Origin of the sequence: Agromyces sp. CCNWLW213 (genome assembly GCF_037199545.1) — a bacterium.
GTDB lineage: Bacteria > Actinomycetota > Actinomycetes > Actinomycetales > Microbacteriaceae > Agromyces.
Genome location: NZ_JBBBDX010000002.1, coordinates 562,048 through 619,718, shown reverse-complemented (window position 1 = coordinate 619,718; position 57,671 = coordinate 562,048). Strand labels below are relative to the sequence as shown.

49 protein-coding genes and 1 pseudogene (1 of these 50 running past the window's edge) are annotated in these 57,671 nt (G+C 70.5%); 25 read left to right on the top strand and 25 right to left on the bottom strand.

All coding sequences use genetic code 11. The features are described 5' to 3' along the window. Nucleotides 1–2,004, top strand: the 3' portion of a protein-coding gene (locus WBQ80_RS07125; RefSeq protein ID WP_336570528.1) for a hypothetical protein. The gene continues 324 nt to the left of window position 1, outside the view; only the last 2,004 of its 2,328 coding nucleotides appear in the window; its start codon lies beyond the left edge, outside the window; the stop codon is at nt 2,002–2,004. A 59-nt stretch (nt 2,005–2,063) separates the two neighbouring features. Then, nucleotides 2,064–3,131, top strand: coding sequence for a winged helix DNA-binding domain-containing protein (locus WBQ80_RS07120; RefSeq protein ID WP_336570527.1), 1,068 nt, complete (start codon nt 2,064–2,066; stop codon nt 3,129–3,131). 18 nt (nt 3,132–3,149) lie between these two features. Here WBQ80_RS07120 and WBQ80_RS07115 read toward each other — a convergent pair whose 3' ends face one another. Genes WBQ80_RS07115 through WBQ80_RS07090 form a run of 6 tightly spaced genes read right to left on the bottom strand, consistent with a single transcriptional unit; the run spans nt 3,150 to nt 9,562 of the window. Continuing rightward, nucleotides 3,150–4,637, bottom strand: coding sequence for a sodium/solute symporter (locus WBQ80_RS07115; RefSeq protein ID WP_336570526.1), 1,488 nt, complete (start codon nt 4,635–4,637; stop codon nt 3,150–3,152). Next, nucleotides 4,634–5,023, bottom strand: a complete 390-nt coding sequence (locus tag WBQ80_RS07110) for a heavy metal transporter (protein ID WP_336570525.1) — start codon at nt 5,021–5,023, stop codon at nt 4,634–4,636. Before WBQ80_RS07110 ends, WBQ80_RS07115 begins: the two co-directional genes overlap by 4 nt. Continuing rightward, complete coding sequence (locus WBQ80_RS07105; protein WP_336570524.1) at nt 5,020–5,796, bottom strand: LytR/AlgR family response regulator transcription factor; 777 nt, start codon at nt 5,794–5,796, stop codon at nt 5,020–5,022. Before WBQ80_RS07105 ends, WBQ80_RS07110 begins: the two co-directional genes overlap by 4 nt. After that, on the bottom strand, nt 5,793–6,971 hold the full coding sequence (locus tag WBQ80_RS07100; RefSeq protein WP_336570523.1) for a sensor histidine kinase: 1,179 nt from the start codon (nt 6,969–6,971) through the stop codon (nt 5,793–5,795). Before WBQ80_RS07100 ends, WBQ80_RS07105 begins: the two co-directional genes overlap by 4 nt. Before the next feature lie 18 nt (nt 6,972–6,989). Next, nucleotides 6,990–7,256, bottom strand: coding sequence for a YbdD/YjiX family protein (locus WBQ80_RS07095; RefSeq protein WP_336570522.1), 267 nt, complete (start codon nt 7,254–7,256; stop codon nt 6,990–6,992). Then, entirely contained in the window at nt 7,256–9,562 is a 2,307-nt protein-coding gene (locus tag WBQ80_RS07090; protein ID WP_336570521.1) for a carbon starvation CstA family protein, read from the bottom strand. Before WBQ80_RS07090 ends, WBQ80_RS07095 begins: the two co-directional genes overlap by 1 nt. A 171-nt stretch (nt 9,563–9,733) precedes the next feature. Here WBQ80_RS07090 and WBQ80_RS07085 point away from each other — a divergent pair, with 171 nt between their 5' ends. After that, nucleotides 9,734–10,402: a putative glycolipid-binding domain-containing protein gene (locus WBQ80_RS07085; RefSeq protein ID WP_336570520.1), complete on the top strand. Its 669-nt coding sequence runs from the start codon at nt 9,734–9,736 to the stop codon at nt 10,400–10,402. Here the strand turns inward: WBQ80_RS07085 and WBQ80_RS07080 are convergent. Beyond that, complete coding sequence (locus WBQ80_RS07080; RefSeq protein WP_336570519.1) at nt 10,399–10,983, bottom strand: dihydrofolate reductase family protein; 585 nt, start codon at nt 10,981–10,983, stop codon at nt 10,399–10,401. The genes WBQ80_RS07085 and WBQ80_RS07080 overlap by 4 nt on opposite strands. 109 nt (nt 10,984–11,092) lie before the next feature. Between WBQ80_RS07080 and WBQ80_RS07075 the strand changes: the two genes are divergently transcribed. Then, nucleotides 11,093–11,668, top strand: coding sequence for a TetR/AcrR family transcriptional regulator (locus WBQ80_RS07075; protein ID WP_336570518.1), 576 nt, complete (start codon nt 11,093–11,095; stop codon nt 11,666–11,668). A 69-nt stretch (nt 11,669–11,737) separates the two neighbouring features. Continuing rightward, entirely contained in the window at nt 11,738–12,277 is a 540-nt protein-coding gene (locus tag WBQ80_RS07070; RefSeq protein ID WP_336570517.1) for a dihydrofolate reductase family protein, read from the top strand. 33 nt (nt 12,278–12,310) lie between these two features. On the opposite strand, the gene WBQ80_RS07065 is transcribed toward WBQ80_RS07070, so the two are convergent. Together WBQ80_RS07065 and WBQ80_RS07060 are read right to left on the bottom strand one after the other, a co-directional pair. After that, a complete protein-coding gene (locus tag WBQ80_RS07065) occupies nt 12,311–13,336 on the bottom strand; it encodes an NADPH:quinone reductase (protein ID WP_336570516.1) in 1,026 nt (341 codons plus the stop codon). Next, on the bottom strand, nt 13,333–15,357 hold the full coding sequence (locus tag WBQ80_RS07060; RefSeq protein ID WP_336570515.1) for an acyl-CoA dehydrogenase family protein: 2,025 nt from the start codon (nt 15,355–15,357) through the stop codon (nt 13,333–13,335). Before WBQ80_RS07060 ends, WBQ80_RS07065 begins: the two co-directional genes overlap by 4 nt. A 140-nt stretch (nt 15,358–15,497) precedes the next feature. On the opposite strand from WBQ80_RS07060, the gene WBQ80_RS07055 reads away from it, so the two are divergent. From WBQ80_RS07055 to WBQ80_RS07045, 3 genes are all read left to right on the top strand, one after another. Then, complete coding sequence (locus WBQ80_RS07055; protein WP_336570514.1) at nt 15,498–16,703, top strand: MFS transporter; 1,206 nt, start codon at nt 15,498–15,500, stop codon at nt 16,701–16,703. Between the two features lie 26 nt (nt 16,704–16,729). Further along, nucleotides 16,730–17,527, top strand: coding sequence for an SDR family NAD(P)-dependent oxidoreductase (locus tag WBQ80_RS07050; protein WP_336570513.1), 798 nt, complete (start codon nt 16,730–16,732; stop codon nt 17,525–17,527). A gap of 116 nt (nt 17,528–17,643) precedes the next feature. Then, a complete protein-coding gene (locus WBQ80_RS07045) occupies nt 17,644–18,012 on the top strand; it encodes a nuclear transport factor 2 family protein (protein WP_336570512.1) in 369 nt (122 codons plus the stop codon). A gap of 42 nt (nt 18,013–18,054) precedes the next feature. Here the strand turns inward: WBQ80_RS07045 and WBQ80_RS07040 are convergent, their stop codons facing one another. After that, nucleotides 18,055–18,507, bottom strand: a complete 453-nt coding sequence (locus tag WBQ80_RS07040) for an Lrp/AsnC family transcriptional regulator (RefSeq protein ID WP_336570511.1) — start codon at nt 18,505–18,507, stop codon at nt 18,055–18,057. A gap of 87 nt (nt 18,508–18,594) precedes the next feature. On the opposite strand from WBQ80_RS07040, the gene WBQ80_RS07035 reads away from it, so the two are divergent. Further along, nucleotides 18,595–19,302 (top strand): LysE family translocator, encoded by a 708-nt coding sequence (locus WBQ80_RS07035; protein WP_336570576.1) that lies wholly within the window; start codon nt 18,595–18,597, stop codon nt 19,300–19,302. A 139-nt stretch (nt 19,303–19,441) separates the two neighbouring features. Further along, nucleotides 19,442–20,185 carry an SGNH/GDSL hydrolase family protein gene (locus tag WBQ80_RS07030; protein ID WP_336570510.1) on the top strand — a complete coding sequence of 248 codons (744 nt, stop codon included), beginning with the start codon at nt 19,442–19,444 and terminating at the stop codon, nt 20,183–20,185. Between the two features lie 114 nt (nt 20,186–20,299). Here the strand turns inward: WBQ80_RS07030 and WBQ80_RS07025 are convergent, their stop codons facing one another. After that, complete coding sequence (locus tag WBQ80_RS07025) at nt 20,300–21,610, bottom strand: Nramp family divalent metal transporter (protein ID WP_336570509.1); 1,311 nt, start codon at nt 21,608–21,610, stop codon at nt 20,300–20,302. A 150-nt stretch (nt 21,611–21,760) separates the two neighbouring features. Further along, nucleotides 21,761–22,696: a dihydrodipicolinate synthase family protein gene (locus WBQ80_RS07020; protein WP_336570508.1), complete on the bottom strand. Its 936-nt coding sequence runs from the start codon at nt 22,694–22,696 to the stop codon at nt 21,761–21,763. A gap of 201 nt (nt 22,697–22,897) precedes the next feature. Between WBQ80_RS07020 and WBQ80_RS07015 the strand changes: the two genes are divergently transcribed. Continuing rightward, complete coding sequence (locus tag WBQ80_RS07015) at nt 22,898–23,911, top strand: LacI family DNA-binding transcriptional regulator (RefSeq protein ID WP_336570507.1); 1,014 nt, start codon at nt 22,898–22,900, stop codon at nt 23,909–23,911. Nucleotides 23,912–23,957: 46 nt separating this feature from the next. Here WBQ80_RS07015 and WBQ80_RS07010 read toward each other — a convergent pair whose 3' ends face one another. Genes WBQ80_RS07010 through WBQ80_RS07000 form a run of 3 tightly spaced genes read right to left on the bottom strand, consistent with a single transcriptional unit; the run spans nt 23,958 to nt 26,207 of the window. Beyond that, the gene (locus tag WBQ80_RS07010; protein ID WP_336570506.1) at nt 23,958–25,253 is read right to left on the bottom strand and encodes an RNA polymerase sigma factor; all 1,296 of its coding nucleotides are present in this window, start codon (nt 25,251–25,253) and stop codon (nt 23,958–23,960) included. Beyond that, nucleotides 25,235–25,615 carry a YciI family protein gene (locus tag WBQ80_RS07005; RefSeq protein WP_336570505.1) on the bottom strand — a complete coding sequence of 127 codons (381 nt, stop codon included), beginning with the start codon at nt 25,613–25,615 and terminating at the stop codon, nt 25,235–25,237. The genes WBQ80_RS07010 and WBQ80_RS07005 overlap by 19 nt, the downstream gene beginning before the upstream one ends. Nucleotides 25,616–25,628: 13 nt before the next feature. After that, a complete protein-coding gene (locus WBQ80_RS07000; protein WP_336570504.1) occupies nt 25,629–26,207 on the bottom strand; it encodes a dihydrofolate reductase family protein in 579 nt (192 codons plus the stop codon). A gap of 109 nt (nt 26,208–26,316) precedes the next feature. Between WBQ80_RS07000 and WBQ80_RS06995 the strand changes: the two are divergent. From WBQ80_RS06995 to WBQ80_RS06980, 4 genes and pseudogenes are all read left to right on the top strand, one after another. Beyond that, nucleotides 26,317–26,562, top strand: a pseudogene (locus WBQ80_RS06995) (ATP-binding protein); the annotation flags it as partial. 187 nt (nt 26,563–26,749) lie between these two features. Continuing rightward, complete coding sequence (locus tag WBQ80_RS06990) at nt 26,750–28,996, top strand: helix-turn-helix transcriptional regulator (protein WP_336570503.1); 2,247 nt, start codon at nt 26,750–26,752, stop codon at nt 28,994–28,996. 157 nt (nt 28,997–29,153) lie between these two features. Then, nucleotides 29,154–29,924 (top strand): alpha/beta fold hydrolase, encoded by a 771-nt coding sequence (locus tag WBQ80_RS06985; RefSeq protein ID WP_336570502.1) that lies wholly within the window; start codon nt 29,154–29,156, stop codon nt 29,922–29,924. 43 nt (nt 29,925–29,967) lie between these two features. Continuing rightward, on the top strand, nt 29,968–30,816 hold the full coding sequence (locus WBQ80_RS06980) for an alpha/beta hydrolase (protein ID WP_336570501.1): 849 nt from the start codon (nt 29,968–29,970) through the stop codon (nt 30,814–30,816). Between the two features lie 51 nt (nt 30,817–30,867). On the opposite strand, the gene WBQ80_RS06975 is transcribed toward WBQ80_RS06980, so the two are convergent. Further along, on the bottom strand, nt 30,868–31,482 hold the full coding sequence (locus WBQ80_RS06975; RefSeq protein WP_336570500.1) for a dienelactone hydrolase family protein: 615 nt from the start codon (nt 31,480–31,482) through the stop codon (nt 30,868–30,870). A 252-nt stretch (nt 31,483–31,734) separates the two neighbouring features. On the opposite strand from WBQ80_RS06975, the gene WBQ80_RS06970 reads away from it, so the two are divergent. The 3 genes from WBQ80_RS06970 to WBQ80_RS06960 all read left to right on the top strand — a co-directional run bounded on the left by WBQ80_RS06970 (nt 31,735) and on the right by WBQ80_RS06960 (nt 36,747). Then, nucleotides 31,735–34,914: an NPCBM/NEW2 domain-containing protein gene (locus WBQ80_RS06970; protein WP_336570499.1), complete on the top strand. Its 3,180-nt coding sequence runs from the start codon at nt 31,735–31,737 to the stop codon at nt 34,912–34,914. A 92-nt stretch (nt 34,915–35,006) separates the two neighbouring features. Beyond that, nucleotides 35,007–35,816 carry a DeoR/GlpR family DNA-binding transcription regulator gene (locus WBQ80_RS06965; RefSeq protein WP_336570498.1) on the top strand — a complete coding sequence of 270 codons (810 nt, stop codon included), beginning with the start codon at nt 35,007–35,009 and terminating at the stop codon, nt 35,814–35,816. A gap of 163 nt (nt 35,817–35,979) precedes the next feature. Further along, a complete protein-coding gene (locus WBQ80_RS06960) occupies nt 35,980–36,747 on the top strand; it encodes a hypothetical protein (protein WP_336570497.1) in 768 nt (255 codons plus the stop codon). Between the two features lie 190 nt (nt 36,748–36,937). Here the strand turns inward: WBQ80_RS06960 and WBQ80_RS06955 are convergent, their stop codons facing one another. Further along, on the bottom strand, nt 36,938–38,815 hold the full coding sequence (locus WBQ80_RS06955; RefSeq protein WP_336570496.1) for a hypothetical protein: 1,878 nt from the start codon (nt 38,813–38,815) through the stop codon (nt 36,938–36,940). 173 nt (nt 38,816–38,988) lie between these two features. Here WBQ80_RS06955 and WBQ80_RS06950 point away from each other — a divergent pair, with 173 nt between their 5' ends. Then, nucleotides 38,989–41,253, top strand: a complete 2,265-nt coding sequence (locus WBQ80_RS06950; protein WP_336570495.1) for a thrombospondin type 3 repeat-containing protein — start codon at nt 38,989–38,991, stop codon at nt 41,251–41,253. Between the two features lie 62 nt (nt 41,254–41,315). On the opposite strand, the gene WBQ80_RS06945 is transcribed toward WBQ80_RS06950, so the two are convergent. Together WBQ80_RS06945 and WBQ80_RS06940 are read right to left on the bottom strand one after the other, a co-directional pair. Beyond that, nucleotides 41,316–43,037: an ABC1 kinase family protein gene (locus tag WBQ80_RS06945; protein WP_336570494.1), complete on the bottom strand. Its 1,722-nt coding sequence runs from the start codon at nt 43,035–43,037 to the stop codon at nt 41,316–41,318. Nucleotides 43,038–43,074: 37 nt separating this feature from the next. Then, on the bottom strand, nt 43,075–43,665 hold the full coding sequence (locus tag WBQ80_RS06940; RefSeq protein ID WP_336570493.1) for a PadR family transcriptional regulator: 591 nt from the start codon (nt 43,663–43,665) through the stop codon (nt 43,075–43,077). 381 nt (nt 43,666–44,046) lie between these two features. Between WBQ80_RS06940 and WBQ80_RS06935 the strand changes: the two genes are divergently transcribed. After that, nucleotides 44,047–44,412 (top strand): hypothetical protein, encoded by a 366-nt coding sequence (locus WBQ80_RS06935; RefSeq protein WP_336570491.1) that lies wholly within the window; start codon nt 44,047–44,049, stop codon nt 44,410–44,412. A gap of 60 nt (nt 44,413–44,472) precedes the next feature. Here WBQ80_RS06935 and WBQ80_RS06930 read toward each other — a convergent pair whose 3' ends face one another. The 3 genes from WBQ80_RS06930 to WBQ80_RS06920 are packed head-to-tail and all read right to left on the bottom strand — an operon-like array spanning nt 44,473 to nt 46,237. Beyond that, complete coding sequence (locus WBQ80_RS06930; protein ID WP_336570490.1) at nt 44,473–45,183, bottom strand: hypothetical protein; 711 nt, start codon at nt 45,181–45,183, stop codon at nt 44,473–44,475. Next, the gene (locus WBQ80_RS06925) at nt 45,180–45,914 is read right to left on the bottom strand and encodes a hypothetical protein (RefSeq protein ID WP_336570489.1); all 735 of its coding nucleotides are present in this window, start codon (nt 45,912–45,914) and stop codon (nt 45,180–45,182) included. Before WBQ80_RS06925 ends, WBQ80_RS06930 begins: the two co-directional genes overlap by 4 nt. Then, nucleotides 45,911–46,237: a PadR family transcriptional regulator gene (locus WBQ80_RS06920; protein WP_336570488.1), complete on the bottom strand. Its 327-nt coding sequence runs from the start codon at nt 46,235–46,237 to the stop codon at nt 45,911–45,913. The genes WBQ80_RS06925 and WBQ80_RS06920 overlap by 4 nt, the downstream gene beginning before the upstream one ends. A 162-nt stretch (nt 46,238–46,399) precedes the next feature. Between WBQ80_RS06920 and WBQ80_RS06915 the strand changes: the two genes are divergently transcribed. The 4 genes from WBQ80_RS06915 to WBQ80_RS06900 all read left to right on the top strand — a co-directional run bounded on the left by WBQ80_RS06915 (nt 46,400) and on the right by WBQ80_RS06900 (nt 49,771). Beyond that, the gene (locus WBQ80_RS06915) at nt 46,400–46,978 is read left to right on the top strand and encodes a helix-turn-helix domain-containing protein (RefSeq protein WP_336570487.1); all 579 of its coding nucleotides are present in this window, start codon (nt 46,400–46,402) and stop codon (nt 46,976–46,978) included. Continuing rightward, entirely contained in the window at nt 46,975–47,553 is a 579-nt protein-coding gene (locus WBQ80_RS06910) for a hypothetical protein (RefSeq protein ID WP_336570486.1), read from the top strand. The genes WBQ80_RS06915 and WBQ80_RS06910 overlap by 4 nt, the downstream gene beginning before the upstream one ends. 136 nt (nt 47,554–47,689) lie before the next feature. Then, complete coding sequence (locus WBQ80_RS06905) at nt 47,690–49,282, top strand: ABC-F family ATP-binding cassette domain-containing protein (RefSeq protein ID WP_336570485.1); 1,593 nt, start codon at nt 47,690–47,692, stop codon at nt 49,280–49,282. A 333-nt stretch (nt 49,283–49,615) separates the two neighbouring features. Further along, nucleotides 49,616–49,771, top strand: a complete 156-nt coding sequence (locus WBQ80_RS06900; RefSeq protein WP_336570484.1) for a hypothetical protein — start codon at nt 49,616–49,618, stop codon at nt 49,769–49,771. 38 nt (nt 49,772–49,809) lie between these two features. On the opposite strand, the gene WBQ80_RS06895 is transcribed toward WBQ80_RS06900, so the two are convergent. Genes WBQ80_RS06895 through WBQ80_RS06885 form a run of 3 tightly spaced genes read right to left on the bottom strand, consistent with a single transcriptional unit; the run spans nt 49,810 to nt 52,820 of the window. Then, complete coding sequence (locus WBQ80_RS06895) at nt 49,810–50,814, bottom strand: hypothetical protein (protein WP_336570483.1); 1,005 nt, start codon at nt 50,812–50,814, stop codon at nt 49,810–49,812. Nucleotides 50,815–50,821: 7 nt separating this feature from the next. After that, nucleotides 50,822–52,003, bottom strand: a complete 1,182-nt coding sequence (locus tag WBQ80_RS06890) for an AAA family ATPase (protein ID WP_336570482.1) — start codon at nt 52,001–52,003, stop codon at nt 50,822–50,824. Beyond that, nucleotides 51,993–52,820 (bottom strand): DUF6414 family protein, encoded by an 828-nt coding sequence (locus WBQ80_RS06885; RefSeq protein WP_336570481.1) that lies wholly within the window; start codon nt 52,818–52,820, stop codon nt 51,993–51,995. The genes WBQ80_RS06890 and WBQ80_RS06885 overlap by 11 nt, the downstream gene beginning before the upstream one ends. 995 nt (nt 52,821–53,815) lie before the next feature. On the opposite strand from WBQ80_RS06885, the gene WBQ80_RS06880 reads away from it, so the two are divergent. Further along, a complete protein-coding gene (locus tag WBQ80_RS06880; RefSeq protein ID WP_336570480.1) occupies nt 53,816–57,517 on the top strand; it encodes a DUF4365 domain-containing protein in 3,702 nt (1,233 codons plus the stop codon). Nucleotides 57,518–57,671: the final 154 nt, after the last annotated feature.

The following is a 57,671-nucleotide window of genomic DNA, read 5'->3' as shown; positions in this document are numbered from 1 at the left end:
GTCGTGGTCACGCCCCTCGTGGTCGTCGTCGCGACCGCGTACGCGAGCGACGGGTTCGCGATGTGGCTCGCGGTCGTCCTGCCGCTCGCCCTCGCGACGATCGCGGTCCTCGGCCCCGGCCTCGCGACCCGCTCGCGGCTCGACGCGAAAGTGCTCGCGCCGGACGGGAGCGTCAACACCTCGTGGGCGATCGACGCGCTCCTGCAGGTTCGGAACGCCAACCTCGACGACCCGCGCGAGCGCGTCGAACGACCCAGCTCGCCCGACCTCGGCGAGTTCATCGCGATCGCCGACCGCAGCGGCAGCGGCGTCGCGTCGGCCATCGCCTGGCTCTTCCAGGTCCTGTTCAACTCGGCGCCGTGGCTGCTCCAGGTCACCATCCTCGACGCCCACTCGGGCATCGCGACCCTGCGGCGCAACGGCCACCCCATCGACGAGGTCGAGCTGCAGCTCGAGTGGGAGTCGTCCGAGCCCGACCAGCACCGGAAGCTGCTCGCGCTGGCCGCGGGCTTCACCGCGATGTCGATGGCCGCGCGCTATCCCGACGTGCGCGGGTTCTATCGGACGGCGAGCTGGAAGTCCGTCGGCTTCCTCGGCCTGGCCCGGATGACGCGCGGCGAGGAGCGGCGGCACTACCTCAACCGCGCCATGGAGGAGGATCCCACGAGCATCCTCGCCGAGTACGACCGGGTGTTCGACCGGTTCGAGCGGCTCGAGGACCGGGAGTCGCTCGAGGCGTTCCTCGACGAGGGGCTCGAGCCGATCGTCAACCACGCCGCCTGGCTCTGCGGCGAGCCGGAGATGTTCGCCGATCGGCGCCCGAAGGCGCGCCACGAGTACGTGCGGGTCGCGACCGAGCTCGGCCCGGCGCGAACGGACCCGTCGGACATGCACGCCATCACCCGCCCGATCCGGACGCGATGGGACGAGCGGCGTCGCATCCGGCCGCCCGCACCGGAGCCGCGCGCGATGCTGCTGCGCACGCTCATGCTCTACATGACCGCCGCCCGGAACTGGGCCGCGTACGTCGAGCTCGACGGCGCCGCGGCCGACGACCCCGCGGTCGCCCAACGGGTCGCGCGCGTCCGGCTCGCCGTCGACCGCTACATCGAGCTGCTCGAGCGCGAGAGCGCGGTGCCGCGGCGCGACCCGAACCGGGTGCTGTCGCGCATGCGCGCCCGTGCCGCGCTCTGCTACATGATCTTCAACCCGGATGTCGCGGGCGACTGGGGCCGGGGCGAGGCGACGGGCGAGGGGTCCGCGGCCCTCGCGTCGCGCCACGAGGCGGCCGCGCGACGGTGGCTCCGCGAGGCGGGCGCCTCGCTCGAGACCGAGATCCGCTATTCGTACGCGTGCTTCACCGCTCGGCGGGCGCGCGCGATCGAGGGGGAGGTGGAGCGCCGGCTGCTCGTCGAGGAGGCGATCCGCGGAGTGCAGTACGCGCGGGACGTGGACTTCTACCAGCGCGGCGCGGCGCACGATCCCGAGCTCATGCTGCTCGGGCACGAGCCGCAGATGCGCGAGCTCGTCCTCGCGCCGATCACCTCGGCATGGCAGATCGCGCAGTTCTCGGTGCTCCACGCGAAGCTCGAGCGGCGCGGCATCCTCGACCCGGCCCGGATCATGCTCGAGCCCGACCTGCCGGGACTCCGCGACGAGCTGGGGCTCGGCGCCGAGGACTTCGCGCAGCTCATCGACGCATCGACCATCCTGCGGGCGGCGCTCGCGACCCACGAGGGTGGGCTCACGACCGAGCAGCAGCTGCGCGCGGTCCGCTACCTCGTCGACGACGCCGGCTACAGCGTGCCCGCGCTCACGGGCACGTTCGCGGAGCAGTTCGACCGGCTCGCGCGCTCGGTGGCGACGGCCGTGCACTGGGTGCCCACCGCCGACGAGCTCGAGGATGTCGCGCGCTTCATGGTCGGCGTCACGGCCCGCCTCGACGCGGCGACGAACCATCCCGCACCGACGAGCCCGGAGCCGCCGGTCCGCCTCGTGGGCTGAGCCGTTGCCGCCCGGCCGGCGCGTGACCTCCCGGCCCGCACCTCGCTATCGTGGCGAGCGTGGTGACGACCGATCGCGACATCGCCCGCTGGCGGCTGCATTCGCAGCGCCTGGCCGACCCGGCGCCCGGGGCCCGGGACGTGGTCGCGTCCCTGCTGGCCGTGCAGGCCGAGAATCCCTCGCAGTCGGCGTGGGCGGTGGCCACGCGCACGGCGACTCCGCGCAGTGAGGACCTCGCCGGCGCACTCGCGAGCGGCCGCGTCATCCGGACGCACGTGCTGCGGCCGACCTGGCACTACGTCGACGCCGACGACGCGCGCTGGCTGCTCGAGCTCACGGCACCGAGGGTGCTGCCGACGATCGAGGTGCAGTTGCGCGCGCTCGCCGACGAGATGGGCCGGCTCACCGATGCGGTCGTCGGGATCCTCGCCGAGGCGCCCGACCGCACCCGGGCCGATCTCGCGGTCGAGCTCGGTGCGCGCGGCATCGAGCTCACCGGCATGCAGCTCATGCTCCTGCTCGCGCACCTCGAGGTGCACGCGCTCGTCTGCAGCGGCGCGCCGCGCGACGGCGAGCACACGTACGCCCTGTTCGACGAGCGCGTGCCCGCCGGCCGGGAGGTGGACCGCGACGAGGCCCTCGCCGAGCTCGCCCGGCGCTACTTCACCTCGCACGGCCCCGCGACCGAGCGCGACCTGGCGTACTGGGCCACGCTCACCGTGACCGACGTGCGCCGGGGGATCGCCGCCGCCGACGGGCTGGTCTCGTTCGAGCACGACGGCCGCACGTTCTGGCACGCGGGCGGGGACGCACCGGCTCTCGCCGCCCCCGCCGGCCACCTGCTGCAGGTGCTCGACGAGATGTACCGCGGGTACCAGGACTCCCGTTGGGTCATCGACGCCGAGGGGCTGGCCGAGCGGCGCCGCGAGGCGGCGATGGGCATGGGCCTCGTGGACGGCCAGCTGCTCGCCGCCATGCGCCGCACCGTCGGGGCCACGGCCGTGACCTTCGCGCTGCAGCCGGTGCGCGAGCTGCGGGCGGCCGAGCGCCGGGCGCTGGATGACGCGGCGCAGCGCTACGCGGCGTTCCTCGGCCTCGAGGCGCGCGTTCGGATCGTCGACGGCTGAACTGGGCGTGCCGCCGCGTCACTCCGCCGCGGGGGTCGCCGCACTCGGGCGGGACCGCTCCGGCGTGTGCAGCCGGGTCAGGATCCGCTCGGTGTTCGCGGGCCTGCGCCGGTCGAGCAGCGAGACCACGACGCACGTCAGCGTCGCGGCGGGGATCGTCCAGGCGCCGGGCTGCGCGAGCAGTGCCGCGACCGGTCCGGCGTCGGAGCCGATGGCCGCGGACACGGCGAAGGCCGCGGCGCAGAGCGTCGCGCCGACGAGCATGCCGGCGACGGCCCCGCGCGCGGTGAGGCGCCGCCACCAGATGCCGAGCACGATGACGGGCGACAGCGCCGACGCGGCGAACACGAAGACGTTGCCGACCGATGAGACCAGCGCCTGCGGCACCGTCGCGAGCGCGACGAGCAGCGGGATCGTGGCCGTGAAGACGGCGGCCCACCGGAACGAGCGGACCGTGCCGTGGAAGAGGTCCTGGCTCACCACGCTCGAGAGCGACACGACGAGTCCCGACGACGTGCCGAGGAACGCGGCGAGCGCGCCCGCGATGACGAGCGCGGTGAGGAGGTCGCCCACCACGCCCGGGAAGAGCCGCGACGGCAGCAGGAGCGCGACCGTGTCGGCCACTCCCGGCTGGGCCAGATCGGGCACGGTCGCGCGCGCGACGAGCCCGATGGTGCCCGAGACCATGTAGAAGACGCTGATGAGCGCGATGACGATGACCGTCGTCCAGCGCGCCGAGCTGCCCGTCGGGCTCGTGTAGAAGCGCACCAGCACGTGGGGCAGCCCGATCGTGCCGAGCAGCAGGGCGAGCAGCAGCGAGGCCGTCGCGTACGTGTCGAGCCCGCCGGGTCCGTACTCGACGGGGAACACCAGGTGCGGGTCGACCGACGGCTCGTGGGGGCCGAACGCGATCATCACGAACAGCACCGGGACCGCGAGGGCCGCGAGCTTCAGCCAGAACAGGAACGCCTGCACGAACGTGATCGAGCGCATGCCGCCCGCCGCGACCGACCCGGCGACGACCACGGCGACGGTGACGGCGCCGACCCACGGCGGGACGTCGGCGACGACGTTGAGCGCGAGTGCGGCGCCCTGGAACTGGGGCACGATGTAGAGCCATCCGATGACCACCACGAGCACGCTCGTGACCCGGCGGGCGACCACCGAGTCGAGGCGCGCCTGGATGAAGTCGGGGATCGTGTACGCGCCGCTCCGGCGCAGCGGGGCGGCGACGAAGACCAGCACGAGGAAGTACCCGGCGGCGTAGCCGATGGGGAACCAGAACGCCTCGGACCCCGACAGCAGCACCAGCCCCGACAGCCCCAGGAAGGTGCCCGCCGACAGGTACTCCCCGCTGATGGCGGACGCGTTCCAGATGGGGCGCACGGTGCGCGATGCGACGAAGAAGTCGCTCGTCGTCCGCGAGATCCGCAGGCCGTACGCGCTGATGACGGAGGTCGCGACGACGACGAACAGGATCGCGCCGGCGACCAGCAGCGGGCTCATTCCTGCTCCACGAGGGCGCGGAACCGCTGCTCGACGCGCATCGCGGCGACGACGAACGCGATCGCGAAGACCAGGATGACCGGGTAGTAGCCGTACGCCTGGATCAGCCAGGGCAGGGGCACGCCCCACAGCACGAGGTCGTGCAGGGCCGGGACGCGGCTGATGACCACGGTCATGCCGGCGATGACGGCGACGAAGGCGAGCACGAACGCGACCGCGAGCCGGCCCTGCGCGCGCATGAGCCCCCGCGTGAAGACGGACTCCGCCTCGCTCACGTGCGTCGACCCGGTCCGCGCGACGGGCTCGGTCCGGCCCTTGAGCGCCCGGTCGACGGAGGTCACGCGCTCGCGCGCGGGGCGGCCGCGACCCGCGTCGGAGCCGTTCACCGTCCCTCCTCGGGCAGCTGCAGGATCGCCTCGCGCACGACCTGGATGGAGCGGCGGCTGACGGGGATCTCCTCGCCGGCCACCGTCAGCGACGGATGCGCGCCGACGAGGCGCACGGTCGTGATCGCGTTCCGGTCGACGAGGTAGGAGCGGTGCACGCGGATGAAGCCCGCCGGCGCCCAGCGCTCCTCGAGGTCGGAGATGGTCTCGCGGATCAGGTGGCTGTCGGCGTCGGTCACGAGCCGCGAGTAGTCGCCCTGCGCCTGCACCCAGCGCACGTCGCTGCGCCGCACGACGCGCATGATGTTGCCGACCCGCACCGGGATCGTCTCGTCCGGGACCGCGTCGGCCTCCGGCACGGCATCGCGCCCCGCGAGGATGCGGTCCACCGCACGGCGCAGCCGCTCCCGCCGGATGGGCTTCAGGATGAAGTCGACCGCCTGGAAGTCGAACGCCTCGACCGCGCCGGCCTCGTCGGCCGTGACGAACACGATCGCGGGCGGCTCCCCGAACCGTCGCAGCGCCCGCGCGAGGTCGAACCCCGACAGCCCGGGCATGTGGATGTCGAGGAACGCGGCGTCGACGGGCCGCTCGGCGAGGAGGCGCACGGCCTCCGAGCCCGAGGCGGCACGACGGATGTCGCGGACGCGCTCGTCGCGGCGGAGCAGCACCTCGAGCTCGTCGAGGACGGGGCGCTCGTCGTCGGCGATGAGGACGTCGATCGTGCGGCCCGCGCCCGCGCGAGCGCCGGGCCCCGCGTCAGCGGCCGTCATCCGCTCACCGCCCGCTCGGTCTCGTTGAACGGCTGCGACTTCGGGATGCGCATGCGTACCATCGTGCCCGCTCCGGGGTTCGTCTCGATCACGAGCGCGTGGTCGTCGCCGTAGATGCCGCGCACGCGCGAGTCGACGTTCCGCAGGCCGATGTGGGCTGCGCGGTCGCCGGCCCGGCCGTCGGCGAGCAGCTCGCGCAGCGCTCCCGGCTCCATGCCGACCCCGTCGTCGTCGACCGTGATCTCGGTGTGCGTGCCGTCGTCGTGCGACGAGATGACGACCGTGCCGCCCTGCTCGCGCGGCTCGAGCCCGTGCCGGATCGCGTTCTCGACGAGCGGCTGCAGGCTGAGGAACGGGATGACGGTCGCGAGCGTCTCGGGCTCGATCCGCAGGCTCACGCTCAGGCGGTCCTCGAAGCGCGCGCGCTCGAGCTCGACGTACGAGTGCACGCTCTGCAGCTCGTCGGCGAGCGTCGTGAACTCGCCCTGGCGCCGGAACGTGTACCGGATGAAGTCGGCGAAGTCGAGGAGCAGGTCGCGGGCGCGCTCGGGGTCGGTGCTGATGTACGACGCGATCACGCTGAGCGCGTTGTACACGAAGTGCGGGCTGATCTGGGCGCGCAGCGCGCGGAGCTCGGCCTCGGCGAGGGCCGTCCGCGAGGTCTCGAGCTCGCCGAGCTCGATCTGCGCGCCGCACCACGTGGCCACCTCGGTCGCCGCGCGCACCAGCGGCGGACGCACCTTCGGCGCGAACGCGACGATGACGCCGACCACGCGGCCGTTCGCGACGATCGGCGCGCCCACGGCGTCGACGGTGCCGGACGACACCTGCCGACGCCCCGACTCGATGACGCTCGACGCGACCTGCCACGCGGTCGGCCCGAGATCGAGGCGGCCGTCGATCGAGACCACCCCGTTCCGGTCGGCGATGGCGATCGCCTCGCTGCCGAGCAGCGAGCGCAGCGAACGCGCCGCGCGGTGCACCTCGCCGGTCTCGAGCCCGCCGCGCAGGTGCACGGCGGCGCGCGACGCGAGCGAGAGGGTGCGGAACGCGGCGCGCTCGGCGTCGCTGCCGAGGTCGCGCGAGCCCCGCGCCATCCGCCATGCGAACTGCGCGAGCAGGGTGAGCGCGACGCCGGCGATCGCGGCGACGGGCAGCCACACGACGTCGATCATGTGCGCTCCCTCGTCACGTCAGCAGCAGCGGGCCCCGGGATTGCGGTCCTGCTCGTCCATCCTCTGTCGCCAGAACTCGCGTTCGGTGAGGGGCGGATGCTCCGGACCGTGCTGCGTGCGGTGGTGCTCGAGGTAGGCCTGGTAGGCATTGTCGCCCATCAGGTCGCGCAGGTACCACGCGACGCTGCGGCATCCGCGTCGCACGCCCTCGACCGCGGCGGACGCGGCGGCGCCCGCCCGGACCGTGGTGGTCCGGGCGGGGCGCCGCGCGGTGGCGTCGGCCATCAGTGGCGCACCGTCTCCGGGCGCCGGTCGGCCGGCAGGGCCGCCCAGTCGCGCTCGAGCGCCTTCTCGGCGGGCGTCGCGACGAGCCCGGCCGGGGCGAAGCGACGGGATGGCACGGGCGGATCCTCGTGGTTCTCGCCCCCGCCGTTGCGGATGGCCCGCGCGGTCGTGACGAGCGAGGTGACGAGCACCGTGATCGCGAGCGTCACGAACACGATCGACAGGGTGCCCTGCACGAAGGTGTTGCGCACGACCGCCTCCATCGCCTCGACCGTGCCGGCCGTGCCGAACGAGGTCTCGCCCGCGTCGAGCGCGTTGCGGAAGGCGATGTGGTTGGCCCAGTAGCCCACCTGCGGCACCGGCGAGAAGATCTTGAACATCGACGCCGTGATCGTCACGACCGCCGCGAAGCCGAGCGGCAGGCCCACGATCCAGAGCCACTTGAAGTAGCTCCGACCCCGCTTGGCGACGATCGCGAGCACGACCGCGAGCGCGATGACCGCGAGCAGCTGGTTCGCGATGCCGAACAGCGGGAAGAACGTGTTGATGCCGCCGAGCGGATCGGTGACGCCGAGGATCAGGATGTAGCCCCAGCCGGCGACCATGATCGCGGTCGTGATCCAGACGCCCGGACGCCACGCGGTGTCCTTGAACTTCGGGATGACGTTGCCGATCGAGTCCTGCAGCATGAAGCGCGCGACGCGCGTGCCGGCGTCGACCGCGGTGAGGATGAAAAGCGCCTCGAACATGATCGCGAAGTGGTACCAGAAGCCCGCCATCGCGGCGCCGCCGAAGGCCTGCTGCATGATGTTCGCGAGGCCGAGCGCCAGGGTCGGCGCCCCGCCCGTCCGGGAGACGATCGATTCCTCGCCCACGGCCTCCGCCGTCGACGACAGCATGTCGGGCGTCAGGTTCACGCCCGTGAGTCCGAGCGAGTTCACGAACGCGACCGCGCCCTCGATGGTGCCGCCCGTGGCGGCCGCCGACGAGTTCATGGCGAAGTAGATGCCGCGGTCGAGCGAGATCGCGGCGACGAGGGCCATGATCGCGACGAACGACTCCATGAGCATGCCGCCGTAGCCGATGAAGCGCGACTGGCGCTCCTTCTCGAGCAGCTTGGGCGTCGTGCCCGATGCGATGAGCGCGTGGAACCCGGAGAGCGCGCCGCACGCGATCGTGACGAACAGGAACGGGAAGAGCGAGCCCGAGAACACTGGGCCCAGCTCGCCGCCGGCGAACTCGCTGATCGCCGGCACCGTGATCTCGGGGCGGACGAGGACGATCGCGCCCGCGAGGACCACGATCACGCCGATCTTCATGAACGTCGACAGGTAGTCGCGCGGCGCGAGCAGCAGCCACACCGGCAGGACCGCGGCGATGAAGCCGTAGACGATGATGCCCCACGCGATCGTGGTGCGGTCGAGCGTGAACGTCTCCGCGCCCCACGGCGTCGAGGCCACCCATCCGCCCGCCACGATCGCGGCGATGAGCAGCACGAAGCCGATGAGCGACACCTCGGTGATGCGGCCCGGGCGCAGGTAGCGCAGGTACACGCCCATGAGCAGCGCGATCGGGATCGTCATCGAGACGCTGAACACGCCCCACGGGCTCTCGCCGAGGGCGTTGACGACCACGAGCGCCAGGATCGCGATGATGATCAGCATGATGAGCAGCGACGCGATGATCGCGGCCGTGCCGCCGATCCTCCCGAGCTCGTCGCGGGCCATCTGGCCGATGGTGCGGCCGCCGCGGCGCATCGAGAAGAACAGGACGAGGTAGTCCTGCACCGCGCCGGCGAGGATGACGCCGACGATGATCCAGATCGTGCCGGGCAGGTAGCCCATCTGCGCGGCGAGCACCGGGCCGACGAGCGGGCCGGCGCCGGCGATGGCGGCGAAGTGGTGGCCGAACAGCACCCGCCGGTCGGTGGCGTGGTAGTCCTTGCCGTCGGCGCGCACCTCGGCGGGCGTCGCGCGGCGATCGTCGGGACGGGCGATGTACCGCTCGATGACCTTCGAGTAGAAGCGGTAGCCGATGAGGTAGGTGCAGACCGCGGCGAAGACGAACCAGACGGCGTTCACCGTCTCGCCGCGGACGATGGCGAGCATCGTCCAGGCGACGCCGCCGAGCAGCGAGATCGCGCCCCAGAGCAGGATCTTGGGGAGGGTCCACTTGCGCTCGCGCTCGGACTCGGCCTCGGGGACGGCCGTGGGCGGGAGGTCGGGGTCGGTGCGGAACTCGGGATCGGGCGGGCGATCGCCGATCGGTTCGGCGCCGATGTCCGTACGCGGGGGCTGCGACGTCATTGTGCTCCTCCTGGGGGTCGCGTCGTTGCTGACGAGGAGTCACGGTAGGCGGCCGGGACGCGCGCCGGAGGGCCGCTGCGATCAACGGCGCGATGGTGCGACGGACGGGCGGTTTCTGCGACGAACGGCGGGGCGGAGCATCATGGAGGCGGGGACGGGAGGGGGAACGCGATGGACGAGCGCGTGGCATCCGACGCGCGGACCTGCCTCTGGGCGGACGACGGCGACGCCGACCGCGTCGAGTCGGCCTCGGTGCGCTTCGACGGGGCAGGCATGCGCGCGATCGGCGGGGCCCGGGCCGCGTCGTACGCGACGGCGTGGGAACTCGACGTCGACGACGGATGGCGCACCCTCGCGTTGCGCATCACGGCGCGCGGCCTCGGCTGGTCGCGCTCGCTCGACCTCGAGCGCTCGCCGCAGGGGGAGTGGCGGGCCGTCGCGACGCAGACCGGCGACGTCGACCTCCCGGCTCCGGGGCTCGCCGACCCGTCGAGCGTGGCCGGGGCGCTCGACTGCGACCTCGGACTGTGCCCGCTCACGAACACCATGCCCATCCGCCGGCTCGGGCTGCTCGACGCCGACGTGCCCGAGACGGCGCTCGTGATGGCGTGGGTCGACGTGCCCTCCCTGCGCGTCATCCGGAGCGAGCAGGGCTACGCGTCGGCCTCGGTCGGCGGGCGTCGGCGGGTGCGGTTCCGTAGCCTCGACGGCGACTTCGCCGCCGAGCTCGAGGTCGACGACGACGGCGTCGTCGTCGACTATCCGGGGATCGGGCGACGCGTCGGCCTCACCGCGGGTCGCCCGCGGCCGGAGCGCCCGCCCGCGGCATCCGGGACCTAGGCGCCCCGCTCGGCCCGCGAGTACCACTCGACGAGGTTGCCGCCCGCGAAGGACCGGACCTCATCGAGCGCGAACCGCGTCGGCGAGAAGTCGGGGCCGAATGCCGGCAGGCCGGCGCCCGCGACGACCGGGTACCGCTTGACCACGAGCTCGTCGATCTCGTCGAGCAGGCGGCCGGCCAGGCGCCCGCCGCCGGCGAGGTAGATGTCGAGCGGCGAGTCCTCGGCCTTGAGCGCGCGTACGGTCGCGAGCGGGTCGTCGGCGACGATCGCGACGGCGGGGTCGGGCGCCTCGAGGCTCCGGGAGACGACGTACTGACGCAGGTGCGGGTACGGCGAGGTGATCCCCATCTGCAGCGCGGGGTCGTAGGTACGCCGGCCCATGACGATCGTGTCGAACCTGGTGAGCGGCGCCTCGGCGATGCCGAACTGCTCGCGGACGTGCCCGGGGAGCGTGTCGCCGTAGTCCCCGGTCATCCAGCCGAGGTACTCGTCGGAGCTCGGGAAGAAGTCGACCTCGTCGTCAGGTCCGGCGATGACGCCGTCGATCGAGAGCGCGATGTAGTAGGTGAGCTTTCGCATGGGTCCTCGTGGATCTCGGTGAGCGGGCGCGGCGATCGCCCGCGGAAAGGGGTGCAACCACTATAACCATAGTTGTTAGGATGGCGACAGGATCGGGCGGAGGTGCAGCGTGGTCAGGAACGACGAGCGGCGGCGACGGCTGCTGGATGCCGCAGTCGAGGTCATCGCCGGTCAGGGCAGCCGCGGGCTGACGTTCGGCGCGGTGGATCGCGCCGCCGCCGTGCCGGCGGGCACCGCCTCCAACTACTTCGCCACTCGCGACCAGCTCGTCGACGAGCTGGCGGCGCACGTGTTCGAACGCCTCGAGCCCGACCCGGCCGAGACGGCGAAGCGGATGTCGGCCGAGCACACGCGCGAGACCGAGCGCGACCTCATGCGGTGGCTGGTCGAGCGCGCGATGGCCGACCGGCCGGCGCACCTGGCGCTCTTCGAGCTGCGCCTCGAGGCCACGCGCAACCCGCGTCTCGCGCCCGCGGTCACGCGCCACTTCGCGGGCAACCTGCGGGTCGCGACCTCCGACCACGTCGACGGCGGCTTCCCGGGCGACCGGTCGACCGTGCTCGTGCTCTACCTCGCGATGACCGGGCTCCTGCTCGAGCACCTGACCCTGCCCGATCTGCTCGGGCCTGTGGACGTCGAAGCGGTCGTCGATCGGATCGTCACGACGGTGGTGCCGCCGGGGTGACGAACCACGCGCAGGACCCCGACGACGCGGGGCGGTGACATCCGGCCCCGAGCGGAGCATGCTGGGCGCATGGGCACGATCACGATCTCGTTCGAGATGACGCTCGACGGCGCGTTCGATCAGATGGAGCAGTGGTTCGATCCGGAGGACCGGAGTGTGCAGCGCGCATCCGATGCGCTGGTCTTCGGCGCCGACGCCGTGCTGCTCGGGCGGAAGAGCTACGAGTTCTTCCGCGAGTACTGGCCCGCGCAGACCGATGATCGGGGCTTCGCCGCGCACTACAACGCACTGCCCAAGTACGTCGCCTCGACGACGCTGACCGGCCCGCTCGACTGGAACTGCACGCTCATCGAGGGCGACGTCGCCGAGACCGCTCGCCGACTGCGCGACGAGCACGACTCGATCATCTCGCACGGCTACGGCGGCGTGGCCGCCGCACTGGTCGAGGCCGGGCTGGTCGACGAGATCCATGCCGGCATCCACCCGTTCATCGCCGGCCCGGCCGAGGAGCGCCTGCGGACCGCGACACCGGTGGGCCTGCGCCTGCTCGGCGTCGAGACCTCCGAATCGGGCATCATCGCCGCTCGCTACGCACCCGTGCGACCATGACGGATGCCGCGCGCAGCGCCGCGGCGCCCGTCGTCAGCGCGCGACGTCGATGAGCACCTTGCCGATCGTGCCCGCCTCGACCGCGTCGTGCGCCTCGGCCGTGCGCTCGAGGGGGAAGCGCGTGATCGGCAGCCCCGCCTCCTCGCCGACGGGCAGGGCGCCGTCCTCGACGGCCCGCACGACGTCCTCGGCGGCGGCGGCCAGCGCCGCATCCCCGACCGTGTACAGCAGGAGGAACTGGTACCGGGCGTTGAGCGCGAAGTGGTGGCGCACGTCGAGCGTCATCTCGGCGCCGCCGTCCGTGGCGTACACCGCGATCGACGCCTGGTTCGCGATCACCTTCGCGTCGAGGGCGGCGTTGCGCGCGGGAGAGACCTCGACGACCTGGTCGATCCCGTCGGGCGCGACCGCGCGGATGGCGGCGGCCGCGTCCTCGGCCCGGTAGTCCACGACGTGGTGGGCGCCGGCGGCCGTCGCGAGCGCCGCCTTCTCGGGCGAGCTCACGGTCGTGACCACGCGGGCGCCCGCCCACCGCGCGAGCTGGATGGCGGCGTGCCCGACCGCGCCGGCACCGCCGGCGACGAGCACGGTGCGTCCGTCGAGCGCTCCAGGCGCGAGCCGGTCCGGCCCGCCGTCGTGCACCGTCAGCGCCCGGTGCGCGGTCATCGCGGGGACGCCGAGCGACGCGCCGAGGTCGAAGCTCGCGGCATCCGGGAGGCGCACCACCCGGGAGGCGGGCAGCACCGCGAACTCCTGCGCGGTGCCCGTGGGGCGCTGGTGCGCGGCGAGGAACACCCAGACGCGGTCGCCGGCCGCGAGTCCGACGACGCCGTCGCCGACCGCGTCGAGGACGCCCGCGCCGTCCTGGTTCGGCACGACCTCGGCGAACGGCGTCGGCCGCCCGGCCGCCGCGCCGGCGCGGGCCTTCCAGTCGGTCGGGTTCACTCCCGAGACGACGATGCGCACGCGCACCTCGCCGCGGCCGGGCTGCGGGAGGTCGCGCTCCACGAGCCGCAGCACGGAGGACGGGCCGGTCTCGGCGTAGGCGATCGCCCTCATGAGGTCGGCGCTTCCTTCGTCGAGCGGATGACGCGGCGCGCGACGTTCTCGCCCGCGTCGGCGGGGATCGCCTCGGTGATCCACGGCCCGGTCCCCTCGCTGAGGTCGACGATCCCCTGCTCGAGCCACGTGTAGCCGCCGTCGAGCACGCGGGCGGCGAGACGCTCGTCCGCGGCATCCGTGTTGCGCCAGAGCTCGTCGAGCAGGCGTTCGGTGCGGTGTCGCGACTGCACCGCGAACGTGTCGGCCAACTGGTACGCGGACCTGCCCCGGTCGGGTGTCTCCTCGGAGATCATGACCGCGCGTACGCACGACGCCGAGACGGCGAACAGCTCGGCGCCGATGTCGACCACGCGGGCGAGGAACCCCTGCTTCTTCTCGAGGCCGCCCTGCCAGCGCGCCATGCCGTAGAAGGTCTCCCGTGCGAGCTTGCGGCTCGTGCGCTCGACGTAGCGCAGGTGCGGCGCGAGCGGTCCGAACTCGTCGTACGAGCCCGGCAGGTCGCCCCGGCCGGCGACGAGCTGCGGCAGCCACTTCGCGTAGAACCCGCTCGCCGAGACCGCCGCCCTGAGCTTGCCCGCGAGGTCCTGGTCGGGGTCGATGAGGTCGCCGGCCGCCTTGAGGTGCGCGTCGACGGCCTCCCGGGCGATGAGCAGCCGCATGATCTCGGTGGAGCCCTCGAAGATCCGGTTGATGCGGAGGTCGCGGAGCACCTGCTCGGCGGGCACCGCGCGCTCGCCGCGCGCGGCGAGCGAGTCCGCGGTCTCGAATCCGCGCCCGCCGCGGATCTGCACGAGCTCGTCGCCGATGCGCCATCCCATCTCGGAGGCCCACATCTTCGCGAGGGCCGCCTCGATGCGGATGTCCTTCCGGTCCTCGTCGGCGAGGATGCCCGACAGGTCGACGACCGCCTCGAGCGCGAACGTGGTCGCCGCGATGAAGGCGATCTTGTGCGCCATCGCGGCGTGCTCGCCGACCGGACGCCCCCACTGCACGCGGGCCTTCGACCACTCGCGCGCGATCTTCAGGCTCCACTTGCCCGCGCCGGCGCAGATCGCGGGGATGGCGAGCCGTCCCGCGTTGAGCGTCGTGAGCGCGATCTTGAGGCCCTCGCCCTCGCGCCCGATGAGGTTCCCGGCGGGGACGCGCACGTCCCGCATCGTGGTCAAGCCGTTCTCGAGCCCGCGCAGGCCCATGAACGCGTTGCGGCGGTGCACCGTGATACCGGGGGAGTCGGCCTCGACCACGAACGCGCTGATGCCGCCCCGGTGGCCGTCCGACTCGGGCACGCGCGCCATGACGACGAGGAGCTCGGCGACGACGCCGTTCGTGGTCCAGAGCTTCGTGCCGTCGAGCACGTACTCGGTGCCGTCCTCGCTCGGCACCGCGGTCGCGCGCAGTCGTGCGGGGTCGGAGCCGACCTCGGGTTCGGTGAGCAGGAACGCGCTGATGGCGCCCTTCGCGCAGCGCGGCAGGAAGCGCCGCTTCTGCTCCTCGGTGCCCGCGAGCACGAGCGGCTCGGGCACGCCGACCGACTGGTGCGCCGACAGCAGGGCGACGATGCCGGCGTTCACCGTGCCGATCATCGTGAGGGCGTGGTTGTAGTAGTACTGGCCGAGGCCGAGCCCGCCGTACTCGACGGGGATCTTCATGCCGAAGCAGCCGAGGGCGGCGAGGCCCTGGTAGACCTCGTCGGGGATCCGCGCCTCGCGTTCGATCGCGGCCGCGTCGACGGTTCGCAGGTAGGCCTCGAGCTCGGCGAGGAACCGCTCGCCGCGTTCCATCCGCTCGGCGCTGGGCCGGGGCTGCGGATGGATGAGCGACAGGTCGAACTGCCCGAGGTAGAGGCCGCGGGCGAAGCTGGGCTTGCGCCACTCCTGCTCGCGCGCGGCCTCGGCCACGGCGCGCGACTGCCGCTCGTCGACGTGAGCCGGAGGGGGTGCGGGCGCTGCGGGCTGGGCCGGCCGGGTGGGCCGGGGCGGGTCGGAAGGTGAGACGGCGGACTCTCGGGTGGCGCTCACGCGAACCTCCTCGTTCATCGCCAATCTACGCTCGGCGGCCGGCGGGGGCCAGCGGCGCCCTGTCGGCGGAATGCAACCGCGAGGTTGCGCGGACCGGCCGGAATGTGCAATCCTGAGGTTGCACAACTGAGGAGGCGCACGTGACCCCGATCCCCACCCGATCCACCCGCCCGACCGTGGTGCTCGCCGTCCTGTTCGCGGGCGCGTTCGTCATGGGCTGCGCCGAGATGCTCGTCGTCGGCATGATCGACCTCGTCGCCGACGATCTCGGGGTGTCCGTCCCCGCCGCGGGCGCGCTCGTCACCGCGAACGCCCTCGGACTCGCCGTCGGCGGCCCGGTCCTGACCTTCCTCACGACGCGCTTCGACCGTCGACGGCTCCTGCTCGCCACGACCGCGGTGTTCGTCGCGGCCAACCTGCTTCCGGCGCTCGGCGCCGACCACGCCGCCTTCCTGTCGACGCGCGTCGCGATCGGCGCGGTGCAGGGCCTCTTCATCGCCGCCGCGATGGTGACGGCGGCCTCGGTGGTCGACCCCGAGCGCACCGGTCGGGCGATCGCCGTGGTGATCACGGGCTTCGCGACCGCCAGCGCACTGGGCCTGCCGCTGGGCACGTTGCTGGGGCAGGCCGTCGGATGGCGCGGCGCCTTCGCCGCCGTCGTCGTCGCGGGCCTCGTGGTGCTCGCGGCCGCCGCCGCGGCGCTGCCGTCGGTGCCCACCGCCCCCGGAAGCGGCGCGCTCGGCCAGGCGCGACACGCGTTCGCGCCCCGGGTGCTCGCCGTGCTGGGCGTGAGCGTCCTGACCTTCGCGGCGATGCTGGCCGCGATCACCTACCTCGTGCCGTTCCTGGGCGATGTCACCGAGGTCGCCGGGCCGACCGTGACGCTCTTCCTGCTCGCGTACGGGGCGGCGACGGCGATCGGCTCGTTCGGCGGCGGACGGTTCGCCGACGCCGATGCGGCCCGCTCGCTCATCCTCGGCGCGATCGGCGTGACCGTCTCGCTCGTCGCCCTGCTCGCCGTCGGATCGAACCCGTGGCTCGTCGCGGTCGCCGTGTTCGGCGTCGGGCTCTTCGGCATGGCGACCGGTCCGTCCATCCAGCACCGCGTGGTCGGCCTCGCCGGCCCGGGCGCCCCGCTCGCGTCGTCGCTGCCCGCCTCGGCCGTGAACGTCGGGATCGCGTTCGGCGCCCTCGCCGGCGGGTCGGCGCTCGACGTCGCCGGCGTGCGCGGGGCGGTCGTCACGGCATCCGTCGTCGGGGTGCTCGCCGTGGCCGCGGCATGGGCGACCAGCGGCCTGCAGGCGGCCGCCGCGCCATCCGCCGCCGACGCACTCGCCGACCGATGACCGCATCACCGAGGAAGGAATGCACCATGAAGCTGCTCCAGGACGAGGTCGCCGTGATCCACGGCGGCGGGGGATCGATCGGCGCGGCCGCCGCACGCGTGTTCGCGCGCGAGGGGGCGCGGCTGTTCCTCGCGGGGCGCAGCCTGCCGCGACTCGAGGCCGCGGCATCCGCTGCTCGCTCGCTGGGGGCCACGGTCGACGTCGCCGTCGTCGACGCGATGGACCAGGCCGCGGTGGACCGCCACGTCGACGCCGTCGCGGACGCCGCGGGCCGCATCGACATCGCGCTGAACGCCGTCGGGTTCGACCACGCGCAGGGCCTCGCGATCGCCGACACGTCGGTCGACGACTACCTGCACCCGGTCGCGGGGTACCTGCGGACGAACTTCATCACGGCGAAGGCGGTCGCGCGCCCCATGATCGCGCAGGGAAACGGCGTGATCCTCACGATCTCGACGCCCGGTGCCCGGCTCACCGGACGCGGGCTGATCGGCAACGCGGCGCAGAGCGCGGGCCTCGAGGGGTTCTCTCGGGCGCTCGCCGGCGAGCTCGGGCCGTCCGGCGTGCGGGTCGTGTGCGTGCGGCCGCACGCCCTGTCGGACGCCGTCGCGACGTCGTACACGGGGACCATGTTCGGCCGCATCGCGGACGGCGGCGGCACGCCGCTCGACGACTGGATGGACGGCCTCGCCCACGGCACGCTCCTCGGCCGGCTGCCGGTGCTCGACGAGGTCGCCGAGTACCTCGCGTTCGCGGCATCCGACCGCGCACGATCGATGACCGGCGTGATCTCGAACCTCACGGCGGGGGCGCTCGTCGACTGAGCCCGATCTTCCGGGATCCGCCTCGAACGCGGACTTGACGCGCGCCGCCGGTCGCATGAGGCTGATCGCAACCGTCATCCGCGAGGGCGCGGGATGCCGCGCGAGGGGGCACGCACATGGACGTCATGACCGAGGCCACGACCGAGAAGATCGCTCGAGCGTTCTCGAGCCACCGGTTCGATGTCGCGTTGCCGCACCTCGCCGACGACGTCATCTGGACGGTCGTCGGATCCGATCCGCTGGTCGGACGGAAGAAGGTGAAGAAGGCCGTCGAGCGCACCGCGGCGGGTCTCGCGAAGGTCACGACCGAGTTCCAGCGGTTCCGCACGGTGGTGGGCGAGGACAGCGTCGTGGTCGACAGCCTGGCTCGGTACACGGATGCCGCGGGCGACGTGTCCATCGTGGCGTCGTGCGACATCTACGACTTCGACGGCGAGGGGTGCATCACCGAGATCGTGTCGTACACGGTCGAGCTGCCCAGCTGAGCGACCGGGCGCGGGGCGCGCAGCGCCCGGGCGCCCGGCTGGTCACAGCGGCAGCGCCCGGTCGTCGACGACCGTCTTCATGACGAGGGTCGACTGCACGCGGGCGACGCCGGGGAGGGCTGAGAGCCTCTCGTCCCACAGTCGCTCGTACGCGCGCAGGTCGGCGACCGCGACGCGCAGCAGGTAGTCGGGGTCGCCGAAGAGCCGCAGCGCCTGGATCACCTCGGGGATCTCCGCGACCGCGGCGTCGAATGCCGGCACGGTGTCGCGGTTGGCCTGCGCCATCGTGACGAACACGAGCGCCCCGAAGCCCATGCCGACCGCGTCGGGGTCGATCACGGCCCGGTACCCGGTGATCGCGCCGGAAACCTCGAGCGCCCGCAGGCGCCGGTGGGTCGGCGACATGCTGAGGTTCACCCGTTCGGCGAGCTCGGTGAGGCTCAGGCGGCCGTCACGCTGCAGCTCGGCGAGGATCTTCCGGTCGATGGCGTCCACAGCAGAAATCCTTCCACGGATGCCGTACACCGGGGCGGAATTCGGCAGCGACTTCTCGTGCGGCATCCGTACCGTTCTCGTGTGGACATGCAGCTGCTGCTCGCTGCGGCCGTGATGATGGTGCTCATGGTCGTGCTGCCCGGCCCCGACTGGGCGTACCTGATCGCGTCGGGCCTGCGCGAGCGCAGCGTCCTCCCGTCGCTCGCGGGCATCCTCCTGGGCTACCTCGCGACGGTCGCGGCCGTCGCGGTCGGCGTCGGCGCGGCGGTCGCCGCCCTTCCCGGATTCATCGTCGCGCTCACGTTCGCCGCGGCGATCTACTTGACCTACCTGGGCGTGCGCGTGATGCGCGAGCCGCCCGTCGTGGCGGCGGCGGGCGCGGGTGCCGGCCGGGCAGGGTCGGCCGGGGTCGGGTCGGCCGGTGTCGGGTCGGCCGGGGTCGCGTCGGGCGACGGCGACGTGCTCGCGGCATCCGCTCGCCCGTGGGTGCGAGTGCTGCAGGGTGCCGGCGTGAGCGGGCTCAACCCGAAGGGCCTGCTCGTGCTCGTGGTGCTGCTGCCGCAGTTCACGGATGCCGCGGGCGCCTGGCCCATCCCGCTGCAGCTCGCGGTGCTGGGCCTGATCTTCGTCGGCGCGTGCGCGCTGGTCTACTCGGCCGTCGGCTATGGCGCCCGGACGGTGCTGCGCCTACGTCCGTCGGCGATGCGCGTCGTGTCGCGCATCTCGGGCGCGGCGATGATCGTGCTCGCCGTGGTGCTCGTGGCCGAGCAGGCCGTGCATCTCGTCGGCGGGTGACCGAGGCCATCCGAGCCCGAGTCCCGCCGCTTCGGCGATGCCCGTTCCGGCGCGCCGTCGCCCGGCGTAGATTCGGGGACTGCGGCCAGTTCCGGCCCGCGATCAGGCGATTCATCCGGTCGAGTGGCGGGAGGACGGCATGTCGAGGAACGGCGTTCGTACGAGGGGGCGGCCTGCGTCGCTCGGCGCGATCGTGCTCGCGGGGGCGGTGTGCGCCATGATCGCGGGCTGCGCGCCCGGGACGCCGAACTCGGCCACCGAGCCTCCCGGTGCGGCCTCCGGGACCCCCGACCCGCGTGCGTCGGCCTCCGCATCGTCGCGGCCGACGCCCGGTGATCCGCCCGCCGCCGGCCCGACCTTCGCCGTCGTCGGCGATTCGATCAGCCACGCGGACAGCGCCGATTTCGCCGCCGGAGACATCGATCCGGCGTCCTGGGTGACGTACGTGCGAGATGCCGGTTTCACGTTCGCCGGAGGCTGGGCCGAGTGGGGTGCGACGACCGCGCTCATGGCGGATTCGGTGGCGCCCGTCGACGCCGAGACCCTCGTGGTCCTCGCCGGAACGAACGACTTCGCGCTCGGCGTGCCGTTCGCCGAGACGTCCGCGAACCTCGATCGGATCGTCGAGACCGTCGGGATCGACGAGGTCGTCGTCGCATCGGTTCCGCCGATGGCCGCATTCCCGGAGGGCGCGACCGAACTCAACCAGCGACTCCAGGATCTGGCCGGTACGCGCGGTTGGCGGTTCGTCGACGCGTCCGCCGGGCTCCGGGACGGCGATGGGAGATACGTCGAGGAGATGACCTCCGACGGGATCCACCCCTCCGAGGAGGGAGCGCAGGTGCTCGGGGAGGCGATCGCCGGCGCGTTGCGCGGCGGATGAGACCGACCGGGGCGCCGACCGTCGGGCACCGGTGGGCCCGACGGGAACGACCGCACGACGGCAGGACGACCCGGAACGGATCCGGGCCGTCCTGCCGGCTCGCGCCGTGCGCGGTCAACCGCCGAGCAGGCTGAGCACCAGTCGCACCGAGAGCGCCACCACCGAGACGAGTCCGACGACACCGAGCACGTTCTGCCACCAGCGGTTGCGCATCTCGCCCATCAGGCTGCGGCGGTTCGCCATGACGATGATGAGCACTGCGAGCACCGGCGCGACGAGCACGGTCAGCGCCTGGGCGATCACGATGAGCTGCACCGGCGCCTGCTGGAAGATCAGGGCGACGGCGACGCCGAAGGCGAGGATGGTGCCGCTCACGATCTTCGCCGTGCGAGAGCCCGACGAGGCGCCGCGTCCGAGGCCGTCGGAGAGCATGGTGCCGCCGGCGGTCGCGTTCGCGATCATCGACGAGAAGGCCGCGCCGAAGAAGCCGAGCGCGAACAGCGTCGCGCCGATCGGGCCCGCGAGCGGCTCGAAGATCCCCGCGAGGGCGACGATCGTGGTCGCCGCCTCACCAGTCGCGCCGAGCACGGCGGCGGCGACGACGATGACGAGCGAGGTCATGATGCCGGGGGCGACGATGCCGGGAATCGTGTCGACGATCGTCACGTCCCGGTACTGCTCCTCGGTCCGGCCGCGCTCCTTGGTGCCGTACGCCGTGTAGAAGGCGGCATTGACGCTGAAGTTCGTACCGACGAGCGCGACGACGAGCAGCCAGGAGCCGTCCGGGACCGTCGGGATCAGGCCGGACGCGGCATCCGCCCAGTCGGGGTTGGAGATGAAGGCGCTGATCACGAACGCGACGGCCATGGCCGCGACGATCACGATGAGCAGCTTCTCGATGACGCGGTAGACGTTGCGGAAGAGCAGCAGCGACGCGACGCCGATGGTGCAGATGACCGTCCACATGATCGGCGGGCCGCCGAACAGCATCGACAGACCGAGACCCGAGCCGACCGCGTTGCCGACCGAGAACATCAGGGTGATGAGGAACACCCCGATTCCGGCGAGCACGCCGACGGGGCGGCCGAGGTGGTCCTTGATCGACGCGATCAGCGAGACGGGCGACTTGATGCCGAGCCGCACGCTCATGTCGGTGAGGAAGATCATGAGGATCGTCGACACGACGATGACCCAGATGAGCGTGTACTGGTAGCCGCTGCCCGCCTGCACGGCGGTGGTGAGGTTGCCGGGCCCGAACTGCCAGGCGCCGGCGACGAACGCGGGGCCGATCAGCGCGAGCTGCTGCCAGAACGAGCGGCGCCGGCCGCTCGATTCGACGATGGTGCGCATCGTCTCGGTCGGGACGCGGCCGTATCCGGTGCCCGGGGTGGTGGTGGTGTGGCGGGTCCTGGTTCGCTCACTCATCGCGAGCCTCCTTCTTCGGAGTGCGGCCGCCGGCCGCTCAGTCGTCATTGACTCGGGTGCCGCACTTCGACGGCGCCGATCCTACGCCGCCTCGGCGGGATCGGTGAGGGGTGGGCGGGGGCCGGATGTCGCCGGCCCCCGCCGAACGGATCAGACCGTGACCGCGACCTTCTCGAGACCGGCCGATGCGAACGCCGCGGCGATCTCGGCGTCCGCGCCGTCCGGCAGCGGCAGCAGCGGGGTGCGCACCGTGGCGTGGTCGAGGATGCCGCGGTGCACCAGGCCCCACTTCAGGGCGACGGTGCCCTCCATGTGCGAGCCGCGGTGGTACACGTTCTTCGTGACGGGCAGCAGTCGCTCGTGGATGGCGTGGGCGCGCGGGTAGTCCTGCGCCTTGCCGGCCTCGATGAGCTCGATGAGCGCCTCGGGGGCGATGTTGCCGTAGCCGACGAGCAGGCCGTCGACGTCGAACATCGTCGGCAGCAGGTACTCGTCGTGGCAGGAGAGGATCTGCAGTTCGGGGTACGCGGCGCGGAGCGCGGGGATCTCGGTGTACCAGCGGCGCATGTTGCGGACGCCGTTCTTGGTCGCGAACACGCCCTCCTGGCCGGCGATCTCGAGCTGCGTGTCGAGGTCGTAGGTGGCCTTGGTGTTGTCGGGGTACTGGAAGAGGATCGACGGCAGCCCGCTCGTCTCGTAGATCTCGCGGTAGCGGCTCTGCGGGGCGCCCTTCTGGTAGCCGAAGCGCAGCCAGCCGTGCGACGGGTACACGAGGCCCGCCGAGGCGCCCGCGGCCCGGGCGCGCTCGGCCTCGAGCGCGGCGACCTTGTTGCCCTCGCCGGTGATGCCGGCGATGACGGGCACGCGACCCTCGGTCGAGTCCACGAACGCCCGGATCACGTCGAGCTGCTCGTCGATCGTGAGGAACGTGCCCTCGCCGGCGTGGCCGAGCACGACGAGGCTCTTCACGCCGTCGATCGAGCCGAGCCACGAGCCCAGGCGCTGGATGGCGGCGAAGTCGATGTCGCCGTCGGTGGTGAACGGGGTCACGGGGGCGGGGTTCAGTCCGCGAAGGTCGAGTGGCATCGTTCGGCTCCTTGTCTTTCTCTTCGTCGAGACCCGCAGGATGGAAACGTTATCGAGAACGATTGCGGGAACGTTTGCAAGTATGCTGGATCATGTGAGCGGATGTCAACACCCGGTTCCGGACGCCGCGTGGCGCGCGCCATCCGGAACCCGATCGCGCCGGTCGCTCGCCCGTAGACTCGCCGTGGCAGGAGGTCGAAGGTGGAGCGCACGCACGCAGGCCCGGTGACGCTGAAGGATGTCGCGCAGGCATCCGGCGTGAGCGTCTCCACCGTCAGCCGCATCCTCGACGACCGCACGCCGGCATCGCGCAGCGAGACCGCGCAGCGCGTGCGCCGGATCGCCGAGGAGCTCGGCTACCGCCGCAACATGTTCGCCTCGAGCCTGCGGCGCGGTGCGACCGCCACGATCGGCGTGCTGGTGCCGCGCCTGACCGACACCGTGATGGCCCTCATGTTCCAGGCGATCGAGCGGGCTGCCGGGCAGCGCGGCTACTTCGCGGTGGTCGCGACGTGCGGCGACGAGCCTGACGACGAGCGCCGCGCCACAGAGACCCTGCTCGATCGAAACGTCGACGGCGTCATCCTCGCGACGGCCCGCCTCGACGACGAACTGCCGGCGTCGTTGCGCGCCCGCGACATCCCGCACGTCCTCGTGCTCCGCACCGACCGCATCAGCCCCTCGTCGCTCGGCGACGACGAGACCGGGGGATATCTCGCGACGCGGCACCTGATCGACCTCGGTCACCGCGACATCGCCATGGTGACGGGCCCCTGGTTCACCTCGAGCGCGCGCGACCGCCGCGCCGGAGCGGAGCGCGCCCTTCGCGAGGCCGGCCTCCCGATCGACGAGTCCCGCATGCTCTCGGTCGGCTACGGCATCGACGACGGCATCGAGGCGGGTGCGCGCCTGCTCGACCGCGCCGATCGCCCGACCGCCGTGTTCGCCGCGAACGACAACCTCGCGCTCGGCGTGCTCACCGCGGCGAGCAACCTCGGGCTCCGCATCGGCGCCGACCTGTCGATCGTCGGCTACAACGACATCCCCCTCGTCTCCCGCCTGCCCGTGGCGCTGACCTCGGTGCGGACGCCCTTCGATCAGATCGCCTCGACGGCGCTCCAGCTGCTCCTCGCGCCGCAGGAGGGCGGCAGCGACCTCCGCGTGGCCCTGCCGACGCTCATTCCCCGGGCGTCGACGGCGCCGCACACCCGCTGATCGCGGTCCGGGGCGATGCGCGAGCCGGCCGCGGCGGCCTGTCCGATCAGCGCCCGAGGCTCGCCCGGCGCTCCTGGAGGAACGTCCGGAGCTCGGGCTCCCGCGCGAGCTCGATCGCCCTGGCGAAGGCCGCCTCGGCCTCCGCGTCGCGCCCGGCGCGTCGCAGCAGCTCGGCCCGCGTCGCCCACCACGGCTGGTAGGCCTCGCCGCCGGGCGGAAGGGTGGCGAGACCGGCGGTCGCGCCATCCGTTCGCCCGATGACCGCCGCCGCGGCGACCTGGACGCCGAGGCTCGGCGCCACCGCGAGGAGCGCCGAGTAGAGCGTGCGCAACGCGGCCCAGTCCACGGTGTCCGTGCGGCGGCGGTCCAGGTGCACGGCCTGGATGGCCGCCTCGAGCTCGAATCGCCCGGGCGCGGTCGAGCCGCGCAGCGCCGCCGCACGCCGCAGGAAGCCCTCGCCCTCGTCGACGAGTCGTTCGTCCCACGACGACGTCCGCTGCTCCTCGACCGGGGTGTACGGACCCGAGCGCGGTCGGGCCAGCGAGAGGGTCACGAGCGCGGCGAGCGCCCATGCCTCGGGCTCGCGTTCGAGGAGGCGCGCGAGCGTCACCGCGAGGTGGCGGGCCTCGCCCGCGAGCGAGTCCGGGTCGTCGCGCCAGGTGATCGCCGCGCAGCCGTACACCGCCTCGAGCACCGCCGGCAGTCGCTCGGGCATGTCGCGTCGGTCGGGGACGACGAACGGGATCCGGGCGCGTGCGATGCGCCGCTTGGCCCGCGTGAGGCGCTGGGCCATGGTCGCGGTCGGCACGGCGTATGCGGCGGCGATCCGGGCGGCGTCGAACCCGAGCACCGCCTGCAGGATGAGGGGCGTGCGCGCGGCGGGGTCGATCGCAGGGTGCGCGCACGCGAAGCACAGCTCGAGCCGCTTGTCGGGGATGCGGAGCGGGTCGACGGCGTCGAACGGGTCGAGGGCTCGACGGCCGAGTCCCTCCACCGGGGAGGCCTCCGCATCAGCCGCCTGATCGAGCGGCGCGCTCGTGCGCGCCGCGGCGGACTTCCACACGTCGCGCTGCCGGTTGCGAGCCACGGTGATCAGCCAGCCCTCCGGGTTGTCGGGGATGCCGCTCGTCGGCCAGCGTTCGAGGGCCGTGGCGAACGCGTCGGCCAGCGCGTCCTCGGCGAGGGCGAGGTCCCCGGTGCTCGCGGCGAGCACGGCGACGAGTCGCGCGGTCGACTCGCGCGCGGCGTGGGCCGCCGCCGCGTAGGCGTTCGCGCGCCCGGATGCGCGGGCGGCGTCATCCGCGGCCGTGCCGGCGGCATCCGTCACCGGTTGGGCACCCACGACCCGTCGACGGTGTGCACGGCGCCGGGCCGCACCTCGACCGCTCCGCCCCACTCGAGCGCGGGCGCCTGCGACGCCCAGGCGAGCGCGGCGTCGAGGTCGGGCACGTCGATCACGATGGTGCCGCCGAGCTGCTCCTTCGCGTCGACGAGCGGCCCGTCCTGCACGTGCAGCCGATCGGCGTCCCGTCGCAGGGTCGTGGTGGCCTCGCTCGGCTGCAGCACCTCGGCGCCGAGCAGCACCCCGGCGTCGTGCAGCGTGGCCGCGTAGGCCGACATCCGTCGCATGCCCTCGGCGATGACCTCGTCGCCGAGCGATTCGGGCGACGCCTCGGCGTAGTGCAGCAGCAGCGTGTAGCGCATCGTGAACCCCCGCTCACCGCACAGCGTACTGGGCGATGACCACGCCGGTCGTGGTCGGGATGGCGCGCTCCAGCTCGAGCGCGACGGGGTCGCCGCCGAACAGCCTCGTGCCGGTTCCGAGCACGAGCGGATGCTGCAGCAGCACCATCTCGTCGACGAGCCCGGCCGCGAGCAGGGCCCGCACGAGCTCGCCGCTCCCGAGCACCGTGATGCCGCCGACGAGGTCGCGGCGCAGCGCGGCGATCGTGTCGGCGGCCTCCCCGACGAGCGGCGTCGAGTTCGGGTGGGCGAGGCGGATGTCGCGCTGCCGCGTCACCACGTACTTCGGCGCGTCGACGAGCGCGGCGGTGAACGGGTTCGGGTCGGGCGTCGACGTCCAGAACCCCAGCACATCGTCGTAGGTGCGGCGACCGAACAGCAGCGCGCCGCCCTGGGACATCCCCTCGGCGGCGAAGCGCCCGGCGACCTCGTCCTGGTACGGCGCCGCCCAGCCGCCGCGCGCGAAGTTCCCGCGCGGGTCCTCGTCGGGCCGCCCCGGCGCCTGCATGACGCCGTCGAGCGTGACGCTCTCGAACACGGTGATGGTGGCCATGGTCCGCTCCGTTCCGCGGCCGCCGGGTGCGGCCGTCAGGTGATGAACGATCGACGGCGGGTGGAATCGACATCCTCGTGCTGGACCGCATCCGCCGAACCGGAGTACGGTGACCCACATCGACGCCGCACCCCCCGCGATCCTCGGACGCACCGGCGAGCTCGACCGCCTCGGTGCGCTGCTCGGCAATGCCCGGAACGGCGTCGGCGCGGCCCTGTCGGTGGTGGGCGAGCCGGGCATCGGCAAGACCGCGCTGCTGGATGCCGCGGTCGCGCGCGCTCGCGGCATCCGGGTGCTTCGGTCGGACGGGTACGAGGCCGAGTCGGCGATGCCGTACGCCGCGGTGCAGCGCCTCGGTTCGCCGCTCGCCGAGCACCTCGGCGGTGTGCCGGCGCGTCAGGCCGCGGCGCTGCGGATCGCCGCCGGGATCGACGAGGGCGAGCCGCCCGATCGGTACCTCGTCGGGCTCGGACTCCTGTCGCTGCTCGCGTCGGCCGGCGAGGCGGAACCCATCGCATGGGTGGTAGCGGGTCGCGCTGCTGATGAGTTCGCGTCCCGACCCGCGCGTGCGACTCGTCGCCGCCGGCGTTCCGGAGCTGGAGCTCGGCGGCCTCGCGCAGTCCGAAGCGGTGCAGTTGCTGAACCGGTCGGTGCGCGGCGCGGTCGATCAGCTGCTCGCGACGCGCATCGCGGAGGAGACGGGCGGCAACCCGCTCGCCCTCATCGACCTGGGGCGGGAGTTCACCGCCGAGCAGCTCACCGACTCGTCGGTCGCTCGCACCCCGGTGCCGCTGGGCGAGCGGCTCGAAGCGCACTACCTCGGCCAGGTCGACGCGATTCCGCCCCGGTCGCAGCAGTGGCTGCTCGTCGCGGCGGCCGAGTCGACCGGCGACGGCGAGCTCATCGGCGCTGCCGCCGAGCGGCTCGGCCTGCCGACGGATGCCGCGGGGCCGGCCGAACGCGCCCGGCTCGTGTCGGTGCGGCGAACGGTCGACTTCCGCCATCCGCTCATCCGCTCGGCCGTCTACAACGGCATGCCCGCCGACGAGCGTCGCCGCGCGCACGAGGCGCTCGCCGTCGTCGCCGACGAGCGCGGGCGCGCCGACCTCGCCGTCTGGCACAGCGCGGCCGCGGCGGTCGGCGCCGACGACCGGCTGGCGGCCCGCATGGAGCAGATCGCCGACGCCGCCGGCGTCCGCGGCGGTTCGGTCTCCCGGGCGCGGCTGCTGACCCGGGCCGCCGACCTCACGTCGGAGGGGCCGGAGCACGACCGGCGGATCCTCTCCGCCGCCGAGGCGGCCGCATCGGCCGGAGCCGTCGGCCTGGCCCTCGAGCTGCTCGGGCGCCTCGACGGCGACCGCCTCGACCCGATCGGGCTCGGACGGATGCTCACGCTCCGCGCGGCGCTCGCGCTGTTCACGGCCGACCGCGACGGCGTCGTCGGGGGAGCGGCGACGATGCTGCGCGTCGCGGACCTGTTCCACGGTCGGGCGCCGGAGCTCGAGCAGCGCGCGCTCCTGCGGGCGTTCGACTACGTGCTCACCGCGGAGTGGGCGGCGGAGGGGGTGGGCCTTCCCGAGCTGGGGCGCCGGCTCGCCGACGGCGCGACGGTGGCCGACGGGCCGATGTCGGTGCAGCTGCGCGCCCTGGCCGCGCACATCCTGCAGCCGTACGACGAGGCGGTTCCGCTCATGCGCGAGGCGCTGGCGCTGATCCGCGGATCGGATGACGTGCACCTGCTCGACCTCGGCGCCATCGGCGTCGCGCTGACGATGGCGCTGTGGGAGGAGCAGGTCTGCGTGGAGCTGCTCGAACGCACGCTCGGCGCCGCCCGGGACGCCGGCGTGCTGCGCGTGGTCGACACCGCGCTCTGGCTGCTCGGGCTCGTCGAGCTCGTGCGGGGCGACCCCGCGGCATCCGGCAGCTACATCGAGCAGGTGCGCGAGCTGCGGCGTGCGATCGGGTACGACGCCGAGCAGGTCGTGAACGCCTCGCATCTCGCCTGGTCGGGCGCGCCGGTCGAGGTCGTCGAGCAGGTCGCGGAGGGCGTGCTCGCCACCGGATTCGCCGGGGCGTGGACCATCGCGATGACCGGCCTCGGCATCCGCGAGATCGCCGACGGGCACTACCGGGATGCGTTCGAGCGGTTCGCGCCGGTGGTGGCGCGGAACTTCCTGCAGGTGGCGTACCAGCAGCTGCCCGACTTCGTCGAGGCGGGGGTGCGCAGCGGACGGGCCGACCGGGTCCGGGCGTCGGCGGACCGCCTGACCGGGTTCGCCGTCGCGAGCGGAACGCCGTGGGTGCGCGGCGTGGCGGCGCGGTCCGACGCGCTGCTGGCCGACGACGCCGACGCCGAGCCCCTCTACCTCGACGCGATCGCCCATCTGGAGCAGGCCACGCCGCCCGGCGACCTGGGACGCGCGCACCTCGTCTACGGCGAGTGGCTCAGGCGGATGAAGCGTCGCCGCGAGGCACGCGAGCAGCTGCGCGCCGCCCTCGCGATCTTCACCCGCGTCGGGGCGCCCGCATTCGCCGCCCGCGCGCGCCGGGAGCTCGAGGCGACCGGCGAGCACGTGCCGCACCGGCTTCCCGGCGACGACGGCGCGGAGGCGCTGACGCCCCAGGAGGGCACGATCGCCCGCATGGCCGCCGACGGACAGACCAACGCCGAGATCGGCGCGACGCTCTTCATCAGCGTGAACACCGTCGACTACCACCTGCGCAAGGTGTTCCGGAGGCTCGGGGTGACGTCGCGCAAGCAGCTCGCGGAACGCTTCGGCGAGCGCTGACCGCACGCCCCTCCGGCGTCACGACTACGCACACCACGTGGTTCGGCGAACCGGCGCGCGGCGGCACCATCGTGGCATCCGCTCACGCCATGAGGAGGCCGCCAGGCCCTAGGTCACGACCGACGACGGCGCCCGGATCTTCTACACCGACTGGGGCGTGCACGGCTCGCCCGTGCTCCTGAGCCACGGCTGGCCGCTCAACTCCGACGCGTGGGCGGCCGCGGCGCGGTTCCTCGCCGAGCACGGGCATCGCGCCATCGCGCACGACCGACGTGGTCACGGGCGGTCGAGCCGCACCTGGCACGGCAACGAGATGGACACGTACGCCGACGACCTCGCCGTGCTCATCGACCACCTCGACCTCACCGACCTCACGCTCGTCGGCCACTCGACCGGCGGCGGCGAGCTCGTCCGCTACCTCGGCCGGCACGGCAGCGGGCGCGTGGCGAAGCTCGTGCTCGTCTCGGCGGTGCCGCCGTTCATGCTGCGCACCGACGACAACCCCGAGGGGCTGCCGATCGACGTGTTCGACGGCATCCGCGCGGGCGAGGCCGCCGACCGGGCGCAGCTGTACCGCGACCTGGCCGACGGCCCGTTCTTCGGCAACAACCGCAACAACGACGTCTCGCCGGGCGTGCGCGACGCGTTCTGGCTGCAGAGCATGGCCTGCGGCCACCGCGCCGCCTACGAGTGCATCGCCGCGTTCTCGGCGACCGACTTCCGCGACGACCTCGCGAAGGTCGACGTGCCCACCCTCGTGATCCACGGCGACGACGACCAGGTCGTGCCGTTCGAGGTCGGCGGCGAGCGTTCCGCCGCCATGGTCGACGGCGCCCGCCTCCTCGTGTACGAGAACGGCGCCCACGGCCTGCCCGACACCGAGCGGGACCGGCTGCACGCCGACCTGCTCGCCTTCATCGATTCCTGAAACGGATGCCGCGGCATCCGCCCCGCACGAAAGGACCCCGACCATGACCGACGGGACCACCGACCCCACCGCCCCCGACACGATCGTCCTGGTGCACGGCCTCTGGATGACGCCTCGCAGCTGGGAGAACTGGAAGGAGCGCTTCGAGGCGAAGGGCTTCACCGTGATCACGCCGGGCTACCCCGGGTTCGAGATCGAGGTCGAGGCGCTGCGCGAGAACCCCGACCTCATCGCGAAGCTGACCGTGCCCGAGACCGTCGACCACATCGCCGCGCAGATCGAGGCGCTGCCGAGGCCGCCGATCATCATGGGGCACTCGTTCGGCGGCACGCTCACGCAGCTGCTGCTCGCCCGTGGGCTCGGCGCCTCCGCCGTCGTCGTCGACTCGGCGCCGACGGAAGGCGTGCGCGTCAACCCGCTGTCGCAGGTGAAGTCGCTCTTCCCGGCGCTGAAGAACCCCGCGAACCGTCACAAGGCGGTCGGCTTCACCCCCGAGGAGTTCCACTACGCGTTCGCGAACACGCTGACCCGCGAGGAGTCCGACGCCGTGTGGCGGAAGTACGCGATCCCCGCCCCCGGCAACTGGGTGTGGGCGTACGGGCTCATCGCGAACTTCAAGCCCGGGATGCAGGAGACGTGGGTCGACTACACCAAGGATCGCGCGCCGCTGCTGTTCATCGCCGGCGAGAAGGACCACATCATGCCGCCCTCGGTGAACCGGTCGAACGCGAAGCACTACGCGAAGTCGCCCGCCATCACCGAGTACGTCGAGTTCCCGGGCCGGTCGCACTGGATCTGCGCGGAGCCGGGCTGGGAGGAAGTCGCCGATCACGCGCTCGAGTGGGCGCTGGCGCACGCGGGAGACCGGGCGGGCGCGGCGCGGCCGGCCTGAGCGCGGACGGCGCCGGCGACCCTGGGAGGGTCGTCGGCACTTCCTCGCCGCTCAGCCGACCCGTCCGAGGAACTCGAGCACGCGTCGCATGAGCAGCTCCGTCGCGTCGGGGTCGTAGCTCGGCAGCGTCGAATCGGCGAAGTAGTGCTGGTCGCCGGGGTAGAGGAACAGCTCGGCGTCATCGGCCGCGGCGACGAGCTCGCGCGCGGCATCCACGTCGCCTTCGTCCATGAAGATCGGGTCGGCGTCAGCCCCGTGGACCTGCGCCGGGACCCCCGGGGGCCACGAGCCGAACTCCGCGATCGGCATGCAGGAGTAGAGGAACAGCGCCCCCTTCGCTCCGGCGCGGGTCTGCGCGAGCATCTGCGCGGGCACGACGCCGAGCGAGAACCCCGCGTAGACGAGCTCGGCCGGCAGCGGCTCGGCCGCGCGCTCGCCGCGGCCCATGATCTCGTCCCAGCCGACGTCGCGGGCGTAGCCGACACCGGCCTCGATCGAGTCGAAGGTGCGTCCGTCGAACAGGTCGGGCGTGTGCACGGTGTGGCCCGCTCGGCGGAGCTCGTCGGCGAAGGCGCGGGTGCCCTGCGTGAGGCCCAGCGCGTGGTGGAAGAGCAGTACCTCGGCAGCGGCGCCGGTGGCCTCGGCGCGCGTGGGTCGATCGGTCATGGACCGACTCTTCCGTGATCGGGGTCACATGCCAAGCGCCTTGCGCGGCGGTCTCAGGGCGGGTATTCCCGCGACGGCGCGCCCGTCGCGCGATCGTCGACCACACCTCCGGAACCCCGGCGACCGGAACTGATCGCACGCCGACCGTTCGCGATCGATACCGATCATTCCGTTGACCGCTGCGATCGGTCGTTCCTAGCCTGTGCCCGGGGTGGCCCCCGCTCGGGGGCCTTCGAAGTCAAGGGAGACCTCGTGCAACGTCGCACTGGACAGGGGCGGGCGCCGGCGATCACCGCTGCGCTCGTCACCGGCACGCTGATCGGAACGGGTATGTCGGCGGTCGCCGTCCTGCCCGCCCACGCCGACGTGCCGGTGGGGGAGGTGTTCGTGTCGGACCTGCCGTGGCTCAACGAGTCGAACGGCTGGGGTCCGATCGAGCGCGACACGTCGAACGGCGAGTCGGCGGCCGGTGACGGCAGGCCGATCACCATCGGGGGCGTCGTCTACGAGAAGGGCATCGGCATGCACGCCACGGGTGCCCTGTCCGTCGAGCTCGGCGCGAACTGCACGGAGTTCAGCGCGTTCGTCGGGCTCGACGACGAGGTGACGAGCGGCGTGGGCACGACGCGGTTCCAGGTGTACGGCGACGGTCGGCTCATCGCCGAGACGGCCGTGCTGACGGGAACGGATGCCCCGTTCGAGCTCACCGCCGACGTGACCGACGTCGAGGTGCTGCGGCTCGTCGCGGACGAGGCGACCAACGGCAAGAACTTCGACCACGCCGACTGGGGCGACGCGACGCTCGCCTGCGACGACGAGGCTCCTGCGGAGCCCACCATCGTCGACCGCTGGACGATCGACGGCCCCGAGGGTGCCGCGCTCGACGGCGAGCTCACCCTCGACTCGGCGGGTCGGGTGGCGCTCGACGTCCGCCGCGGCGATGACGTCGTCGTCTCGGCCGAACGCCTCGGCCTGGTGGGCAGCGACGGAGACTTCCGCTCCGGCCTCTCCTTCGTCGACCGGGTCGACCGGGAGGTGGCCGACGAGTACACGATGACGACCGGCAAGCAGGAGGACCGCGAGTACCGGCACGCGGAATCCGTGTTCACGTTCGAGAACGCCGCCGGTGCGCGCTTCTCGATCGCCGCCCGCCTCGCGGACGACGGCGCCGCCTACCGGTACCTGGTCGACGGCGAGGGCGAGCACCGCGTCGACGACGAATCCGGGTCGTGGCTGCTCCCGGGTGACGGCGCGGCGTGGATGCAGCGCTCCTACGCCGTGAACTACGAGGCCGAGTGGATGACGACGACCGCGACCGCCGCGAACGGCACCGGCTCGGTCGGCTACCCGGCGCTCTTCGAGCAGGGCGACCAGTACGTGCTGCTGACGGAATCCGACCTGCACGGCGACTACTCCGGCTCGCACCTGTCGCACGGCACCGGCTCGCTCCGGTACGGCGTCGACCTGTTCGAGGGCGCGCCCGTGACCTCCACCGGCGACCTCTCGACGCCGTGGCGCGTCGCGATCGTCGGCGACCTCGACGAGGTGGTCGAGTCGACCATCGTCGACGACCTCGCGACGCCGAACCAGCTCGCCGGTGAGGCGGACACCTCGTGGATCCGCACCGGCGTCTCGAGCTGGAGCTGGCTGACCGACTGGAACAGCCCGAAGGACGAGGCGCGCCAGCGCGACTTCGTCGACCTCTCGGCCGAGATGGGGTGGGAGTACGTCCTCCTCGACGAGGGATGGGACGCGAGCTGGGTCCCGCGCACCGTCCGCTACGCGCACAGCAAGGGCGTCGACGTGATCATCTGGTTCCACAGCCGCGACCTGCGCACGCAGGCGCAGCGCGACGAGTGGCTGCCGAAGCTCGCGTCGTGGGGGGTCAGCGGCATCAAGGTCGACTTCATGGACACCGACAGCCAGGCGATCCACCAGTGGTACGACCAGATCGCGGCCGACACCGCGAAGCACCGCCTGATGATCAACTTCCACGGCGCCTCGCTGCCGACGGGCATGCAGCGCACCTGGCCGCACATCATGACCTACGAGGCGGTGCGCGGCGCCGAGAACGGCATCAGCCCGGAGCGGAGCCTCACCGTGCCGTTCACCCGCAACGTGGTCGGCTCGATGGACTGGACGCCGGTCACCTTCTCGCGCGGCAACGGCAACTCGTCGAAGGCGCACGAGGTCGCGATGGCGATCGTGTACGAGTCGGGCTGGCAGCACATGTCGGACAAGCCGGAGTCGTACGCCGCGGAGCCCGACGCGGTGCCGTTCCTGCAGAACATCCCCGCGGAGTGGAAGAAGACCGAGCTCATCAGCGGCCGGCCGGGATCGGACGTCGTGCTGGCGCGCCAGTCGGGCGACCGCTGGTTCGTCGGCGGCATGCGCGCCGGTTCCGGGGATCCGCTCCAGCTCCCGCTCGGCGACCTGCCCGGGCTGGGGAAGAACGTGCTGGTCGACCTGCTGACGGATGACGGCGCCAACGGCTCCGCGACGGTGGCATCCACGGTGACGACGACGACGAAGGACACCCTGACGGTGCCGACCGCGACCAACGGCGGCTTCGCCGCAGTGGTCTGCGCCGCGAAGCCGGGCCGCGAGACCTGTCTCGAGCCGGTCGAGCCGGCGCCGGCGGCCGCGCTCGCGGTCGAGCCCGCCGACGGACAGGTGCAGCCCGGATCGACCTTCGAGCTCACCGCGGCGTTCTCGGTGGACGACCGGGACGTGCGGCAGGTCCTCGTGACGCCGGACGTCCCCGAGGGCTGGACGCTCGAGGGCGCTCCCGTGACCGCCAAGACGCTCGCCGCGGGCGAGGTGCTCGAGGCGAGCTGGACGGTCACCGTGCCGGCGGACGGCGCGAGCGGCACCGTGGAGGTGCCGGTCACCGCGGAGTACCGCGACGGCGGCCGCCCGTACGCGGCATCCAGCCAGGCCACCGTCTGGGTCACGCCGCCGCCGCTCGACGGCCTCGTGTACGTCTCCGACCTCGAGTGGTCGCAGCAGAGCAACGGGTACGGCCCGATCGAACGCGACCAGTCGAACGGGCAGGCTGCGGCCGGCGACGGCCGGCCGATCGAGATCGACGACGTCGTCTACGAGAAGGGCGTCGGGATGCACGCGACCGGCTCGCTCACCACGTGGCTCGGCGGCACGTGCTCGACGTTCGACGCGATCGTCGGCATCGACGACGAGGTGCTCGAGACGCCCGGCGAGAGCGGCATCGGATCCGTGCGGTTCCGCGTCATCGGCGACGGCGTCCTGCTCGCCGAGACCGCGGTGCTGACGAACGACGATGCCGCACTGCCGCTGACGGTCGACGTGACCGGGGTGGAGCAGCTGCAACTCGTCGCGCACGAGGCCACCAACGGCAAGAACTTCGACCACGCCGACTGGGCCGACGCGAAGCTCACCTGCGACGCCGGCTGACCGGCGCGATGGGGCGGGCCTGCTCGGGTCCGCCCCATCGCGGCATCGCCGACATAGTGTGGGAAAGCGCAAACCAACGGTGAGGAGGCGCAGTGTTCACGGACGAACGACGCCAGGTGATCCTCTCGGCGCTCGCGGTGCACGGCTCGATCTCGGTCACCGACCTGTCGCAGATGGTGCGCTCGTCGGAGATCACGGTGCGCCGCGACCTGAAGGCCCTCGAGGAGACGGGCCGGATCGTGCGGCATCGCGGCGGAGCATCCGTCGCCCGCTCGGTCATGGACGAGCCGACCTACCTCGAGAAGAGCGTCGTCGCGGCCGGGCAGAAGCTGGCGATGGCCGAGCTCGCCGCCGACCTGGTGGATGACGGCGACGTCATCATGCTCTGCGCCGGCACGACGACGCAGGCGGTCGCGACGCGCCTGCTGCGGCGGCGGCTGATGGTGGCCACGAACTCGCTGCTCGTGGCCGACACGCTCTCGGACGCGCCGAAGGTCGACGTGCTCATGATCGGCGGCATCCTGCGCGGCAACATCCGAGCGGCGATCGGCGGCGAAGCGGAGCGCGAGGTGTCGCGCCTGCGCTTCCAGACGGTGTTCCTCTCGGGCAACGGCCTCACCGCGGCGAACGGCCTCAGCACGCCGAACATGCACGTCGCCAGCCTCGACCGGGCCGCGGTCGACGCCGCGCAGCGCGTGGTCGTGCTCGCCGATCACACCAAGGTCGGCATCGACTCCATGGTGCAGACGGTGCCGCCCGAGCGCATCGACGTGCTCATCACCGATTCCGAAGCGGATGCCGCTGAGCTGGCGCGCATGCGCGCTGCGGGGATCGACGTGCGGACCGCGCCGGCGGTGCCGGCGAGGGCCGTGCCGGAAGGGGCGACGCTGCCGGCGCGGTGATCGTCGCTGATGCGACGTGCCCGACATGGAGAAGTCTCTGCTCAGTGCGGAGGCGCCGGAGGACCGACCGTCAGCGGTCCCGAGGGGCTAGCCTGAACCCGTGGCATGGATGTGGACGGAAGTTTCCGACTTGGGGCCCGCGAAAACCTCGAGAAGCAACGCGATGGGCTACCACGCGGCCAGCGATCGGCCGATTCTGGTCACAGGGCCAGGCCCCGAAGTCGATGCCGCACAGACGTGGGAATGGGATGACGGGTGGGCACTCGCCCAAGACATGGGGCCGCGAGCTCGGTTCGGTTGCGCCCTCTCCGAAAGCCATGATGGCTCGCTGCTCCTCTTCGGTGGTGCGCTCGGTGTACCCATGCGCGACACCTGGAGCTGGGATGGAACGACCTGGACTCAGGTGGACGATTCGGGGCCGGGCGCTCGAAGCGAGGCGGCGATGGCGACTGACCCTGTCCGGAAGAAGGACATCCTCTTCGGCGGTGTATCGGGAGGGACGGATGTTCCGGTTCAATCCGAGACATGGACGTGGGATGGGAGCTTCTGGTCGCCGATCGACGATTCGGGACCGGCCCTGAACCTGCCCAAGCTGGCCTGGGATACGACGACTTCGACGCTGGTGCTCGTCGGCTCCTTCGGCAGCAGCTCGACCACATCCACGTACATCTGGACTCAGCACATGTGGGTACCCGTCAACGACCTCGGGCCGGACGTGCCAGTGGGAGCGCTCCTGTCGACGCCGGTCGGCGTCGTGGCGGTGACCAGTACGGGGACGTGGACGTGGAACGGCACGCGAAACCGATGGACCCAGGTGCAGGACGTGGGACCGAGGTCGACCGAATTGTGCGGCGTCTGGCATCGTAAGGAGAACCTCGGCATCGTCTTCGACGGAGCGGCCGGGTCCACGTGGAGATTGAGCCACGACTGAGGTACGCCGTGATGGGCGGTCCCGTAGTCGGCGGGAGCACCACGGAGAGGGCTCGACGTGTGGGCGATCGAGTCGGAAGGTCGGAGACCGGCCCGCGATGGTTGCACGACGCTCCTGACCTGCTGCGGCCCGGGCGAAGAGCCTGCCGATGCGCGCCATGCGACTTGGCGGAGCGGTCGGCGCCGACGCCTCAAACGCCCGGCTTCGGGTGATCGACGACGTGCCACGGGCTCCGGATGCGACTGGCCCCGAGCTCGGCGAGCACCACGGCCGGCGGCTCGTCGAGGGCCCGCGCGAGATCCGCCACGACGGCGCGCGCCTCGTCGGGGTCGACGGCGAGCAACTGCCGGAACCGATCGCGCACGCGTTCCCACGGCGGGTCCGGGATGGGCGGCAGGCCGTGCTTCGGGATGCGCTTCCGCAGGACATCGAGCAGCATCTTGCGGCAGCGCTCCTGGGCGCGTCGGTACTTCCCGTCCCATTCGAGTTCGACCGTCGTGAAGTGAAGGCTGGTGAAGATCGAGCTGCTGGGATAGTGGTTCTTGATCACGCCGGGGTCCGATTCGCCGATCACGAGTTCGAGCGGGAGCGCGAAGTTGCCGATCGCCTCGCGTCCGCCAGGGCGCTGTCGCGTGGGTTCGCACCAGATCCGAAGCTCATCGGCCTGCAGTGCGTAGCCCAGTTCGACGCTCGTCGCGCTCTGGGTCCAGCCACCCTCGTCGTCCGGGGTCTTCGTCTGGATCGTGTGCGTCACGGAGGTCGCCGCGGGATTCAGGGCCGCCCCGTTCACCCGCCACTCGTACCGCGGCTTCTCGTACCCGCGTGAGGTGGCTCGGATCCGGAATCCACGTCGCTGGTATTTCGGGGTGAGCTGGTACGGGCCGCGCGGTCCGGCGAAGCACGGTTTCGTCCAGACGGTGACCGTCGCTCCATCCGGCTTGGGCTGGTCCTCGGGCAGGATCTCGAGGTCGCCGCCGTGACCGGAGGGGAGCGGCGCCAGCTCCTGGATCTCGATGTCGACCCATTCGTCCTGCTCGCCGATCTCCCGAACGCGGACGACGAAGTCGAGCGCGTACTCGCGGAACGTGGCGTCGAGGTCGCCGAGGTTGGAGAGCGGGAGGACGCCGACGTAGCCGAGTCGCCGGTCGGGGCGCCGGTGGTGGACGACGATCCCGGCCGGAGGCTTGAAGGCGGATGCCGCGGTCGCGGGGTCGGCCCGCAGGAAGCCCGAATCGTATCCTCCCGAGCGTCGCAGTTCGATGGTGAAGCGCTCGCCGAACGTGCCGAGCGGAACGGTCTGGATCAGAACCGGCCCTCGCACCTCCGGCCAGACCCGCGCCGCGACATCCGCCGCATGAAGTCGAACCCGCACCGGGCCGGACATGCTGGCCGGCAGGGTGTGCACGAGCCCCGCGGTCTCGATGGCCTTCCAGTACGTGGTTCCTGCGAGTTGCGCGGGCGAGAGCAGCGGGCCGACCGTCGTGTTCTGGTCGGTGCCATCCGCCACCGACGGCGGCAGCATCGGATTGGCTGCGCGCGGGAACGTCGGACCCGGCACCGGCAGGGTGTACGCCTTGGCCGACATGATGTCGTACGGGGAGACGTACTCGTTGACCCCGTCGAAGGTGTGGTCGAACCCGTAGCTGTGGAGCACCTCGTGGCAGAGCGCGTCGAACCGGCCACCTCGGCTCATCACCGTCGCCGGCGGGTATCCTCCACCGAACTCGTCGGTCGGTTGCGCGAACCAGAAGAGGACCCGGTCGAACGTGCTCCAGTCGGGGTCGTGCAGTCGGGTGATCTCCGCTCGCGGCGCGTTCAGGAGCGGCTTGCGATCCGCTCGCTCGCCCGCATACACGTCGGGGACGTTCGGCATGGTGACCCGGGGATCGTCCATCACCAGCGGTTCGAAGAGCCGGTAGCTGAGGTCGGCCTGCCCGTAGGTCACACGGCGGAGGTAGTGGCCGAGGCTGAAGACGATGCCGGGATCCATCAGCGCGGCGAACTGCGCGGGCGTCCAGACGTCGCTCGCGGGAGTGCTCGGCCATCGGATGGGGATGAAGGCCCACATGCGGCGCATGCTAGTCGCGCTGCCGTGACGCCGTCACCCCTTTGGAGGGGGCGTGCCGAGGTCACGCGCAGGACCGCGCCGCCGACCCGCGTTCTGGGGCTGACGCTGCCCCCGTCGTCAGCGTAGGTTCGGGGCGACCCGAGCGTCGCAGAGCCACAAGGATGGGGCCGGCTGTGAACGCACGACGGGGTGCTTACGAAACGCTCGTCCGAGCAGCTGCCGGAATCGCGGCAGTCGTCTCGCTCATCTTCGGTGCTGCGGCTCCGGCCCTGGCGGAGGTGCCGAGTCCGCCGCCGCCCGAGCCTGTCGCCGGGTGTGACTGGTACGGCGAGCTCACCGAGTCCGTCGCCATGGAGTACGTGAACGAGCCGCAGCAGTCGACGCAGGAGCGACTGATCGAGAAGGTCTTCAGCTCGCAGGACGCCGAGGGCGAGGGGTGCGCCGCGTTCTACTCGGAGACCTACTATGACGACTTCCTCGACGAGGGGACGGACTGGTGCGATCCGTCGCCCGTGGGCGGCGACGAATACCTCGCACCCACGTCGTACCGCGTCACGCTCGAGGGGGAGACCTCCGGAACGGGTGGGCTGACGGCGGTCATCGACGACAACGCGGGGTCCCCTGAGATTCGTGTCCACGGCACGGGTGCCGCCTACGAGGTCGCGAGCACCACCGTGGGCATCTGGCCGTGCGGCCACACCGAGACGGGCACGACGACGGTCGCCACTGCCGCGGTGAACTCCGAAGTGGGTTTCACGGATGACTGCAGTGCCGAGACCGCGGTACCGAACCTCTCCGTGCAGGTGGTTCTCGGCACCTGCACGGTCACGACCGTGGCCGACCATGGGCCCGGAGCGGCCACCACCGAGACCATCACGTGGACATGGCGTTTCGCGCGTGAGGTCTGCGACGTGTCGGTCGACACCGACGGCGGGGGCGTCGGCGACTGCGCCGAGTTCGAGCAGCAGACCGATCCGAGCGATCCGGCCGACGACACGCCTCTCGCGGATTCAGACGGCGATGGCGTCAAGGACGGCTCGGATCAATGCCCCGGGACGCCGGCAGGCGAGCCGGTGGATGCGAACGGTTGTCCGATCGACCTCGACAGTGACGGCGACGGCATTCCTGATGAGTCGGACCAGTGCGCCGACACGCCCTCCGGTGTGCCCGTCGATGTCTTCGGGTGCACACTCGATTCCGATGGGGATGGCGTCCACGACGGTCTGGACCAGTGCGCGGCGACCCCGGCCGGAGCTCCGGTGGATACCGACGGCTGTGCACTGGATGAGGATGGCGACGGCGTTCACGACGGGATCGACCAGTGCACGGGAACACCAGCCGGCTTCCCCGTCGACGCTGACGGATGCGCGCTCGATTCCGACGGCGATGGCGTCTACGACGGGACGGATGTCTGCCCCGACACGCCCCTCGGAACGCCCGTCAATGCCGTCGGGTGCGAGGAGGGCTCGAACGACTGCGTCGGCCCGAACGAGGCCCGCGGCTACACCGTCGCGCACTATGACGCGGACCTGACGATCCGCCGACTTCCCGACCCCGACTTCTTCGACTGGGAGGTGAGTGCGTCCTGGTGTGTGGTGGACGACCGGGTCCGGTTCGCGAGTGCTTCCAGCTACGGCGCAGTGACGCTCAACACGGCCATCGCCACCGCGCTGGACCTCGTCGGCGTCACGTTGCGATACGACACTGAGGATGAGGGGTCGTTCGTCACCCCACTCGGAGGGACGACGACCGGGTCGGTCGAGGCCTCCGCTGACTTCGAGGTCTGCGTCAGACCTCTCGATCTCCTGGTTGCCGGAGGCGCTGCCCGGAAGCTCGGTGAGAGCCTCTCGGACAACACGGCGACCATCCTCGGGAGCCTGCCGAAGAACGGCGATGTGGCGCCAACGGCAACCCAACTTGCGGGACGCGTGGACGATGCCCTCGGCGGCTCGACCGACGAGATCGTCGAGGCGGTGGTCCGAGAGGCCGACCCGAAGAGTCTGGACCGAACGACGGACCGAGCGGTCGCCTCGGACCTCTGGGAGAGAGTCTCCGGCCTCGTCGATTCCGAAGTGAGGGATCCATCGCTGCTCTTCGACGTGGCGGAGGCGAGACGCAACCTCACCGAGTCTGCCGACGAGAAGCTGGAGCGCTTCTTGGCCGTGTACTCGGATGGGGAGCAGATCACGATCCCGAAGGGAGAACGGAAGGCCGCCAGCGAGTACTGGAACCAGCTCGTTCTCGAGCTCAGCGGCCAGTCGGCGCAGTACCTACTCGACCGGATCGCAGAGCTGACGTGGTGCGGCACCGTGTGGCATCCCGAATTGACGATCTACATCCCCCAGTCAGGTGAGTCATTCGTCGATGACGGCCAGATTGACGGATCGCTCTTCGACGTGAGAGGTGGGATCTCGATCGATACTCGGCCTGAGAGCTAGGGGCGAACTCGCCCGCCCGGAGCGTCGAGGTGACAGCAACCGCCTTCGCAGGGAAGGTGCGATCACTGCGGCCCGCGCCGCCCGAACAGCCCCGCGAACACGGCATGCAGCAACGGCACCGCCGACGCCACCATCAGTGTCACGCCCCACACCGGCTCATCCACCCGCAGCAGGATGCCGCCGACGAAGAGCCCGACGAACAGCACCGCCGAGACGATCCGCTGGGCCGCGCGCTCGAGGCGCGCCATCCGCTGCTCGATTCGCGGCGAGTTCGCGACGAGGCGCCCGGATTCGATGCGGTCGACGACCGCGTCGATCCGCCCCGGCAGCCGCCACGCCGTACCGGCCACCGACAGCGCCTCGCGTCCGGCCGCCCGCACGATGCCGCCGCCCTCGTCACGGAGCAGTTTCGCGGCGTAGGGCTCGACGGCGTCCCACAGGTTGAACTCGGGGTCGAGCGAGCTGCACAGGCCCGAGGTCAGCGACATCGAGCGGATGACGAGGAGGAAGTTCTCGGGCAGCTGGAACGGCAGCGAGCGGACCACCTCGCCGAACTCGATCGCGAAGCGGCGCAGCTCCCGCTCGTCGACCTGCTGCAGCTCGTAGAAGCCCATCCCGCCGAAGCGGGCGAACAGTGCGGTCATCGCCCGTTCGAGCTCGGCGGTCTCGGCGGTGGGCAGCAGGAAGCCGACGTCCTGGATGGCCTGGACCATGCGCCTGCCGTCGCGCGCCGCGACGGCGAGCAGCAGTTGCTGCAGGCCGCGACGCAGCGAGTCGGGCACCTCGCCCATCATGCCGAAGTCGATGAAGGTGAGCTGCCACGCCGGCGCCGCGGCATCCGCCGCCCCTCGGATCGAAGCGGATGTCGCAGGGGAGACCGGCGTGACGAAGATGTTGCCCGGGTGCGGGTCGGCGTGGAAGAAGCCGTCGCGGAAGAGCTGGTCGAACATGACGGCCGCGAACTGCGTCGCGACCGCCTTCGGGTCGATGCCCGCTGCCACCAAGGCGTCGCGGTCGTTGATCTTGATCGCGGTCACGTCGGCGAGCGTGAGCACTCGGCGCGTCGAGCGCTCCCAGACGACCTCGGGCGCGGCGACGCGAGCGTCGCCGGCGAAGTTCGCGGCGAACCGCTCGGCGTACTGCGCTTCCTGCAGGTAGTCGATCTCCTGGCGGCTCGTCGCGGCGAACTCCTCGACGAGCGAGGGCAGGTCGACGCGGCTCGCGACGAACCGCACGCGGCTGAGCCATCCGGCGACCCGGCGCAGCGCCGCGAGGTCGACGTCGACGATCACCTCGATGCCCGGCCGCTGCACCTTGACGACGGCCTCGTCGTACCCCATGTCGCCGGCGTCGATGGCTGCGAGCCGGGCGCGGTGCGCTTGACCGAGGGATGCCGCGGCGAGCGGCGTCGGGTCGAACTCGGCGTACGCACGCTCGAGCGGCACGCCCAGCTCGGCCTCGGCGAGGCGCCGGATGGCGTCGAACGGCACGGGCGGCACCTCGTCCTGCAGCCCCGCGAGTTCACGCGTGATCTCGGGCGGCAGCACGTCGAGCCGCGACGACATGTACTGGCCGACCTTGATCATGAGTCCGCCGAGGTCGACCGCGAGCACGTGGAAGCGCTGGGCGATGCGCGTCATCCGCGCCGCGCGCCCGCGCGCCACGAACCTGCCCAGCCCGAAGCGGGGCAGCACGAGCTCGTACCACCACGTCTGGATGATGTACCGCGCGGCGAACCGCAGGATCCGGCGGTAACGCGCGCGCGTGTTCCCCACATCGGGCATCCTGCCTTCCGGATGCCGACGTGTCGAGGGCACTCAGTCAGTCCTGCGCGAGGATCGAGTAGAGACGACGACGCGCCTCGTCGAGGATGTCCACCGCCTGCTTGACCTGCTCGGGCGTGCCGCTGCGTCCGACCTGCGCCGCTGCTTGGGCGAGGTCCATACCCGACTTGGCGAGCGGACCGGCGTTGCCGAAGTCGCGGCGGCCGCTGCCGGCGCTGCCGCTGCTGCTCGCTCCGGTGGGCCACGGCGCGCGGTCCGCGGATGCTGCGGCCTCGGCCCGTCCCATCTCGGTGAGGGTGTACGTCTTCCGCCCACCCTCCTCCTCGGCGGTGATGAGGCCCTCGTCGGCGAGGAGCTGGAGCGTCGGGTACACCGAGCCCGCGCTCGGCTTCCATAGGCCGCCGCTGCGCTCGGAGATCTCGCTGATGACCTGGTAGCCGTGCATCGGCTTCTCGGCGAGCAGCGCGAGCACCGCCGCGCGGACGTCGCCCTTGCCCATGCGCGGCGCGACCTTCTGCTCGAACATGCCGCGCAGCTGGTCCATGGCCTCCCACAGTCCCTGACCGGGGCCGCCCTTGCCCCAATTGCTCGAACCGCTGCCGAAGCCGCTGCTGAATGGATCGCTCATGATGACCTCCCTGAACCGGGGCCCTGATCGGGTCTCGACGATATGTCAACGATATATCGCTGACGCTCGCTGATGGTCGTGAATCCGCTGAGAGGAACCCATGCACGAGAATCGAGACCACCATGACGAGCACCCGCCCAGGTGCCGGGTGCGCCGCACGGCTTCGAAGCGGTCGCGCGCGACGCCGCCGTGACGCAGGCACTCCACGCCCGGGCGCGTGCGTGGCTGGGGGAGCGGCTCGCGGCATCCGCCGACGGCTGAGCGCGCCGAGATCGAACTGCACGATGAGCGCGGTCGGGTCCGATGGGAGCCGGCCGGCTCGAGCGTTCGGGACGCCCGCAACCGCTGGACGCGGCATCCGATCGAACTGACAATGACCGAATGCCCGAAGAGGTCCTCGTGTCCAAGATCGCGAATGCGTTCATCGACGACGTGCAGCCGCACCACACCATGCCGATGGTCTCGCTGTTCCGCGCAGCCTGGGGCGGATTGTGGGTCGGCGGCCGGGTCACGCTCACCACGGAGACGGTGGGCTTCTCACCGAACGGGCTGAACCGCATCGCGCAGTCCGGGACCCTCGAGCTCCGCGTGCCGCTCTCGGACGTCGTCGACGTCGAGGTCCGCCCGGGATTCTTCACCGACATCGTCGCCATCACGACACCGGAGTCGGTCCTGAAGGTCCGGTGTTATTTCGCGACGAAGTTCGCGAAGGCGATCTTGGCTGCTCGTGACCGATTCGAGAAGTGACCGGGATGCCGCGGCGAGCGGCGCCGCCGATGAGGTGCGTCGATCGCGCCTTCGGGGCGGCTAGTTGGCGTCGTCCATTCCGGTGGCGTGCACGGATGCCCCGTGGCATCCGGCCTGCTTCCAGTCGTAGTCCTCGCCGAGCGGTTGGTCGGGGGCGCCCCACATGGCCTCTTCCCATTCGGGATTCCGGGCATCGTTGAAGGCGTCGAGCTCGTCGATCACGGCGAACGTGTCGCCGTTCTCCCAGGTCTGCCACATTGCGACGTAGGCAGCCTTGAACCCCTTCTCGGCCATGCACACGGCGTCGAGGTGGTTCTGCATCAGGATCGTCTCGACATCGACGTCACCCCATTCCTCGAAGACCTCCGCTGGCGGCCTCGGGATTAGGGCGGGGTCGGAGGTCTCGTCGTACACGGTGTACCCGAGGATGGTGGCGATGCCTCCGGGGGCTGGCTCGACCGCACCTTCGATCGGACCGGATGCCGGTGCCGGCGACGCACTCGGGTCCGGATCGGTCGTCGCGGGCGTCGGGGCCGTCGCCGCGTCGGGCGCGGCTGGCGACGCGTCCGGAAGGGCCGTCGACGCCGCCGTCTGCTGTTCGTATCCGTTGATCTCGGAGACGGCTGCCGCGGTGAGCGCCCCGCCGGTTCCGAGGACGATGGCGGCCCCGACGGCGCCGACCAGGAGTGCGACGATGTGGCGCGGCGTCCATCGTTCCTGTCGCTGTTGTTCGCGGCGTCGTTCGTCGTCGAGCAGGTGCTGCAGGTTCATCGGATTTCCTCTCCGGCGGGTAGGGATGCCGCGGACGCGGCCGGGAATCGGCGCGCCGGGGTGGACCATTGGGCGGTGGCGGCGAGGCAGAGGATCGCGACGCCGGTGCCGATGGCGTAGGCGGCCGATTCGAGCCACGTCACTCCGTTGATCACGAGGAGCGCGGTCGCGCTGAGGTGGTACAGCGCCTCGATGCTCTGCGCGAAGATCAGCACCCCGGTGACGGCGAGCATCGCCGCACCCCAGTGCCGTGTGCGTCGGTGTCCGAGCAGCGCGGTGGCGATGAGCGCGACCGTGCCGAGGGCGATGGTGAGCGCTGCCGAGTTCGGGATGTAGCCGATGTCGTCGATCACCCGTGCACGCACCTGGCGGGCCGCGATGAACGTGCCGACGGCGACCTGCACGATGCCGATGACGGCGACGGCGGCGAGGAGCAGCCCGTCGACGCGCGGCGGGCTCCACCGGATGCCCTCCCGGCCGGTGAGCTGCGCGTGCCGCCAGCCGAGGTCGGCCGGGATGCCGCGCAGCATGCGCCCTCGGAGCGCTCGGGCGGTGGCGCGCCGGCCGATGCCGGCCTCGGTCGCCCACACCGTGTGCTCGTGCAGGTCGGAGAGGATCTCCTCCTGCCGGCGGCCTGCGACGAGCGGATCGAGCCCGCCCGTGTATCGCAGCGACCAGCGCAACGTCGCGCGGGCGGCGCGCTCCACCGCTCGGTCGTCCCGGCCGGTCATGCGAGCGCCTCGCCGGTCACGGTGCCGCGCTGCTCGCTACGGACGGCCGCGCGAAACGCGGCCTCCCCGGCCCCGGTCACCCGGTAGAGGCGGCGGCGCGGTCGCCCTTCGGCCTCGGCCGTCTCGGGCGCTTCCCACTCCGATTCGAGCAGCCCCGCGACCTCCATACGGTTCAGCGCGCGGTACAGGGCGCCCTGCGAGACCAACGCGGAGCCGTCTCGTTCGGCGAGCGTGCGAGCGAGCGCGAAACCGAAGAACGATCCCTCGCGCGGCTGGATGGTGAGGCCCGCATCAAGGATCGCGAGCTCGATCGGGAGGAGCACTCCCGGGCGTCGGCGTGGCATGGATGCGACTATACGCACCTATGTGCGTATTAGTCCAGACGTTTGACCGCAGGGAATGGGCTGATCGCCGCCCGGGACTTTCTTGGGCGACGCGAATGCCCTAGAGTGTTTGCGTATCCGCAAACAGAATGGAGGTTGCTCATGGCTCCTGCCGGCACCCTCCTCCGCGCTGCGCGCAAGACCGCGGGCCTGTCGCAGGCAGATCTCGTGCGCCGTTCCGGCATCGACAAGTCGACTGTGTCGCTGATCGAAGCCGGGCTCCGCAACCCCTCGATCGAGAAGCTCGACCACCTGCTGCGAGCAACGGGGCGCCGGGTCGGCGTCTATCCGACCTCCCGCAGCGGCTCGATCGAGGCGGGCGACGCCATCGCCGACTGGCTCGCCGACGGCGACCCCGAGGCTGCGCTCCGCACCTTCCTGCGCTACAGCGACAACCTCGCCGCGACCGACGGGGTCGATCGCGTCGTCCTGGCCGCGGCCGAGCCGCCGCCCACGGGCTCGCCGGTCTGGGATGCCGCGCTCGCCGCAGTCACCGAGTACTGGCTCGACCGCGACGCGCTGCCGAAGCCTGCATGGGTCGACGATCCCGCGCGCACCCTCCCGGAGGAGACGGCGCTCACCGTGAACCGCTGGACCTCGACGCGTGCCATCCGCGACGTGCCGCCCGCATTCCGCCGCCGCCGGATCCTCGTCGACGAGGCGACCCTGCAGAGCGCATGACCGACCTCACGCGCGACGACATGATCGACGGGCTCCGCGATCTCGTCCGCGAACTGCACGCGAGGGGCGAGCGGGGCGGCGTGAGCATCGTCGGCGGAGCGGCCATGCTGCTCCGCTACTACGGTGAGCGCCGCGTCACGCCCGACATCGACGCCAAGCTCCATCCGGCGGGTCCGGCCCTCGAGATCGCGGCAGAGATCGCGCGACGGCGCGGATGGGACGACGACTGGTTGAACGCGAAGGCGGCCACCTTCATCCCGATCGCGATCGACGTCGGCTGGGAGCCGCTCTACGACGACGATGACGTGTCCGTCTGGGTCATCTCGCCCGAGGCGCTGCTGGCGATGAAGATCCGCGCCAGCCGGCCGTCGCGTGACGACGCCGACATCGCCGTGCTGCTCGCCCTCACCGGCATCCGGTCGGTCGACGAGGCTGAGGCGCTGTACGAGCGCTACTACCCGGGCGAACTGCCGAAGGATGCCGCGTACCTGATGCTCGAGGACATCTTGGCGGCCGGCCTCCCGGAGCCGCCGCCGGCCCCGCCGCGGCCCGATCTCAGCCCGGGCCCCCGTTAGCCGGCCTGATTCCGTCTCCGACTCAGCTGCACCGCTGACCGGACGGGTATGGTTGGCCCGCCCACGCCGGCCACGCGGCATCCGCTCGCCCGAGCCCGCCGAGGCAGTCAGCCCCCACTCCACCCGAAGGACCCCCGTGAGCCTCATCCGCCTGAACGACGTCAGCATGCAGTTCGACGGGCGCCCGGTGCTCCGCGAGGCGTACCTGAAGCTGCGCCGCGGCGACCGGGTCGGGCTGATCGGCAAGAACGGCACGGGCAAGACGACGTTCCTCGAGCTGGTGCTCGGGCGGCGCGAGCCGTCGGGCGGCACCGTCGACGTGACCCTCGGCACGACGATCGGGTACTTCTCGCAGTTCTCCGAGCTCGACGGCGAGCAGAGCACGTACGCGACGCTGAGCGCCCACTTCGCCGAGGTGCACGAGACGCAGGCGCGGCTCGACGAGATCGGCCACGCGCTGGCCGAGCCGATGACGGATGCCGCGATGAGCCGCCTGCTCGCCGAGCAGGGCGAGCTGTTCGAGCGGATGGACCATGTTGGCGGGTGGACGTACGAGAACACCATCGACACGGTGCTCACGAGCCTCGGCTTCGACGAGGAGCGGCGGCACCTGCCCATCGACCGGTTGTCGGGCGGATGGCGCAACCGCGCCGCGCTCGCGCTGATCCTGGTGCAGGCGCCCGACGTGCTGCTGCTCGACGAGCCGACGAACTTCCTCGACCTCGACGGGGTGCGCTGGATCGAGAACTGGCTGCAGGGGTTCGCCGGCGCGCTGCTGGTGGTGTCGCACGACCGGCAGTTCCTCGACGGGGTGGTCGACCGCATCATCGAGATCGAGAACCACCGGCTGCAAGAGTACGAGGGCAACTACTCGGCGTACGTGCACGCGAAGCAGTCGCGGCTGAAGATGCTCGAGCGTCAGTTCGCGCACGAGGAGGAGCTGCTGGCGTACGAGCAGGCGGCATCCGCTGCCCGCCGTGAGGCGGCCCGGAACCCGTCGAACGCGGTCGCGCGCCGGCTGGCCGACATCAAGAAGCGGCAGGCGCCGCGCCCGATCGACCAGATCATCACGGGCATCTACGACGGCCTGCGGGTCTCGAACGACCTGCTCACCGTGACCGGCCTGGCGAAGCGCTTCAACGGCACGCCGCTGTTCGAGGGGCTCTCGTTCGATCTGCAGCGCGGCGACCGGGTCGCGGTGCTCGGCTCGAACGGGTCGGGCAAGTCCACGCTGCTCGAGGTGCTGACCGGTGAGACCGAAGCGGATGCCGGGACCGTGCGTTGGGCGAAGGGCGTCAGGTTCGTCTCGTACAACCGGGTCTATGCCGAACTGGATCTCGACGACACCGTCGGCCACGCGGTGAACGCGTACCCGGATTCGCTGGCGTTCACGGCGACGAAGAAGAGCGTGAACCGGTTCCTGTCGATGCTGCAGTTCTCGGAGGCCGACCTGCAGCAGAAGATCGGCACCCTCTCCGGCGGCCAGCGCGCCCGCGTCGCGATCGCCCAGTGCCTGCTCTCCGGCGCGGCCGTGATCGTGCTCGACGAGCCCACCAACCACCTCGACATCACCTCGACCCAGGTGATGGAGCGGGCGCTCACGCACTTCCCCGGCGCGGTCATCGTGGTCTCGCACGACCGGTTCTTCGTCGACAAGCTCGCCGACCGGCTGCTCGTGTTCGACGGCGGGTCGCGCGTGCGGGAGACGGCGGCGACCGGGGCGCTCTAACGGACGACCCAGTGAGGGCCCGTTCCGGATGCTGCGGGCGCTGGATTTCGTCTGGATGATGTACCGCGAGCTGGACCCGGCGGCTGATGCGGCGACACGCTGATTCCGTCGCATCGGCTGGTGACGACGGACGGGCGCCAAGCTGAAGTAGCAGCCGATGCGCCGTCTGGTCGTAGCAGGCCTGGGGGTCGACCTGCTGCCGCGTCTGCGCGAGGACCGTTTGCACCTGCGGGTGCCGCTGCGTGAGAACAAGCCTTGGGAGCCCATCGCGCTCCTTGCATTGGTCACTGCGATCTCGGGATCGTGCGCTGCTAGGGCGGGGTCGCGCTGACGATGCCCGGTCACCTGGTCGAGACGTCCCTGTTCACGGATGTCGCGGACGTGATCCCGCGCCGCGAGCACCCGCTCGCCGATTGGGCCGAGCTGACCCCGCACGACCTCGCCGACGGGCAGTGGATCCCGACGTTCGACTCGACGGTCTGCCGGTGAGATTCGTCATGTCGGAGCGGTGAATCTTCCGACAGTTGTCAAGAACCATCCTCATGGTCGCGTTCCTCCGACGCGAACTCGGGAAACCAGATCTCGTCGGGCCGGAAGCGAGGACCAACACCGAAGACTCGCCAGCCAAGTCCATCACGATGAACGAGCGTGATGAAGCACCCGTCCACGGCCACGCTGGCACCCGCCAGAGAAACCTGTTTGAGGGAGCGGTCGGAGAAGACTCTTGCGTAGGCAACCTTCGGTGCCGAGTACCATGCAAGCGCCGCCACGTTGCTGCAGTCGGCAAGCAACACCCGCAACTCATCGACGCGTGTTTCGTTCCACTCGCCCTGCCAGCCCGTCGCTACCGGATCGAGTAGCGGAAGAAAGTCGGTCAGCCGAAATTCTGCTCGATCCAGCCACAACATCTCTGCGAAGAGAAGCGCCACTGTCATCGGATTGCTGGACGGGTCGATCACTCCGACTTGTCGTTGCGCCGCTTCAGGGTCTTCTTGGGCGTAATGGAACACTTCCTTACCGGTGGTCTCCGAGAGCCCGCCATCCAAGTCGCGGAACCATCTTCGTCCTCTGGCGTCAGTGAAGCCCAGCCCAACGAGCGGCTGCATGTTGTCCTCGAACGCCGCGACCCCAGTGGCGATATCCCATCTGAACTCCCGGCGAGGGGGGATCACTGGTATCGGGGTGGGTGCGGCGAGAGGCCCGATGAGGCGGGACTTCTGACCAAGGAATACGTTGACTGTGGCATCGACCACCGGTTCGTTCGATTCGTTGGCGACGTGAAGAGTCACGGATCGCTGATAAGACTGCCGATTCGGGTCCGGCTCGTACCGATCGGTTACCCATGCGGTGACAAGGCTGGCGACAGCGAAACGCTCTCTCTCCGCGGCCTGCCGCTCCTTCTCTGCAGCCTCTTCGGCCGCTCGGCGTAGTTCGCTGCGGGCCCGGCGCGCGCTGAATCCTTCAGAGACGCCGAACGTCACCGACACGAACACAGCGGCCAACGTGCCGATAGCCGCTAATGCTTCCCACATGTGGCCGTCACTCCTCGCTTGTCGCGGCGAGGGGGCCCATCTCGCTCACACCGGCCGCTTGCTCCTCAAGCATCGAGCGCACGAGGAGTAGAGAAATGACTCCGTCGACGAGCTTCGTGAGCTTGCGTACGTTGCCTGGTTGGTTCGCAAGGGGCGCGAGTCTCGTTCCGACGCCCTCACGGTCGATTCGCGTCAGCTCCTCCTCGGAGAGTCGTGCGAATCGGTCGTCGAGCACGCGATCCAGGACCTTGACGATCTGCTCGCTCGTGAGCGGTTCGAAGCCGATGAGCGCGTCGAAACGTGAATAGAGGGCATCGCCGAGCGCATCACGAATCTCTTTCTCGGAGCTGTAGTTCGATGTGCAGACAATCAACGCGGGGCCAACCTCGACGCGGTAGTTCTTGTCCTCGAAGACACCACCATCGAAGAGTTCGTAGAAGGCGCTATGAAAGACCGCGTTGGCCTTATCGAACTCATCGATAAGTATCACGCCAGACTCGCGGTCGAGGAGGTCGCGGGCGAACGATGCCTCAGAGTGATGCCCGCCGAACACGTACGACGCGAACTTGTCGCTGTGGAACATCGAGAACTGTTTCCGAAGGAGGCGCCCACCCAATAGATCATTAATGAAGCGCGCCGTCTCTGTTTTTCCAACGCCGGAAGGGCCGTAGAACATCACCACCACCGGCTTCGCGGAGCCAGGCCTTGTCAGCGGGTACACCGCCGCGAGAAGCGCATCTCGGACGTCTTCTTGGCCGACGAGATGGTCTCCAAATCCATTCTGGAAACGAATGAGCGTCTCCGGCGTTACCGCTGGATACACATGTCGCTCAACCCTGATGTTGGGAAACGCACGCTCGAGTTGTGCATGCACCTGAACCGGCGGGTTGTGTAGATACAGATGCTTCGGGCGAAGGGACCGAACGAGCCCCACAAAGTTCGTGACGACGTGTTCGTTCAAGCTCGCGTAGTCACCTGATTCGGCCACGACGCGCCCTGGTCGCGGAAGCTTTGTTTCCTCCTGCTTATCCGTGACTTCCTGTCCAGGTGTGACTACCCTGATCTCGCGGCGGGTGTCCTCGAACTCGAACACGACCTCCATCAGGCTTCGCCGCGCTTTCCGGGTCAGCCGCTGCTGGAACCAATTCAGGGGCCCGTAGTACAGGGTGATCTTGGTGTCATGCGGCATGCTCTACCCCCGCGAGGATCACGTCATAGACGTCCAGCAGATCCCCTTTCGGGTCGCCTCCGTCAACCAATCTGACAGCCGTGAAAGCTTCAGCGCGTGCATCGAGCGACATCTCGGCCTCGATGCCGAGCCCGTCCTCGGACGCCTGCCCGACCAAGACGCCATGGAAGATGAGCCGCATGCGAGTGAGGTCCGCGAGCCCATAGTTGTTCCGGAACGCCTTGATGTTGAAGCGCAGTACACGCTTAAGTCCGGCGGAATCCTCTCCAACAAGCTCGTAATAGCCCTTTGCGCCCGCGAGCGCCTCGTCAAGTCGGGCCAAATCGAGGCCTTGGTCCTCCGTCCGCGCGATAATCATGTACGGGGTGAACATCTTCATGTATGCCATCGAACTCTTTGCTGCGGTGACTCGGAGGCCGCTCAGTCGCTCGACGCGAGAATCCTCCTTAACCTGAGCGAGATAGTCCGTGAGAATCGTGTTCGACAACGTCTTGCGAAGAATGCTCTGTCCCGCACTCGAGAGGTCAATGCCCGCACCCGTCTCGGCTGTCGCTCCGAGGAAAGGAAGCCAACTAAACTTGGCCGACAATCGAGTCTCGACCTCCCCATGCATCTTCGTAGTTCGGTCCCGCACGTTCTCGCTCGTTGTGTCGGCCTTTCCGCCTGCTGAGATGTCGAGGTAGTCCGACGCGGACTCCTCGTCGAAGTAGACCACCTTGATCAACGACTTCTCCGTTGCCTGCTTGCCAGGTACCGTCATCGCATTTCCCCCACTCGACCCTCGGACGCCGTCGCCGACCGGCCACGACCACACCATCACGTGATCGTATCGGTCGATCGCGGCGGTAGATCGTGGTTCGATCCGCGACGGCCCGTCGCTCGCTCACTCGCCACCTTGCGGTTGAACCAGCCGTCTGCCGGGCGCAGATGTCGTGAAGGGGCGATACCCATGGACGGGACCGAAAGGAGGTGGGCTATGACGCAGCACGCAAACCTCCGCTCCTTTCGAAAACGGCGTTTCTAGGAGTACCAGGCCACCCGCCTCTTGGTAATTGATCTCCAGTGTGGGCATCTTTCTGTTGCGAACTCATTAGGTCCATGAACCCATGGTCTTGCCGACTGACCTACGAGCGGGGTTGGCGGCCCAGAGCAGACACTGGTCTATTCTCCGTGCCGCGCGTTGATCGGTCGCGACTGGCATCGTTCTTGCCAGCTGCAGTCGCGCGGCGTGCAACATGGATTCACGCGCGGGTGGGGGGCAATGTCGGCGAATCTCTACTACTACGGAACGCTTGAGCTGTGGTCGCTCGTGCCACCGGCTGGCGTTGCCGGGATCTTCAGCACTTTGCAGCGTCCGTGATTTGCTGCGAGATCGGGTCGGTCTAGTGCGACCGTCGAGACGGTCGTATGCTTCACCGCCAGAATCCACGGCGCGTCCAATTCCGGCCGGCAACGAGTCCACGACGCGAACACTCGTGCGCTTCAGGCAGTCGCTGGGTCTTGAGACCATGACGGCGATGCCGGCATTGGAGGGTGCACGACTTCCCGGCACCCGAACAAGCGCGACTACGGAATCAGGGAAGCGCACCGAACTCATTGCCAACCTGGCCGGCGAGGCGACCGCAAAGTCGAATCGGCGAGCGCACGGTCTCGTGGCATGGAGACTCAACCGTCGATATTGGTCGCCCCAGGGAGCACATCGATCGAGACCCCGCGAGGACCCTCTGGGCGTTTCGCGTTCGGATCCGCGAGAATCGAATTGACCGATCATCCGATCCCGCGCATCCGGCGGAGAAACGAGGGCCACGAGCAGTGGTTGATCTCAACGCTGATGCGGGCGTAACCGGAGACGCCGGCGTCGGCCTTGTCCGATACGTGGTCGGCCACCGCATCGGATGGCTCTTCCGCGAGCAACCGTCACACGACTATGGCATCGACGCACACGCCGAATCCCGGAACGACCACGGCGATCCAACCGGGCGCATCCTGGCGATGCAGATCAAGGCGGGACCCTCCTACTTCAGCCGAGAATACGAGGACGGATGGGAGCACCCCGTCAAGGCCAAGCACGCCGCATACTGGCTTAACCACGCACTGCCAGTCATCGTCATCCTCGTAAACCTCGACGAGGACCGCGCATACTGGGCGCAGGTCACCCCAGAGACGCTTATACCAACCCGAAAGAACTTCAAGCTCCGGGTACCGAGAACTAACGGCCTCGCGTGGGCCGATTCTGCCTGGCGTGACATCCTGGAGACGGCGCTCCTCGGCGCAGTGCAGCGATTCGAGGAGAACCTTGCCACCATCCCGCCATCCACGTACGCGCCGCTGCGCGAGATCGCCGAGCGCGACCCCTCCACGGCCGCGCTCATCGCCGCGACGCTCGCGTCGTATCGAGCGGAACCGGAGACCGGCATCCGCGAACTCATTGAACAACACCGTACTTGGCTCGACGCCGGAGGCTCACCTGCATGGCGTGCCATCGCGAATTTCAGCCTCGAGCACGACCATCACGAACTGTGCGCGCAATCTCTTCTCGAAGCTGCACGGACGAACTCCGATAAGGCAAGTGAGTTCACCGCGCTTGCCGCCATCCAGCTGAGCGACCTTGAGCCGGACCGCGCCGACGAACTCCTCATTCAAGCCGCCCAAACGCAGCCGGTCGACGATGTCACAATTGCCGTCGCTAGGACACTCCGGACACCGGCGATGCTAGATCCCGGCTCGCCTGCGTACGACACCGTCGCCAACCGGCTGATCAACTTCAGCACCGGGCGGGTCATCACGAGAACCCGCCTCGCAGCGCACGCCCTCTCCAACGGGCAGCTCGGTTCGGCGATCGAGTACTTCGAGGCGGCACGACAGCTATCACCAGACTCCAGCCGGTTGATGGTCGCTCTCAGCGACACTTACATCCGGAAGAGCCAGACCGGTGATGCCGGCGAGCATGACCTTCCCAGAGCCGAGCGACTAGCCACCGACGCACTCGAACAGCAACGACGGTGGCGGAACGACACCGCCGTCGCAGCGACCACGCTTATTAGAGCTCTCGGGCTCCAGACCAAGTACGGAGAGGCGCTCGATCGATCTCTCCCCGAGCCAGACGGACGAGCCACCCCTGACGAGGCCGCCAATGCCGCATTCGCGCGCGCGGCCGTGGTTACAGCCGAGCGGGCGCGCCGCCCGGACCTCATCCCGGGAATAATCGAGCGGATTCGCGACCCGCGTGAGCGCGAGCTCGCCCGGCGCTTGTCACACGACGGTACGGCCACCGACGAGGAGCAGATTGCGCTCCGGCTCGACCTTCTCGACTCAGGGCTCGACGATACCGAGACCATAGTCACAACGGTGCTCGAGTTGGCGGGACTCGGCGTCGACGGTTCGGACCGCATCACGGCCGCTGCCGAACACGAACTGATTCCCGAGCACCTGCCCGAATTGGTGCGTGCCATAGCGCTCGCGCAACATGCTCCCGCCGACGCCATCCCCACGCTCCGGCGGCTCGCAAATCACGAGCGCATCGCCGCGGAGGCGCTGGTGGATACACTTCGCCGCGCGGGACAACTAGACGAAGCAATCATTGCCAGCCAACGTGGATTCGCCACGTACCGCATGGGCAGTTTCATCGAGTCCGAGGTGCGACTCCTCCGCGCCAGCGATCGGACCGACGAGGCCGACCAGCGCCTCAACACCGCCGTGGCACGGCATGAACTTTCCGGCCAGACCCGGGAACAAGCGCTCCTCATTCTCGCCGAACGCGCATCACAAGATGGCGACTGGAACCGCGCAGCAGAGCTCATGCACATGGTCGTCAACGAATCACCGGGAGGCCGTCCAACGAACCACAACCTCTGGAACCTCATCCTCTGTGAACTGCGGTCTGGCAGGCCTGACTACGCACGAAACGTCCTCAAGACGCACAACCCTTCGCCAAGGAACCCGCAGGAGATCGGCTTGTGGCTTGAAGTCCACAACGCGACCGGTTGGACTCCCGAAGCAGCCCACCGCGCGATGACCCTGGCCGTGGAAACCGACGATCCAGACCTCGCCACGGCCCTCATCGGCAGCGTCATCCACAACACCAAAGGCGTCGCGCAGACGAACAACGACGACGACGACGAGCTCGGGCTAGCCGACGCCCGCCCTGAAGTTCCCGGCGAAATCCACGCCCGAGCATTCCAACTACTTGACGAGCTCATCGAACGTCACGGCGCCGACGCGATCGCCATCAAACGGATCGACATCATTGAAACCAACTTCATCGACCAGCTCCGCGACCTCGCAGAATCCTCCAGCACAACCACCGAGACGCTGGATGCAATTCATTCCGCAACTGTCCCGCTCGGGATGCTCTCCCTGCTCCGCAAGACCCCCTACGGTCTCACCAACGTTCGCCACGACAGCGGCATCCGCGTTGTCTCGACAGCGGACCCGGACCTGCACGAGGTGGAAACCACAGCCGCCGGGCACGCGCTCGGATCAACAGTGGTCGTCGACCTGTCTGCAATCTGCCTCGCCCTAGAACTCGAGAGCTACCCCACTGCACGCGACGCGTTCCTCGACGTGCTCATCGTCCGCAGCAGTCGAGCCGACGCCATCAGATCGAGCGTCGAAGCGCGGACCAGCAGCGCGTCCGTCGGCTACATGTCAACCAGCGCCACGGGGTTGGAGGTGCGCGAAGCCGAGCCCGCCGAACACGTACGAGTCATCCAGCTCACAAACCAACTGGAAGGCGCCGTGCACCAACTCACCGAAGTCGCCAGCCCTACTAACTTCACCGCTCTCGCCGCCGTCATCGACCACATGAGCCCCGAACCATGGCTTGACAACATCGAGTACGCCGCCCAACACGGGCTCCCATTCTGGTCGGACGACCTCGCCCAACGGAACGTGGCACGAGCCGTCGGCGTCGACGCGTTCGGCACCGTGAACATCCTCGAAGCCAGCCGACTGGCCAGCCTTCCCGACAACGCGTCCGAAGTCGACATTACGCAGTTCATCGACGTCCAAGTTGACCTGCTAACCCGACTCGTCCATCTTCGCGCTGCCGACCAGCCCGTCACGCCAACTCAATTGGCCGAGATCATTCGAGACGACGATGGACAACCACTCGGCGCAGAATCCGTCCTTGCGAGGCCAGCATGGTGGCTCCAACAAGGCACAATCGCTGCCTGGGAACCCATCCGCGATCTTCTCAGCGAACTCGATTCCGATGCCAAGACCCTGTTCCTCCGCCGCGCGATGGACGGAGTCGCGTCCATCCAGCAATCCGACGCCACTCATACTGCTCGGCTGCTCGCACTCCTGGCGGTCACCGGCCTCAACCGTTACCCCACTCCAGAGGACGGGGCGCTCGCCCTCCGAATCGCGGAAGCCGCAGCGACGAGAAGAAATCTGGAATCACCACGGACTCTCTTCGCAGAAGCCGTCGCCCACACCGCGCGGGAAGTGAACATCGATAACGCCGCCGAATTCATCCAGCAGGTGTTGCGGATACTCGACGACAAACCCTAGTGGCCCCTGGCGAGTGACACGGGACCTTCTCGATGGGAAAGCGGTAGGTTCAGGTGCGACCGTCCGCGAGGCGCAGAAAAGCGGATATCGCCCCCTGTGACAAGATCCGGGGGGGGGGGGGGGGGGGGGGGGGCTAACCCCTGTGTCTTGGTAG

Coding starts and splice junctions, on each gene's coding strand:
- WBQ80_RS06975 (WP_336570500.1), bottom strand. CDS start 31,482: ATGACCGATCGACCCACGCGCGCCGAGGCCACCGGCGCCGCTGCCGAG.
- WBQ80_RS06925 (WP_336570489.1), bottom strand. CDS start 45,914: ATGACCGGCCGGGACGACCGAGCGGTGGAGCGCGCCGCCCGCGCGACG.
- WBQ80_RS06900 (WP_336570484.1), top strand. CDS start 49,616: ATGCCCGGTCACCTGGTCGAGACGTCCCTGTTCACGGATGTCGCGGAC.
- WBQ80_RS07070 (WP_336570517.1), top strand. CDS start 11,738: ATGGGCACGATCACGATCTCGTTCGAGATGACGCTCGACGGCGCGTTC.
- WBQ80_RS07030 (WP_336570510.1), top strand. CDS start 19,442: ATGTCGAGGAACGGCGTTCGTACGAGGGGGCGGCCTGCGTCGCTCGGC.
- WBQ80_RS07100 (WP_336570523.1), bottom strand. CDS start 6,971: ATGATCGACGTCGTGTGGCTGCCCGTCGCCGCGATCGCCGGCGTCGCG.
- WBQ80_RS06895 (WP_336570483.1), bottom strand. CDS start 50,814: ATGTGGGAAGCATTAGCGGCTATCGGCACGTTGGCCGCTGTGTTCGTG.
- WBQ80_RS06945 (WP_336570494.1), bottom strand. CDS start 43,037: ATGCCCGATGTGGGGAACACGCGCGCGCGTTACCGCCGGATCCTGCGG.
- WBQ80_RS07085 (WP_336570520.1), top strand. CDS start 9,734: ATGGACGAGCGCGTGGCATCCGACGCGCGGACCTGCCTCTGGGCGGAC.
- WBQ80_RS06960 (WP_336570497.1), top strand. CDS start 35,980: ATGGGCTACCACGCGGCCAGCGATCGGCCGATTCTGGTCACAGGGCCA.
- WBQ80_RS06890 (WP_336570482.1), bottom strand. CDS start 52,003: ATGCCGCATGACACCAAGATCACCCTGTACTACGGGCCCCTGAATTGG.
- WBQ80_RS06955 (WP_336570496.1), bottom strand. CDS start 38,815: ATGTGGGCCTTCATCCCCATCCGATGGCCGAGCACTCCCGCGAGCGAC.
- WBQ80_RS07045 (WP_336570512.1), top strand. CDS start 17,644: ATGGACGTCATGACCGAGGCCACGACCGAGAAGATCGCTCGAGCGTTC.
- WBQ80_RS06980 (WP_336570501.1), top strand. CDS start 29,968: ATGACCGACGGGACCACCGACCCCACCGCCCCCGACACGATCGTCCTG.
- WBQ80_RS06935 (WP_336570491.1), top strand. CDS start 44,047: ATGCCCGAAGAGGTCCTCGTGTCCAAGATCGCGAATGCGTTCATCGAC.
- WBQ80_RS07020 (WP_336570508.1), bottom strand. CDS start 22,696: ATGCCACTCGACCTTCGCGGACTGAACCCCGCCCCCGTGACCCCGTTC.
- WBQ80_RS07115 (WP_336570526.1), bottom strand. CDS start 4,637: ATGAGCCCGCTGCTGGTCGCCGGCGCGATCCTGTTCGTCGTCGTCGCG.
- WBQ80_RS07035 (WP_336570576.1), top strand. CDS start 18,595: ATGCAGCTGCTGCTCGCTGCGGCCGTGATGATGGTGCTCATGGTCGTG.
- WBQ80_RS06885 (WP_336570481.1), bottom strand. CDS start 52,820: ATGGTGTGGTCGTGGCCGGTCGGCGACGGCGTCCGAGGGTCGAGTGGG.
- WBQ80_RS07105 (WP_336570524.1), bottom strand. CDS start 5,796: ATGACGGCCGCTGACGCGGGGCCCGGCGCTCGCGCGGGCGCGGGCCGC.
- WBQ80_RS06940 (WP_336570493.1), bottom strand. CDS start 43,665: ATGAGCGATCCATTCAGCAGCGGCTTCGGCAGCGGTTCGAGCAATTGG.
- WBQ80_RS07050 (WP_336570513.1), top strand. CDS start 16,730: ATGAAGCTGCTCCAGGACGAGGTCGCCGTGATCCACGGCGGCGGGGGA.
- WBQ80_RS06915 (WP_336570487.1), top strand. CDS start 46,400: ATGGCTCCTGCCGGCACCCTCCTCCGCGCTGCGCGCAAGACCGCGGGC.
- WBQ80_RS07095 (WP_336570522.1), bottom strand. CDS start 7,256: ATGGCCGACGCCACCGCGCGGCGCCCCGCCCGGACCACCACGGTCCGG.
- WBQ80_RS06910 (WP_336570486.1), top strand. CDS start 46,975: ATGACCGACCTCACGCGCGACGACATGATCGACGGGCTCCGCGATCTC.
- WBQ80_RS06990 (WP_336570503.1), top strand. CDS start 26,750: ATGAGTTCGCGTCCCGACCCGCGCGTGCGACTCGTCGCCGCCGGCGTT.
- WBQ80_RS07000 (WP_336570504.1), bottom strand. CDS start 26,207: ATGGCCACCATCACCGTGTTCGAGAGCGTCACGCTCGACGGCGTCATG.
- WBQ80_RS07065 (WP_336570516.1), bottom strand. CDS start 13,336: ATGAGGGCGATCGCCTACGCCGAGACCGGCCCGTCCTCCGTGCTGCGG.
- WBQ80_RS07025 (WP_336570509.1), bottom strand. CDS start 21,610: ATGAGTGAGCGAACCAGGACCCGCCACACCACCACCACCCCGGGCACC.
- WBQ80_RS07080 (WP_336570519.1), bottom strand. CDS start 10,983: ATGCGAAAGCTCACCTACTACATCGCGCTCTCGATCGACGGCGTCATC.
- WBQ80_RS06930 (WP_336570490.1), bottom strand. CDS start 45,183: ATGAACCTGCAGCACCTGCTCGACGACGAACGACGCCGCGAACAACAG.
- WBQ80_RS07005 (WP_336570505.1), bottom strand. CDS start 25,615: ATGCGCTACACGCTGCTGCTGCACTACGCCGAGGCGTCGCCCGAATCG.
- WBQ80_RS07090 (WP_336570521.1), bottom strand. CDS start 9,562: ATGACGTCGCAGCCCCCGCGTACGGACATCGGCGCCGAACCGATCGGC.